Genomic DNA, 57,671 nt, shown 5'->3' with positions numbered 1-57,671 from the left:
CTGATTTTAGCTATCATGACGGCAACAGCGACCCCAGAGGCTTTGGGCATATCTGCTTTGCCGTGCCTGATTTGGCAAAAGCAGTGGCGTGGTTTGATCAAAATAATGTCGTGTTCCAAAAACGCCCCGAAGACGGTAGCATGAAAGACATCGCCTTTATCAAAGACCCAGATGGCTACTGGGTTGAGATTATTGAGCTAAAAGGTTAAAAACAAAAAACACGCTTTTGGGCGTGTTTTTTTGTTTTATCAATGATAAATGGCGTGCCTGGCGGGAATTGAACCCACGACCTTTGGCTTCGGAGGCCAACACTCTATCCAACTGAGCTACAGGCACATCAAGGGCGATATTTTAGCAGATTTTTGCCAAAATTACCATGTTTTTGTAAAAATGCCAAAAAATCTTGCTAATTATTTACAAATTACATAAAAAACGTGGTATTTTATCCCTATTTTCCCTTATAATAGTAGGGTAAATTTCCCAAACCCAGAATAACAAGATTATTCAAGGCTAAACGAGATAAGACAATGAAAAAAATTGTAACTTTATCTTTTGCCACATTGTTGGCAATTTCTGGCGTAATGACCAGCCAAGCAAGTGAAGCACCTGCCAATGTAGAAGCAACGAGCGAGACTCAGGCAGAGACCGCGATTGCAGAAGCACCCAAAGCAGAAGCCAAAAAAGAAGCCATCCCTGAGGACAGTGCTCAGGTCAAAAAGCTCATCGCCATGTACCCACAACTGGTGGCACGTATCGCCCCTGTGGGTAAAGTGTGCTTTGATGGCGAAGAGTGCGACATTAACATCACTGTGCTAGCCCCCGCGGTAGAAGGTGTGGCTCGCCCTGGTGACCAGCTTTATAATGCCATCTGTGCCACGTGTCATGATGCGGGCTTGGTGGGAGCACCAAAAACAGGTACAGCCGATTGGGCTCCACGTATCGCCAAAGGTAAGGCAACTTTGTACGACCACGCCATCAATGGCTTTAATGCCATGCCTGCTCGTGGTGGTGCAGACATCTCTGATGATGAAGTGAAAAACGCGGTTGATTATATCATTTCCCAATCGCAATAATTCATTAAATAGTCCAAATGGCTTAGGCGGATAACCGCTTAGGCTGTTTGGCGTTTTTCGTCTTTTATATTTTGGATTTTGGATTAAAAGGCAAATCATGGCAAGAGTTTTTGCCATTGGCGACATTCACGGCAGTAGGGTTGCCCTAGCCACGCTGATAGACGGCATACAGCCAACCTTCGATGACACACTTATCTTTTTGGGCGATTATGTCAATCGTGGCGATGACAGCAAAGGCGTGCTGGATATATTGATGAATTTATCTGACATCTGTCAAACGGTCTTTATCATGGGTAATCACGAGCTGATTATGCTGGCAGGGTTAAAATACAAAGATGACTTTGAATTTTGGCTGAAAGTCGGTGGCGATAAAACCTTGCAATCTTTTAATCTAATGCCCATGCGGTCAGAGTGTTTGCATTTGCCATTTAATTATGTGGGTTTTTTAAATAAAACCGTGGATTATCATGAAACAGACGATTTTATTTTCTGTCATGCGTCCATTTATCCATATTTGCCAATGGATAAACAAAATGATTATGCCCTACGCTGGCGTAAATTAGAAAACGACCATGTCGCTCATGTCTCAGGCAAAACCGTGATTTGTGGGCATACCGAACAGCGAGACGGACAGGTGTTATTTCAAAACGGCATTATCTGCATTGATACATGGGCGTATGGGGACGGTTGTTTGACGGCGATAGAAGTAAATGGCAAACAGCTCTATCAGGCGGATAATGACGGCGATTTCTATATTGCAGACGTAAGCAATTTCTTTTAATTAACTTGTATTGATTTAAATAAATTAACTTATTTAAAAAGTGAATTTGTCTTTTTGTTATTTGTCCTAATTTAATTATAAAATTTTTAAAAAATCAAATCATGACCATACCAGCCTTAAAAATAACCAATCTTAAAAAAACCTATCCCAATGGCACTGCCGCCCTAAAAGGCGTGGATTTGACCGTGCCACAAGGCCAATTTTTTGCCTTGCTTGGGGCAAATGGAGCAGGCAAATCCACGATGATTGGTATCATCAGCTCATTATTTCCCCAAACAGACGGCACGGTGGAGATTTTTGGTGTGGATTTGCACAAAAATCCAAGCCTTGCCAAGTCTTATTTGGGCGTTGTTCCCCAAGAATTTAATTTTAACCAATTTGAAAAATGTTTGGATATATTGATTATTCAAGCAGGCTATTACGGCATAAAAAAGAAAGACGCCTTGCCGCGAGCCGAATTTTTATTAAAAGAATTGGGGCTGTGGGATAAGAAAGATACAAAGGCTCGTTCGCTCTCTGGCGGTATGAAACGCCGTCTGATGATTGCCCGTGCTTTAATGCATCGCCCTAGGCTTTTGATATTAGACGAGCCGACCGCAGGGGTGGATATTGAATTACGCCGTTCTATGTGGGATTTTATGGAGCGTATCAATAAAGACGAAGGCACGACTATTATTTTGACGACCCATTATTTAGAAGAAGCCGAGCAGTTGTGTAAATACATCGCCATATTAAATCATGGCGAGATTTTAATTAACACCGGGATGAAATCATTGCTTACGCAGTTATCATTAGAAACTTTTGTTTTTGATTTAAAAGATGAATTAAAAAATACCCCAACTCTAAATAACATTAGTCATATCAATTTGGCGGATAATAAAACTTTAGAAATCACGCTTAATAAAACCCAGCATTTAAATGACGTATTTACGCAATTAAATCACCTAAATATCCAAATTGTCAGCATGAGAAATAAAGCCAACCGCCTAGAAGAATTATTTATGGGTGTGGTAGATAGCCATTTTCATAAAGGCAAAATGAAAGACGAGAATAAATTAAATAATGGGGAAAATCATGAATAATCAATTAACTGCTTTTAACACCCTATTATTTAAAGAGATTAAACGCATTGTTCGTATTTGGCTCCAAACCTTATTACCGCCTGTCATTACCATGACGCTGTATTTTGTGATATTTGGGCAAATGATTGGCTCTCGTGTCGGAGAAATGGGCGGGGTGAGCTATATGCAGTTTATCGTGCCCGGTTTGATTATGATGTCGGTCATTACCAACAGTTATTCTAATGTTGTATCATCATTTTTTAGCACCAAATTTCACGGCAGTATTGATGAAATGCTGGTGTCGCCCATATCCAAGCACGCCATATTATTGGGCTATGTGGGCGGTGGCGTATTTCGTGGGCTTGCCATTGCCTTGATTGTGAGCATTGTGGCGTTATTTTTTACTCAATTAAGCATTAGTAATTTGCCAATCATGCTGATTACCATTATTGGCACGTCCGTGCTATTTTCATTGGGCGGTTTTATCAATGGGGTATTTGCCCGCTCATTTGATGATATTTCTATTGTGCCAAGTTTTATTTTAACGCCTTTGACTTATTTGGGCGGGGTGTTTTATTCGTTAGAAAACTTATCGCCATTTTGGCAAAATTTATCTCTACTTAACCCCATTGTTTATATGGTCAATGCCTTTCGTTATGGCATATTGGGGCATTCTGATGTCAATGTCGGTTATTCGTTATTGGCGATTTTGATATTTTGTGCGGTGTTTTATGGCGTGGCATATAAAATATTAAAAGACGGTAAAAGAATTCGGCTTTCTTAATTTAATATTAAATTTAAATTTGTAGGGGTGAATTGCAATTTGCCCACTATAATAAAAGATAAATCAAAAGGCAAACACAAATGAGTATTCACGGCGTACTAGGCGAAAGCACCACTTATTCAAAAACTTATGACCCCACCATTTTATATCCCATTTCTCGGCAAATCGGACGAGATGAGATTTTAAAAGATGTGGGATTTGATTTTAATAATTATCATGATGAATTAAAAAATGGCGTGGATATTTGGCAAGCCTTTGAATTGTCATGGCTAAATCCGATTGGCATTTCAAAAGTGGCAATGGCTCGTTTTACCATTCCTGCCAATTCGCCAAATATCGTGGAATCCAAATCCTTAAAACTCTATCTTAATAGTCTAAACTTTACCAAATTTAGCAGTATTAATGAATTAAAAACCACTTTACAAAAAGATTTATCTATCTGTGTGGGTGCTGATGTGGGCGTGGAGATTATCGGATTAGATAGCGATGAATTAACCATTGCAAAACCAATCGGCATTTGTATTGATGATGTCTTAAATCATTTATCTGATGAGATTGTTTTAAGCGATGATATTGATAGCAAATTTTTAAAAAATGCCAAAAAAGGCGAACTGGCAACTTATCAATTTTATAGCAATCTGTTGCGTTCAAATTGCCCTGTTACCAATCAGCCTGACTGGGGGGTGGTGCAAATTGAAATGACGAGCGAATACGATTTGGATTTTGGCGAATTTTTAAAATATATTTTATCATTTAGACAGCACAATGGCTTTCATGAGCAATGCGTAGAGCGAATATTTGCCGACATGATGACGTATTTTAAGCCAGTCTCTTTAAAGGTGCTGGCGAATTATACAAGACGTGGCGGGATTGACATTAACCCTGTGCGGGTATTTAATACGGATAAAGGGCAAATTAAACGACTTATTCGTCAATAGCATAAATATAAATAAACCCTGCAATCACAGGGTTTATTTATTAGGGCGTGCCTGCCTTTGGTATTTGCAATTTTTCATGCAAAAATGGATTAAAACGTTAAATTTTCATCTTATTTTATAAAAATGTTATCAATGACAGGCACGCCCTAGCCAATCCCACGAGCCTTTAACAGAGCATCGTTTTTGGGTTTGCGACCCATAAACCGCTCAAACAATCTCATCGGCTCATCAGCACCGCCTTGGGACAAAATGGCATTGATAAAATCTTGTCCTGTTTGTTGGTTAAACAGCCCTTCATTCTCAAAGCGAGTAAAGGCATCGCTTGCCAACACTTCCGACCACAGATAGCTATAATACCCTGCCGAATAACCGCCTGAAAAAATGTGGTTAAAGCTGTGAGCCATACGCACCCAGTCAGGTTCGCCCAGTACCGAGACGTTTTGGCGAATGTCATCACGCAGGCGAGAAAGTGTTTTTTTGTCGCCTTGTTTATGTTCAACGTGCAAACGAAAATCAAATAGGGCGTACTCTAACTGGCGGACGATAGAAGTTGCCGATAGATGGTTTTTGGCGGTTTGCATTTTTTGAACCATGTCCATGGCAATAGGTTCGCCTGTCTCATAATGAGCCGAGATAAGGGCAAGCACGTCTTTATCCCACGTCCAGTTTTCTAGCATTTGGCTTGGGAACTCTACCGCATCTCTTGGCACACGAGTACCCGACAGGGCAAGCACGTCTACCTGCGTGAGCATATGATGTAAGCCATGCCCGAACTCATGAAACAGCGTTTCTACTTCGCTATGTAGTAGTAAGGCGGGTTTGTCCCCGGTTGCTCCGCCAAAGTTGCACACGAGCATGGAGACAGGTTTTTGGGTGTCGCCAGTGGATTTTTTAAAATGCCCAATCGCTGTGCTATGCCACGCACCGCCACGCTTGTTTTCACGAGCAAATAAATCCAGATAAAATGATGCGATGTGTTTGCCGTCTTGATACAGCTCAAAAAAGCGAGTGTCGGGGTGGGGCAAGGATACGCCTGTTTTTTCACGCACGTCCACGCCAAACAGACGGCGAGTGACTTCAAACATGCCGTCTAACACTTTATCCACAGGGAAATACACCCGTAAGGCTTCTTTGTCAATGTCATAAAGTGCTTGCTTTTGCTTTTCGGACAAATAGGCAAAATCCCACGGCTCAATCTTATCATCTTGACCTAGCACGCCAATATCACGTCCGTATTTTTGCAAATCCTGCATTTGTTTTTTGGCGGTGGGGCGAGTTTTGGTAAGCAAATCTTTTAAAAAGCCCAATACTTCATCGGTGTCTTTTGCCATGCGTTTGGCAAGCACATATTGGGCGTAGTTTTTGTAGCCGAGTAGCTGGGCAAGCTCAAGCCGCAAATCAATGAGTTCGTTGATAATAGGGGTGTTGTCCCATTTGTCGGCATTTTGACCTTTGTCGGACGCACGAGTGCGATAGGCTTCGTACATTTGTTTGCGTAGCTCTCTGTCATCGGCGTAGGTGGTGATTGCCAGATAGCTTGGCACGTCCAGCCCAAAACGGTAGCCTGTTTTGTCTTTGGATTTGGCGGATTGCTCTGCTTTTTGTAGGGCAATGCCGCTAAGCCCTGACAGCTTGGCTTTGTCATCAATAACAAGCTCCCAGCCCATGTCGGCATCTAGTACGTTGTTGCTAAATTGGGTGGATAGTTCGGATAAACGAGTGACCACTTGGGTATAACGTTCGGCTTTGTCGCCTGTCAATGCCACGCCCGAGAGTTTAAAATCCAGCAAGGCATCGTTTATCGCTTTTTGTTGGGCTTGGGTGTAGGTTTTAAACGCATCGCTTTTGGCAAGTTTTTTAAAGCCTTCATATAAAGGGCGATACATACCAAACCACGACTCATAGTCGCTTGTGCTTTTGGTGATGTCTTGATACACCGCTCGCAGGGCATCTGAGTTTTTGACCGAATGCAAGTGAGCGACCACGCCCCACACACGGTCTAGTTTGTTTTGAGCGTCTTCTATCGGGGCGTAGAAGTTATCCCATGTTATGCTCTTTTGGGTGCAGACACGCTTGACCACGTCTTTGTTGTGTTTTAATAAAAAGTCAATGGCAGGCGTGATGTGCGAAATCTCAACCGCCCCAAAGCTCGGCAAGCCGTCAAAATGCAGTAGGGGGTTGTCTTGTAAAGTGGTGGGTAAATCTAAGGGTAGGGGGTGTGCCATGCCAAACTTGGGTAGACTTAGGGTAAATAAACTACCGATTCCTAATTGTAAAAATTGACGGCGTTCCATGATGTCTCCTGATAAAAAAGCTTTATCTTACGCAAAGTGATTTAAAAAATCAAGAGCTGTTATGGATGAACATGAATGAAAAAAAGACAAACCGCATGGTCTGCCTTTTTAAAAGTCAAAGCAAGTATTAGAATTTTGCAAGCACTTCATCAAGCCCTAACAGCTCCTTATCATCACACCCACGCTTGGCGTATTCATATTTGCCATCGGCAAGGTTACGCTCGGACACCACGATACGATGAGGGACACCGATGAGCTCTAAGTCGGCAAATTTCACGCCCGCCCGCTCGTCTCTGTCGTCTAATAGGACGTTTACGCCTTTGGCTTTTAGGGTGCTATACAGCTCGTCCGCTTTGGCTTCTGCCGAGCCGTCTTTGGATTTCATGGGGACGACCGCCACATAGAATGGGGCGATATTATCGGCAGGGTCTGGCGTGTCCGCCCATAGACAGCCCTTATCATCATGGTTTTGTTCTAGGCTTGCCGAGATGATACGGCTAACCCCAATGCCATAACAGCCCATCATCAGCATAACAGGCTTGCCTTCTTTACCAAGGACGGTACAGCCCAAGGCGTGCGAATATTTATCGCCCAATTGAAAGATGTGTCCGACTTCAATGCCACGCTTGATTTGTAGTACGCCTTTACCGTCTGGGCTTGGGTCGCCGTCTACCACGTTGCGAATGTCGGCAACATCTGCATAGACCGCATCACGCTCCCAGTTCATGCCCGTGGTGTGTTTGTCGGCGATGTTCGCCCCACTCACAAAATCCGCCATGACGGATGCACTTCTGTCAGCGATGACAGGTATATCATATTTTGCCAAGTCTACACTGATATAGCCCTTAACGAGACCAGCTTCTTTTATCTCATCTTCGCTTGCCATTTTTAGCGGTGCTTTGATTTGGGGCAGTTTCTCGGCTTTTAGCTCGTTTAGGGTGTGGTCGCCACGCAAGACAAGGGCGACAAGTTTTGGCATATCAGGTGTATCTTCCGAGTACGAGCCTTTGACGATGAGCGTTTTTACCGTGCGTGTCAAGTCCATGCCCAAATGCTCCGCCACTTCTTCACAGGTTGGCATATTTGGCGTATCCACGTCCGTGCGTGGCTCACTTGGGGGCTGACGTGTGTCGTGGCAGACCGCTTCAGCAAGCTCCACGTTCGCCGAGTAGTCGGACTCACTGCTAAATGCAATGTCGTCTTCTCCACTGTCGGCTAATACATGAAATTCATGACTGGCAAATCCGCCAATAGACCCCGTGTCCGCTTGCACCGCCCTAAAATCAAGCCCCAAACGGGTAAAGATACGACTGTACGCTTCATAAAAGTCTTGATAAGTCTTGGCAAGGCTGTCTTTGTCGATATGAAAAGAATACGCATCTTTCATGGTAAATTCACGAGCTCTCATCACCCCAAAACGTGGGCGAATCTCATCACGAAACTTGGTTTGAATTTGATAATAAGTGGCAGGGAGCTGTTTGTAGCTTTTTAGCTCGCCACGAGCGATGTCGGTGATGACTTCTTCATGGGTAGGCCCTAGTACAAAATCACGGCTATGACGGTCTTTAAAGCGAAGCAATTCCGCCCCATAGTCTTCCCAACGTCCCGACTCTTGCCATAGTTCGGCAGGTTGGGTGACAGGCATGAGCAACTCTTGGGCACCGATACGCTCCATTTCTTCACGGACGATTTTTTCCACTTGTTTTAGCACACGTAAGCCCGTTGGCATCCACACATACAAGCCTGAGGCAAGTTTGCGAATCAGACCTGCTTTTATCATAAGCTGGGCGGAGATGATGTCGGCATCGCTTGGGGTGTTGCGAAGGGTGGCTAGGGTAAATTGACTGGCTTTCATAAGATTCTCGGCAAGTTTGATTTTAAATTTGGTAAAAACGTATTATATTAAAGTAAACTTTGGTAACAGTGCAAGTAATTTTTTTGATAAATGCTAAAATTGTCCCTATTATGGTATTAAATGAGTTGTTTTACGTCAATTTGCATTTTCAAAAGGAGAGTTATGACCACATCCACCCCACTTACTACCCCCAAAGTAAAAAAAGCCAATAAATTCACCTTATTTTGTATCGTGTCAGTCATGGCGATGATTGTGTTTTTGGCGGTTTTTTGGACGTTAAAATTGACTGAAGAGCCTGCCGTATCCGCCATTAGCCGAGACGGTGTTGTTACCGAAATCCAAAAAATGGCTCGCCTAAATACCGTTGCTTTTGGCGTGGACACGGTCATTACCGCCCAAAAAGAAGGCAATTGGTACAAGCTATGGCAGGACGAGCAAAAGGGGCTGTTTGTTGCTCGTGGGCGGGTTTTGGCAGGCGTGGATTTGGGTAAAATCACGGCGGACAACGTGCAAGTTACCTTTGATCCCCAGACCGACCCAAAAGTTGCCCCGCACGCCAACATCACGGTAACGCTCCCGCCATCGCAGGTGTTTGAGGTGTTCCTTGATGACATGCAGGTCTATGACTGGAAAACAGGGCTGTTTGGCGTGGTGGATAATGACCCTGAGATTTTAAATCAAGCCCAAATCTCTGCCAAAGCCGAAGTGCTAAAAAAAGCGTGTCAAGGCGACATCATGACCCTTGCCACCGATAACGCCACCGAACAAATCAAGGGTTTATTTGCCTTGACAGGGGCGACTGTGGTGGTCAATGGCGATGTGGGGGCGTGTAGGGTGTGAATTTGTATGTTTTTTAATCATTTAAATGTTAAATAATAACATTTCATCAAATTGATAAAATGGATAAACGTGTTCATAAAATCATCAATTTGCCCAAATAATACACAAAACATGCTTAATTTATACCCATAATATTTTTATGGGTATAAAAATATTGCTCAATGGTAAAATATTTTTACTGTTTGGTATAGCCGTAAACCAAATTATGTTATAAAATAGAATCAGCAAATTAATAACCTAAATTTGCTGATTTATCTTTAATTGTTTATTTAAAATGAATGTTTTGGTGTAGTCTCATGCTAAAATAACCGCTAAATGTGCCTAATTTTGTAAACTAATTACTTTATATTGATATTGGCATCATGAAGCGATTTCATTTTGGATAAAAATAAAGCACTTATTCTAACTGCCATACCAAATTTTTTAACACGATATTAGATAATGGTATTTTATTAAATTTTAAAATTTATTTAAAATCAACAATTATCACTGATGGTCGTATTAATTAAATGTGATATTGGGATAAAAGAAAAACATAAATCAAAAATTGATTTATGGCGTATCGGGTTGCTTGTAAAATTAAGCAGATACACTCTACAAAATGAAAAAGTACTACGGTTTCCGTTCATGGTGAGCTAAGTCGAACCATAACGGAAACCAACCCTTCGACAAGCTCAGGGCGAACGGTTTCCGTAGTAAAATTCAATTTTGTTGGCTGTATTTTCTTTGTCAAAAATATCAGGACGATGGCGTTAGGCAATTTAGACCAATAATCTCCAAACAATTGCTTTGGTTGAGAGTAAATCATGACGAGCACTGATAGCAAAAAAGCCATGCGTATTGCCATGGTTGGTGTTAGCCCTGCTGACCAAATTACTTTTAAAGGATATTTGCGCGTCCTATTGCGTTTGGATGTAGATTTGGATTGGGTGTCCGCTCAGATGGGTGAGGTTGATTTGTATGTCATTAATCAGGATTTTAAAAATTCTACCAGCGTGCAAAAACTAATAGAATTGCACCCACGCACACCCATCTTATACGTCAGTCGCAACCTGACAGGTAATGGTGGTATCGCTGGCGACTCACTGGTATTACCCCTAAAACAAATCAATGCCTTAAATGACTGGCTTCATGAAAAAGTGGATGTATTAAAGGGTCTGCCTTATCAAAAATCAAGCACGTCTGGTGAGCCTGACAAAACAAGCACCCGAACTAATCAGGAGAATCAAACCAGCCAGTCAGCCCAAACTGCTCACACAGCACAATCGCCACAGTCTACCACATCAAAGTTAGATGACGTGATAGACTTGATTAAGACGTTGCACGCTCGTCCTAAGTCCTTATTTGAGCTGACCCAAGATGGAGAGGTGTTGGCTGTTATTGATGGGGCACGCCAGCTGGTATGGCTAAAAAGTGCCAAAGTGGCAGACGTGACGACATGGCGACTGCGTGTGTATGGCGGTGTGGCAGGCGAGCCTAAGCAAGCCCTCGACATGAATCAGTGGCTGTATCAGATGGCATGGGCGAATGGTGAGAAGTTATTACCACTCATCGATGGCAATGCCCGCTATCAGCTTCGTTCATGGGCAAAGCCTGATAATAATGCCGACAGACGCATTATCTTGCGGACAATGGTCGCTTTAGAAGATACAGCACGCACGGTAGATGAGATTGTGGCACGCACGGGACTGGGTCGTCCTATCGTCCAAAAAGTGATTGTCTCGCTACTGCTTTCTCAGCATTTGATGGATGATAACTACCAAAACGTGAATGCGACCATCATGCAGACATCGACCGTGGCACCAGTGACAGTCACAGCGTCTGCATCTGTGAGCGAGCCCGAACCAAGACCTGAGCCAAAAACCGCCGAACAACAAGAGAAAATCGGTTTCTTGTCACGTCTGCGTCGCAAACTGGGGCTGTGATGACACGTCCTAATTGCAATGTTTTTATTTTTATCATACAATAAATTTATCATTATTTACATTTTCATGTTATTTATATTTAATATATTGATAGTAGTCCAAAAAGTATGCTGAACTAGGTTTTCCGTTCGCCCTGAGCTATGCCTACGGGTAGGAAAACCGTTATGGTTCGACAAGCTCACCACGAACGGTTTTCTTTGTAGCATACTTTTTTGAACCAGAGCCAATATATTTAATATAGTTATTTAGGTAGCACTTATGCAACGTCTTAAAATCGTATTTAGTGGTCCTATGGGTGCAGGTAAGACCCAGGCCATCTCTAGTCTCTCTGACATTCCTGTGGTCTCAACCGAGGTCATGAATACCGACCTTGATACCAACGCCAAGCTTTTGACCACAGTCGGCATGGACTATGGTGAGCTGACCATTGATGGTGGGGCAAGTATTGGTCTTTACGGCACTCCAGGACAGGAGCGTTTTAATTTTATCTGGCCCATTCTATCCCAAGGTGCTTTGGGCGTGGTGATTTTGATTGATCATTCGGCACCTGATTCTGTGGCAGATTTGGCACATTATTTAAAGACTTTTGATAGCATTTATGATGGTCGTATCGTGCTGGGTATCAGTCAAGTGGACAAAATGCCCGAGCGTGAATTCTCCATTTATCGTGATTATCTAGCGAGCATTGGGCGTAACTTACCACTATTCCCTGTGGACATGCGTAAACGTGAAGATGTCTTGTTGCTCGTTGAGAGTATCATCGCTAGCCTAGAACAGTCTGAGTAAATCACTTGACAACACTGACATACAAATAAACATCTTGGAGTAAAATAATGAGTCTTAGCCCTTTTAAATTGGATTCTAATCGTGTCAAGCCTGCTGAGCAATTTGTGGCACTTTCAAAAGAAGTGCTTCATGAGTTGGTGTATTCTACCACAGGCGTAGATGGTGTATTACTGGCATCGACCGATGGTTTTGAAATATCATCTATCTTTCAAAAAAACTATGATGGCAATAAACTCTCAGCAGTGGGTTCATCCATCTTGGCACTGGTACAAGCCTTAACTGCCGAGGCTCAGCTGACTGGGTGTCGTTCGGTGATTCTGGATGCTGAAAATGGCAAAATTATGATTAGTGCCGTGCCAAATGTCAATCAGCCCATGATCTTGATTGTGGTCACCAAACAGCAGGTTCTACTCGGGCAAATCATGCACGCCATGAATAAAGCCACCACTCGTTTGGTGGAGCTTGACGGCCAGCATCACGGCAAATAAGCACATGAATCATCACTCAACAGTCCGATATCGGGCTGTTTTTTGTTTTTATAAATAAGATGATGATTGTAATGACTTTTATTATTGATTGATACATAAAAATGTATGAATTGTTAATTAGTGTTAGAATAATTTGGTTTTTTGGTATAAAATACACAATTTTAGTCGGCAATTGCTCAGACAGTTGTTAGTCTAATTGTAATTGGTACAGATATATACCAAATAAATATAAATGCACTTTAAAAATAATTATTTTAACAATTGTTTTTAATGCGACAAAATAATTTTTTAATTAAACATATTAAATATTTATGCATTAATGACAAGTTGATTTTTTTGATGCATGACAAGTGAAGGCAAGTTATGGGCGGTTTATTAGATTCACGATATAAAAGCCTGCTATTATCTTTGGCAGTCTTTTTGGCATTGGTGGCGGGCATTTTGGGGTTTAACTATCATGCTAACCAACAAGTTAACAAAATCTCTAACTTCTTTGATATATTCGGTTATCTAAGTGATGAGTATTATAATGTCAACTTATTAACCCAGCGATTGCAAGTTGCGACTGAAGAAGAGCGACCTGAGGCGATAGCGACACTAAGAAAAAGTGTGGATGCGGTTGATGAGTACATGCGTCTTTATGAGACAGGTGGCGAGTATCAAGTCGAAGACAGAACGGTGCCTGTCGAGGCACTCACGCATCCTGAGGATGTCCAAGCATTTAACGAGTTAAAAGCATGGTGGACGGATTATAAACAACGCCTAAATCCTGTGCTAGATGGTCAAGCAGACCTCAATCCTGTGGCAAGACATATTTTTGATGAGTTTGACGAAAACGTTTATGGTCTAGTTCTAGTGGTTTGGGACAATCAGACTGCTAGAGGTCTAGAATGGACGGCTCTTGCCAGAAACGTGATGATGGCAGGCTTTGTGCTGGCAGGTCTGTATTTTATTTGGTTTGTGTTTTATTTTTTAAAAAAACTGACCGCATCTGACCGTAACCTACAAATTGCCCGTCGTCAAACGACCAACATCTTAGATACAGTGCAAGAAGGTCTGTTTTTGATTGACAAAAACTTTGTCATCTCGGATGCTCACTCTAAGAATCTAGAAGTCATCTTGGGGCGTAAGGACATTGCAGGCATTACCTTGACCGAGCTGTTGCAAGGCATGGTAGGGCGTGATGATATTGAAGCAACCAAGCTGTTTGTTGAACAGCTTTATAATCCCTGGGTGGTATCAGAGTTGATTGGGGATTTGAACCCACTACGACAAATCAAAGTAAACGTCATGAACGAGCAGGGAGATACGGTGTTCAAATACCTGTCGTTTAGCTTCTTGCGTGTTCAAGAGAGCGAAAACGACGAAGTTGAAGAAATTTTTGTGAGCGTTGTTGATGTGACCGACTCGGTATTACTTGAAAAAACTTTGGAGAGTGAAAAGGCACAGCATGACCGTCAGATTGAGATGATTGGACACATCCTAAACGTCGATATCAACGTACTAAATCAATTCATCAATAACACTTATGAGCGTGTGAGTGAGATGAACGAGATTCTAAGAGTCGAAGGTCAGCTACATAACAAAGCCCAAGCTCTATTTAGAAAAATGCACAGTCTAAAAGGCGAAGCATCTGCCATTAAGATGGGTAGCTTTGTGCGTCTTGCCGAGCAAGGCGAAGAGAATCTGGTGCTAATTCGCAATCAAAGCACGGTCTCAGGTCAGGACTTTTTGGGCTTTACGATTATTCTAAATGACATTTTGGATTTGAACCAATTTGTAGAAAAACTCTTGCAACGCATTAGCCGTGTGGCAAAAGAAATAGACAAAGATGATGTCGGGCAAAGCGTACAAAGTGTGATGATGCAGACAGATGACAAATCTGCCACTGTCGCCCCAAGTAGTCATTTGCTAGATTGGCAAAGCTACTTTGGTGATTATGCTCAGCAAATCGCCGAACGTCAAGGCAAAAAAGTTAAGGTAAACTTAACAGGTTTTGAAGATATTCAGATGACTGATAAGCTCAAAAAGTTCTGCCAAGATGTCGGCATTCAGCTACTTAAAAATGCCATCGCTCATGGCATTGAGACACCTGATGTGCGTGTGCAGGCAGGTAAAAGCGAAGTAGGTCAAATCAAGCTAATGCTTTTAAAATATGGCAGTCAGCTACGCATGAGTATCATCGATGATGGGTCAGGCGTGGATTTGCAAAAACTACGTCAAAAAGCCACTGAGATGAATCTTATGACTGCTGAACAAGCATCAAGCTTGCCCGACAGTCGTCTATACGCTATCATGTTCCGCTCAGGTGTCTCAACTGCCAATGGTGTCGATGAAGACAGTGGGCGTGGTGTGGGCATGGACATCGTGCGTGAGTGGGTCAAAGAAGTTAATGGTAAAATCAATGTCGAGAGTCAGCCAGGGCTAAATACAAAGATTGTCATCAACTTTGATGCACAGTAATATAAATAAAAACAGACCTGAGTGGGGCGTGCCTGCCTTTGATTTTAATGAGAATTTTATAATTCAAATCAATTTTTGCATGAAAATTGGCTAAATCTTGTGGCTCGAAGTCAAAAGCTTGTTTGATAGAATGACTATCAAACTTCACTTTTTTCTTGAAAAACGTGCGATTTTTCTCATTTTTCATTGCAAATACCAAAGGCGGACACGCCCCAGGTTTGTTTGTGATTTTTAGATTTTGGAGCAAAGAATGGCTTATCGTCTGATGATTGTTGATGATTCTAATATTATTCGTAACCGCATTGAGCGTTGTTTTGAGGGTAGTAGTATTGAGATTGTGGCGACCGCCAATAATGGCGTGGATGCCGTATTAAAATTTGATGAATTTCGTCCTGATTTTATTACCATGGACTTGACCATGCCACAGATGGATGGACTTGAATGCATCAAGCGTATCGTGGGCAAAGGAACGGGCGTGAGTATTTTGGTTGTCTCGGCACTCTCTGATCGTATGACGGCATTACAAGCCTTGCAAGTCGGAGCAAGGGGTTTTATTTATAAGCCGTTTAATGACGAAGAGCTGATTGCAGGCATGCAACGCTTGATTGAACTTAGTGCCAAAGCTAAGAAATAAGTAGCCAGTTGTGAGTATTGGGGTCATTGTCGTTATCGTTGCTGTGCTGTTTGTGCTTGGCAACATCATGGGCTTAAAGCCAAAGATGAGTGAAGTGCGAGTGGGTGACATGCGAATGTTTGCCCGCAAGATAGACTTGCACCCCAAACTGGTTGCCATGCCCGATTGGCTAAGACAGCACAAAGAGAGCGGGCAGGACAAGCAGACAAATAATCACGGCATGATAGCCCAGTACACCGTCATTGATGACAGCTGGCAGTTGCTTGCCAAACGCTTGTTGTGGACGGGGGGCGACTGGCAAAACAAAGATGGCGTGCCTGTCAGTGTGGGTATACCCCCCGAGCCACTACTGCCCTATATCCAGGGACTGACCACCAAAGCCAACAGCGTAACCATTTACTGGTACGATGAAAAATACGCCAAAAGTTTTGCCATCAAAGACGAGCAAGCGATGTCAATCATGGAGCGGGATTTATTGGCACTCAAAACCTTTTTGCAAAGCGTGCAAAACATCAATACCCCAAAGTCGTCCCGCTAAGCAACCACTTGTGTATAAAATTGTTAAAATATTTTACCAGACTATTGACAAAATGCCAAAGCCCCCTTATAAAGTGAACATTTTAACATTATAAGACAAATAGGCAACCCATGGCACTTCCCAAAAAACCCAGCACACGCACCAAAAATACCGTCAAAGCCACAAAAGCACCCACCAAAAAAACAACCAAAACCGCCAAGGATGACATGGCAGACACCCCCGTGTCGGGCAAAGGCAAAGCCCTAGTTATCGTGGAATCCCCCGCCAAAGCCAAAACCATTAACAAATATCTAGGCTCGGGCTATATCGTGCGGTCTAGTGTGGGTCATGTGCGTGATTTGCCTGTGTCGGGGACGGGCAAAGCCGAAAAAGCGGACGAGTCGGGACTGTCTCGTGAACAGAAGGCGTATAACGCTCTGGTTCGCCGTATGGGGGTCAATCCTGAGAACGACTGGCAGGCGGTCTATGAGATTTTGCCCAACAAAACCAAAGTTATCAAAGAGCTAAAAGCCCTTGCCAAAGACGCTGATACCATTTATCTGGCAACGGACTTGGATCGTGAAGGAGAGGCGATTGCATGGCATTTAAAGGAAGTCATTGGCGGCAGCGACAGTAAATACAGCCGTGTGGTGTTTAACGAGATTACCAAATCCGCCATTACCGAGGCCTTCAAGCACCCCAGTAGCTTAAATTATGACCGTGTGAACGCCCAGCAAGCTCGCCGTTTTCTTGACCGTGTGGTCGGTTTTATGGTGTCGCCTCTACTGTGGGCGAAGGTCGCTCGTGGCTTGTCGGCAGGGCGTGTGCAGTCGGTTGCCACTCGCCTTGTCGTGGAAAAAGAGCGTGAGATTCGTGCCTTTACGCCCACCGAATATTGGCAAATTCATGCCGATACAGTGAGCAGTTCAAAAGAAAATATTTATCTAGAAGCCGTCCGCCAAAATGGCAAAGAGTTAAGCCTTGTCAATGAACAAGAAGCGGTGGCGGTAGTTGATATTTTAAACAACAATCCCTTTATCGTGTCTGACCGTGAGCAAAAGCCCACCCAGTCCAAGCCGTCTGCTCCTTTTATCACGTCCACCCTACAGCAGTCGGCAAGCACACGCCTTGGCTTTAATGTCAAAAAAACGATGATGCTCGCCCAACGTCTGTACGAAGCAGGCTACATCACTTATATGCGTACCGACAGCACGTTTTTGAGTGCCGACGCTTTATCAAGTGTACGAGCGTACATTGAGACCAATTATGGCAGTCAATATTTGCCAAAATCGCCCAACGTCTATGGCAATAAACAAAACGCCCAAGAAGCCCACGAAGCCATTCGTCCGTCTGATGTGGCGGTGTTGTCGGCTCATCTAAAAGACATGGAGCGAGATGCCCAAAGGCTTTATGAGCTGATTTGGCGACAGTTTGTGGCGTGTCAAATGCCCCCTGCCCAGTACCTATCCATGACCTTGACCGTGTCGTCTGGCAATGTGGAATTAAAGGCAAAAGGGCGTGTCATGACCTTTGATGGCTACACCAAAGCCCAGCCCCCTACCAAAAGCGATGACGTGCTACTGCCTGATGTCAAAGTGGGCGAGAGTTTGACGGTAAACGAGATTATCCCAAGCCAGCATTTTACCAAACCGCCAGCCCGTTATACCGAAGCGAGCCTTGTTAAAGAGCTTGAAAAACGTGGTATCGGACGACCGTCCACCTATGCGTCTATCATCTCCACCATTCAAGAGCGTGGCTATGTCCGCACCGAAAACAAACGCCTATTTGCCGAAAAAATGGGCGACATTGTAACCGACCGCTTGACAGGCAGTTTTCCTGACCTTATGGACTACACTTTTACCGCCAATTTGGAGGATAAACTTGACCATGTGGCAGAAGGGGATGTGGATTATAAGGCGGTGCTTGATGAGTTTTACGGCGATTTTAAGGGCAAATTAGAAACCGCCAAAGCCAAAGACGGCATGAAACCCAACGACCCCACGGACGTGCCTGACGTGCATTGTGATTTGTGTGGTCGTCCCATGCAAATCCGTACAGGCGGTACGGGCGTGTTTTTGGGCTGTACAGGCTATAACTTACCGCCAAAAGAGCGGTGCAAGGGAACAAAAAATCTCATGGCGGTGGAAGCCTTTGCCAATCAGACGGCAGACGATGAGTCGGACGAGGTTTTGTCGTTATTAGAAAAAAAGCGTTGCCCAAAATGCCACACGGCAATGGACGGCTATATCGTGGACGGTGGGTTGAAATTGCACGTTTGTGGTAATAACCCTGACTGCGATGGCTATTTGTTAGAAAAAGGCGTGTTTGACACCCACAAAGGCAATGACGCACCGACCATTGACTGCGACAAATGCGATGGGCAAATGGAGCTAAAAACAGGGCGGTTTGGGGCGTATTTTGCTTGCCAAAAATGCGACAACACCCGCAAAGTTCAAAAAGACGGACAACCTGCACCGCCACGCATGACGGCGATCCCCATGCCACATTTGCGTTCAGTGCGGTTTGATGACCATTATATCTTGCGTGAAGGGGCGGCAGGGCTGTTTTTGGCGGCGTCTAAATTCCCCAAAATCCGTGAAACTCGTCCGCCCAAAGTGGCAGAATTGCAAGCCATACAAGGCGAGCTTGACCCCAAATTCCACTATCTACTATCCGCCCCCACAACCGACAATGACGGCAACCCGACCATATTACGTTGGTCTCGCAAAAATGCCGAGCAATATGTCGGCTCAGAAAAGGACGGTAAGGCGACCAAGTTTGCGTTGGTGTGGAGAGGTGGGGCTTGGGTGATTGAGTGATATGAAAAATTTGGCGGTACTCATTGATGTAGATAATACATCTCACAAGACCATAGGGCTTGTGCTACAAGAGATTGCCAAATATGGCGTGCCAATCGTCAAGCGTGTCTATGGCGATTGGAGTAGCGAGATTAATGAAAACGGCAAGCCAACCAATCGCTTGCACGTTTGGCGTGATGTTTCGCTATCGCATGCCATTACACCCATTCAGCAGTTTGCCTACACCAAAGGCAAAGATGCCACGGACATGATGCTTATCATCAATGCCATGGATTTGCTGTATGGCAATCAATTAGATGGCTTTTGTATTATATCAAGCGACAGTGATTTTACTCCGCTTGCCAGCCGTATTCGTGAAAGTGGCTTGATGGTTTATGGATTTGGCAAAATCCAAACACCAAGTGCTTTTATCAATGCGTGCGACAAATTTATTTATATAGAAAATCTAACTCAAAGCTATGTGGAAAATGATACCAATGAAATACTTGATAATAAGGAAAATTCATCACTACTGATGGAAAAAAATAAAGCCATGAACAGTCAAAATAGGCTGTCAAAAGACAGCATTAAGCAATTATCTGATGATGTTATTCAAAAACCAACAATGCTCAGTCAACAGGTTGCAATAGATGAGCCAACCCTACAACTTATCTATAAATCTATTAAAGATATTGCAGATGACGATGGTTGGGCGAATTTATCTACGCTAGGCAATCACTTGGCAACCATTAAGCCTGATTTTGATACAAGAACTTATAGGCGTGCCAAGCTACCAGGATTATTGCAAGCATTAGATTTGTTTGAGATAAAACTAGAAGGTTCACAAAAATTTGTAAGGAAAAAACCCAGTTTCGCCAAGGTGCTAAAAATCGTTCATGATGTGATAATAGATTATCGTGGTTTAAATGAGTGGACTTCTATCAATCTTTTAGCAATTGAGATTGCTAAAAGAAACCCAGATTTTAATCCTAGAATTTTTGGCTATCAAAATATTCAAGAAATTATCAAAGCCATCGACAGTAAATATTTTGAATTAGATGCAGATAAAACACGAATTAAACTGTTGTCAATAAAAGAGAAATAAATGCAACAATATTACCTTGCATTTTTCCTAATTTTCTCGTACAATGGTTAAATAATTCTCAATTTGTTTTATTTTTAACCATGCTTTTAAGGAGCTATCCATGAGAAAATTTGCGTTTGCCCTAACGGCTGTTGCCCTTGTATTGACAGGCTGTAACAACACCAAAGCACTTAATGAAACTGCCAGTGCATCAGCGGTTATGGCATCAGAATATCAACCATTTACCAAGGCTTTCTTGTGCGATAACGGCATCGCACCATCTCTGTACTACCCTAACGACAGCCAAGCCCAGCTAACCTTAGAAGGCGTGACCACCACCTTAAATATCGCACCTTCAGCATCAGGCGAGCGTTATGTGACAGATGCTGGTATCTTCGGTCACGGCGGTGAATGGCACCAAAAGGGCGACATGGCGGTATTTAGCTACAAAGGCGTACATGGCAACCCTGCCCAAGTGAACTGCACCGCAGAATAATCAATAGCCTACCCACAAAACACCGCTTGGTCGGTGTTTTGTTTTGTCTTTTAAATAGGAAAATTATGACAAAGTTATTACGTTTGCTAAGTTTTTTGGAAGGGATATCTTTTATCCTACTTTTGGGGATTGCCATGCCCTTAAAATACATGATGAATAAGCCATTTTTGGTGCCGTATGCAGGTATGTTTCATGGCGTGATGTTTGTTGCTTTTATCGTGCTACTGCTTGTGGTGTGTCAGGTTAAGGGCTGGTCTTTGAAGGTATTTGTCATCGGGCTTGTGGCATCGATTTTACCGTTTGCCCCATTTTGGTTTGAGCGGTATATTCACAAGCTTGAATTGGCAGAAGATGAGCTGATGGCGGATGAGTGATAAAATAAAAAAGCCCTGACAAACATCAGGGCTTAAAATATGGCGGTGACGGAGAGATTCGAACTCTCGATACGCTATTAACGTATACACACTTTCCAGGCGTGCGCTTTCAACCACTCAGCCACGTCACCAATGGGGGCGAATTATAGCAGAGTTTTTTAAGTTTGTCATCTTTTTTATCGATTATTCGTGATAAACTTACAAAAATACCCATCGGCAGTTTGTCGCTTTTTATTTGTCAGTTTTGGCAAAATAAGGTAAAATATAAGCCATTTTGATTTAAGAGAAAGTCTGTGCCTAGCTTGCCTGATTCACTAAAAGATGTTTTAGCAGACAAAAACCTAGACATCCCCATGGCGACCGTCATTGCAGTGGCAGTGCATGCCTTTGTGATTTTTGGGGTGGGGTTTAGTGCAGGTATGTCACCCGATGAGATGGCGCAGGAAGTGGCAACGGTGCTAAGCGACAACAAAGAGAAAAACGAAGACGCACGCTTTGTGGCGAACGCCAGTCAAGAGGGGGGCGGAGAAGTACGTCAGCAGTTGCGTCAAGAGACGACCGAGATTAGTCCTGACACCAGTGATGACATGGAAGAGACCCAAGACATCATCAACCTACAAAAACAAAGCCGTCAGCAAGCCTACCAAGAAAGCTATCTTCGCACCACGCTGTCTGTGCGTTATGTCAATAGCCAAAATGACAATGACAGCGAGAAAAAGCAAGACAACCTAGAAGCCCAAGAAGAACGTATCCGCAAAAAAATCCGCACGCTAGAAGCTCAGCTGTCCCAAAAACAGCAGGTCTTTGCATCCAAATCTAACATTCATACGGTCAATAGCAATGCGACCACGCATGGGGTGGCGGCAGGATACTTGGAGAATTTTCGTCGCCATGTGGAGCGTATCGCCAACCAATATTATCCTAGTGAAGCACGTCGCAACAACATCATGGGCGATGTCCGTCTGATGGTGGTCATCTCGCCTGATGGCTATGTCAAAGCCATTCGCTTGCTTGAATCATCAGATTCTGCCATTTTGGATGAAGCTGCCAAGCAATCGGTACGCCAATCTGCTCCTTATGGGCATTTTGATGAAGAGATGGGCGAGCTTAGCGAGCTTAGAATCATTCGCACATGGCGATATAGTGATAAGATTGAAGTGACCAATTAATCAATGACCAATTAATAATTAATGTCCCCGACCATGACTGAAGATACCAAACAAACCTCATCACCGATTCTTGGTGAACTAAAAAACAGTGCCGAAGAGTCTGCCGAGCGCCTAGAAACCACAGCGTCAAGAACAGGCGAAGTGGTGGCGGAAACCACCCGAGAAGTCGTGACAGGTACGACCAGAACCGTAGAGACTGCCAGTGACTACACTTTGGAGCTGCTGGGCATTACGGTGGATACTCGCACACTTATCGCCAACTCTGCCGAATTTGCCGTCAAAGCGGTGCTTGCCATCATCATTTTTTATGTGGGCAAGTGGATTGGTAAACACATTGTTAATCTTGCCGAACGTGCCATGGTGCGTAGCTCGATGGACGGCACGGCGGTCAGTTTTCTAGGTAATTTACTTTATGGGGTCATCTTGGCAGCGGTCATCTTGGCATCCTTAAACCAGCTTGGCATCAGTACCACGTCTTTTGTGGCGGTACTTGGAGCCATGACAGTTGCCATTGGTGTGTCCTTAAAAGACCAAGTGTCTAACCTGGCGGCAGGCGTGTTGATTGTGGTATTCCATCCGTTTCGTCGTGGTGATTATGTAGAAGTGGGTGGGCAGACAGGCACGGTGCAGGAGATTACACTGGTAAATACTCGCATACGCACGCCTAATAACCATGAAGTCATCATTCCCAATGGCGATATCATGACATCGGCAAGTATCAACTATTCATCCCTGCCTAACCGCCGTATAGAAGTACCTGTTGGCATCGGTTATGACAGTGACATTAAGACCGCACGCCACATCATGATGCAGATAGCACAAAAGCATGAGTTGGTACTAAAAGACCCAGAGCCTATCGTGCGTGTTACCGAGCTTGCCGACAGTTCGGTAAATCTTATCATGTATGTATGGACAAATAATAATGACTGGTGGGCGGTGCAATGCGACCTGTTAGAGCGCATCAAATATGCCTTTGATGAAGCAGGCATTAACATTCCTTTTCCCATCCGCACACTACAAATTGATGGGCTTGATGACATGTTGATGGCTGCCAAAGGCATTGATAACCATGAAGTAAAGATGAAGTAAACGACAAAACAGCCCATGTTTATCTTAGTTTATTCATCAATTACACAAACCCAGTCCATAATTCAATGGGCATAAAGCAGAATAAATACAAATTGCAGGTGTTCTATGGGTCACCTGCAATTTGCGATAAAATAACCTGTAGCACCACTCATGCCCAGTGATTATCTCGGCTCATCTAAGCAACCATCTATTATAATGACTATCATCATGACTACCCCAAATTCTGTTCTTTTTGTTTGTCTTGGCAACATTTGCCGTAGCCCATCTGCCGAAGCCGTCATGACAGAACTTGCCAAAAATCAAGGGCTTACTATCCGCTTTGACTCGGCAGGTACGGCAAATTACCATACAGGCGAACGCCCCGACTCACGAGCGATAGACGTTGGCGTTACGCTTGATTTTGACTTGACTTCTTTTAGGGCAAGACAGTTATCTAAGCAGGATTTTTATGAGTTTGACATAATTTTTGCGATGGATAACAACAACTTAGCCAGCATCAAAAAGGTGATGCCGTCCGATGCTACCGCCCAAGTTGTGCTGTTTGATGACTTTACCAAACAAGAAGTTGCCGACCCGTATTATGGCGATATAAGGGACTTTCAGGCGATGTTTGGGCATATTGAGCGTGTCAGCCGTGCGTGGCTAGACCTTTGGCAAAGTACAAATCAGCACGGAAATCATCATGGCTAACATTCTAAATAACCACGACTTATCGCACAACAACACCATGGCTCTGTCCTGCACCGCTCGCCATGCGATGATGTTGGACGATATTGACACGCTTGGCGATGACATCACGACCGCCATAGCCTTTGCCAAACGCCACGATTTACCGCTATTTGTCCTATCCTACGGCAGTAACGTGATTTTGCCAAGTGTGCTAAACGCCCTTGTTTTATTGCCAAAAATACAAGGCATTGAGATTTTGCAAGAAGATAATGAGTGTGCAACCTTGCAAGTCGCTTGCGGAGAAAATTGGCACAATTTTATCAAAACTTGCCTAGATAAAGGCTATTTTGGGCTTGAAAATCTCGCCCTAATCCCCGGGCTTGTGGGGGCGTGTCCTGTACAAAATATCGGAGCCTATGGCGTGCAAGTCTCTGATTTTATTACAAAAGTCATCGCTTACGATTTGACAGACGGTCAAAAATGCGAGTTTGACAACACCGCTTGCAAGTTTGAGTATCGCCACAGTTTTTTTAAGAACAATGCAGGGCGGTATTTGATTAGCCATGTCGTATTTACCCTTCACAAACAGCCAAAAACCCTAACCAATTATGGTGATTTGGCAAGTTTGGCACAAGAACTTGCCAATAAAAACGGACGAGATACCCCCCACCCCATTGATGTATTTCATGCGGTCATTACCATTCGTAATAGCAAACTGCCAAACCCTGCCGTTTTGGCAAATTGTGGCTCGTTTTTTCAAAATCCGATTATCCCCATGAGCGAGTTTATCGCCCTAAAAGAGCAATTTGCCGACTTGCCAAGCTATCCTATCAATGACGATGCTATCAAAATCCCCGCAGGGTGGCTCATTGACAAGGCAGAGTTAAAGGGCAAGGGGGTTGCTCCAATTTTGACGCACGACAAGCAAGCTCTGGTGCTAACCAACCACGCCCCACACACCGCCACGCAAGACGACATTCGCACGGCTCAGGAATTTATCGTGCGGACAGTACAGGACAAATTTGGCGTAACCTTGGTGCGTGAGCCTGTGTGGGTGGATTGATGAGCTTAGGGCGGTGGATTTGGCGGACAGTCAAGGTGATGGCGGTGGTCGGTGGATTGACTGCCTTATCTATCTTTACACCCATTTTTGCCAATGTGGGGGTATTTGCCCTTGATGTGTTTAGCAAAATTACCCTAGACACCGCCCAAAATCCCACCGCTATGACGGTGCTGGGGGGCGGACTTACCAAAAAAGATGGCGTGATTGTGCTGAATCATTATAGCCAAAGCCGTGCTGACACCGTCATTACATTGTACGCACAAACGCCCCTGCCTATCATCACAAGCGGAGCTGAGTCGCCGTGGCTAAGAGAACACATAAAAACTGCCCACCCCGAAGCGGTCATCGTGAGCGATAATGCCAGTATGAACACCTGCGAGAACGCCACCTTTACCGCCAAACTCATGAGTCATCACGAACTGCCCAAAAGCATCTATCTCATCACTGACCGCTATCACATGGCACGGGCAAGACGACAATTTGCACGGGCAGGCATCGCTACCGCCCCACAACCTGCACCGCTTGCCGTACCGCTGACATGGGGCGACAGGGGTAATAACTGGACGCATTCACGGCGGACGATTTATGAGATGGTGGCGTTGGCACGGGACATATTTCGCCCGCAGGACAACTGCCGTACGGCGGATGAGATTAGCCTAGAAGAGATTAGCACGCCCAGACGTGAACCCAAAATATTTTTCTAAATCATACGCTTATTATTTTAAAAATATTTTTAAAAATTTACAAAAAAGGCTTGCATTATTTAAAAATTTAGCTATAATACGCACCCATGGAAGCTTGGCAGAGCGGTTGAATGCACCGGTCTTGAAAACCGGCGTGGGTTTGTAGCCCACCGAGAGTTCGAATCTCTCAGCTTCCGCCATTATTTAAAAACCGTCCTTAGGGGCGGTTTTTTGTGTTGATTGGGAAAAATTATGTTTGCTTATATTGCACAGGGCTTCTTGGTGTCGTTTGGGTTGATTGTGGCTATCGGAGCCCAAAACGCCCACGTCCTAAAACAAGGACTGCTAAAACAGCACATTTTTTGGGTGTGTTTGACCTGCTTTTTGTGTGATGCGGTGCTGATGAGTGCAGGCGTGTTGGGGTTTGTTGGCACGCTTATCGGACAGAGTAAGACCGCTTTGCTTATCCTTGCCGTGGTTGGCGTGCTGTTTTTGTTTTGGTATGGTTTGCGTGCGTTCAAATCAGCATGGCAGAGCGGGGCAAATCTGATGGTATCGGCTGAAAGTGATAAAGATGGCGGTGGCAAGAGCATCAAGCAGAGCGTGGGCATCACCTTGGCACTGACTCTGCTAAATCCACACGTCTATCTAGATACATTGGTGCTGGTCGGGAGTATCGCATCCCCTTTGACTGCTGACCAAAAGCAGTTGTTTTTGATGGGAGCGGTGGGAGCGTCCGGGGTGTGGTTTTTTGGCTTAGGTTATGGGGCAAGGCTATTAACCCCGTTATTTAGCAAACCCAAAACATGGCAAATATTAGATGCCATCATTGGCGTCATCATGTGGATGATTGCGTTGGGGCTGATAAAATATGCTTATGGGGTATGGGCGGGTTAAAATTATCATTATGTTTTAAAAATGTTTTAGAATAAAATCGCCTTTTAAATTAACCTACTCTACCAAACCTAATCACGCCATTTGGGATAAAGTCATTTATTTTTGGGCGGTTTTGGGCTAAAATGTGTGAAATTTTTCCCAAAAATCATCATGTCCCTTATCCGTAAACGCAAACTCACCAAAAACCAAACCCGCCAGATCCAAAAAAACCAAGAGACCATCATCGATGACGGCACTTTTGCCACAGGGGTGGTGGTGTCGCATTTTGGTAAGCAGTTAGACGTGCAAATCACTGCCTTGCCCGACATCATGCCACAGACGGCGTTGGCACTCGGGCAGATATGGCGGTGTCATGTTCGCACCAATCTGCCCATGCTGACCACAGGCGATACGGTCAAGTTTAGCATCGATGATGTTGCAGGCACAGGACGCATTGAACAGCTACTGCCACGCACGACCCTAATCACTCGCCCAGACCGTTATCATAAGGTCAAGCCTGTTGCCAGTAACGTGGCGATTTTGGCGATTATTTTTGCCCCCTTGCCAAAGCCTGCCACAGGGCTGATTGACCGTTATATTCTCGTGGCACGGCTGGCAGGCGTTACGCCCCTGCTTGTACTAAATAAGGCAGATTTGTTAGATGATCACCCCGATGTGGTGCAGATTTGTCAAGAATATCAAGCACTTGGAGGGCGATACGGTTTCGATGTTATCCAAAGTTCGAGTATGGATAGGACGGGGCTAGATACCCTGATATCGCACATCACAGGCAAACTTGCCATCTTTGCAGGGCAGTCAGGGGTGGGCAAATCAAGCCTAATCAACCAAATCCTGCCCCATGCCGAGCAGTCCACGAACATCATCTCGGTAGGCTCGCAGTTGGGTCAGCACACCACGACCACCAGTCGTCTGCTCGCCTATGACGTGGGCGATTTGACTCAAGGCGGGATTATTGACACCCCTGGCATTCGTGAGTATGGCATTTGGCATTTATCGGCAGATGACATTTTAAAGGGGTTTGATGAGTTAAATGACTTGCATGGGACGTGCCAATTTCGAGATTGTAGCCATGCTCCCAACGCCAAAGGCTGTGCGTTCTGGCAGGCGGTGACGGACGGGGCGGTGCTGTCTCGGCGTGTGGAGAGCTTTAATGAGCTGGTCGCAGAAGCCAAGCAAGGGGCAAGTGTGATAAAATAGCCCAAAATAAGTGCATTTATGACAAATAACAGGTATAATATCAGCTTTTGAAATTTTGGAGCAGTCATGGAGCGTTGGTTTGAGTTTATGGGCAATCACCCGTTTTTATTCGGGCTACTCTTTGTCCTTGCCATCATGTTTTTTAGTATTGAAAATAAACGTAGCGGTAAAAAAATCGCCCCCCAAGCGTTGGGGTTGCTGGTGAATAACGACAATGCGACATTGATTGACATTCGCCCTGCCAATAAATTTGCCACAGGGCACATCGCAGGCTCTCTCAATATTCCTTTTACCGAGCTAAAAAATCATCTGACCGAGCTACAAGCGATGACTACCCCTATTGTCTTTATCTGTGATATCGGCATGCAGGCGGGCATGGCGGTGCAACTGGTCGCCAAGCCCAATGCCATGCGACTAGAGGGGGGTATTGCCAATTATCAAGCACAAGGCTTGCCACTGGTCGGAGCGACAGACAAAAAAGGCAAAAAATAACCTGTTAGGATGTGTTAATACCAAGATGAGCGGTCTTGAAGTTATGCCAATCGCCCCCATTTAAGAATCTGTACATTTACCAAAAAGAGATAATATGAAACCTGTAACCATTTATGTCAAACAAACCTGCCCCTATTGCATTAACGCCAAGCGACTGCTAGAACACAAGGGCGTGATGTACACCGAGTTTGACGTTACCAAGATGAGTGAGACACAGCTTGAAGAAGTTGCCGTTAAGACCAATCATTACCGCACTGTGCCAAAGATTTTTATTGGCGACACCTTTATCGGCGGTTTTGATAATCTAAACAAACTAGACAGAGAAGGTAAACTTGACGAGATGTTAAGTGCCTAAATGGTTTAATTTAGTTTTAATGTAAGTTTAATTTTAAGTCAAAGGAGGCTATCATGGCTGACGAACAAACCGCCCCACAACTGGGTTTAGAGCGTATCTATGTCAAAGACATCTCACTTGAAGTTCCAAGTGCCGAAGTGTTCACCAAAGAGTGGCAACCTGAGTTGGACATCGGTCTGACCACCACCAGCTCTGACCTAGACGAAGACCACAAAGAAGTAGTATTGACCGTGAGCGTTACCGCCAAAAATGCAGGTAGTACCGCATTCATCGCTGAGGTACAACAAGCAGGTATTTTCTTGCTACGCAATATCCCAGAGGCGGACATGCCACATCTATTGAACGCCTACTGCCCGAACGTGCTGTTCCCTTATGCTCGTGAGGTCATCAGCGACATCATCGCTCGTGGTAGCTTCCCACAACTTCTGCTTGCTCCTGTCAATTTTGACCAAGCGTTCCTACAAAGCCAAGCCCAAGCCGAAGGCAATGCCTAATCGCTAGGCTATTTTATCATTTGATTGATAAAACAAAAACCCAAAAGCCTCATGCTTTTGGGTTTTTTTGTGCGTGATAATATCAAGCAACAATCTCTACCGCACCGTGGTCATCGCAGTGGTCGCCATGCTGATAGTGCAAACGTCCGTTCACGATATAGCAAATGTGGTCGCCATGTGGCACGGCTTCATGTCCACAGCCTTCGCCATGAACGTGACCCGTGCAGTGGTGAGCTTGGTTGCACTCGGCGGGGTTTTGTTCGCTGACTTCTAAGACGTGTTCGTCCACGTGGTCGCCATGCACATGGTGCAAATGTCCGTCATGTAGATAGTCCACGTGGTCGCCATGACGAATGGCGGTGTGTCCACAGCCTGTACCGTGAACGTGGTCGTGATTGGCGTGAATGGTGCAAGTCATGATGTGTTCCTTAAAATGAAAAATAAACGGTATTGATGATAATCAATGTCCATATTCTAAGCACATCATGCCACAAAGTAAAGGTTATAGAATTTCAAAAGGGTGAATTTTTGAGGTTTTTATAATAACTTTTCATGTATTTTTATTTTTAAAAATAAAAAAATTATAGTTCTGATAATTCCTCACCAATACTAACAAGTTTTTTTAAAACCTGAATATAATCCTCTTTTTGTTTTAACAATTCATCCCTGTGAGCGATGATTAAATTTAATTTTTCTATTTCTAGTTTTAATTTGTCAATTTCGGTTTGTAGTTTTTCGTTATTATTATAATAATTGTTATTGCCGTGATAATTTTCACCGATTTGATAGACCACGCTTTTGTTGTCTGTTTTTAGCAGTTCAAATAAATTCACCCCAAATAATTTAGCAATCTCGTCCAATCGCTCTAAGTTGGGCAAACTTTTGCCTGTCTCTATTTTGGCATAGCCTTGTCGTGTTAGCCCCAATTTTTCCGCCATTTGCTCTTGTGTCCACTGGCGGTGTATCAAGACACACCGTGTTTCGTTGGAGACGACAACTTAAAGAAACAGGCAATTTGTCTTGTAAAAAACCCACCAACAGACCCAGAAAGTTTGACAGAAAAGAGCTTCTTGCTTAGGTAGAAGCAAATCCTGACAAATACCTACGTGAAATTGGTGAAGTATTTGGGTGTGGTGATATGGCAATCCATAAAGCACTCAAAGCAATGAACATTACTCTTAAAAAAAAGACCACAACCCACAAAGAGCAAGACCCAAACAAAGTCAAAGACTTCCAAGACAAATTAACACAACTACAAGCTACGTCCAAACAAGGTTACGAGCTTGTCTATATAGATGAGACAGGCATTGATACTTACTTGCACCGTACTCATGCAAGAAGCCTAAAAGGTCAAAGAGCCTATGATAAAGTCAGTGGCAGACGCTATCAACGAGTCTCCTTAGTGGCAGGACAAATAGGGGGCAAAGCCAAAAACCTGATTGCTCCACTCATCTACAACAATACAATGACAAGTGCTTTGTTTGAAACGTGGTTTGAACAAATGCTACTGCCTTGTCTTAACAATCACACCAAACAAACAGGCAAGCCTTGTATCATCATCTTAGACAATGCAAGATTTCACAGAATGAAACACTTGCAAGCGCTTATCAATAACATACCATACAAACACATCATCTTACCACTACCACCTTACTCACCCAAGCTAAACCCAATAGAGCAAACTTGGGCAACGATTAAGAGATGACTTAGAAGTCATTTGTCAGAGTTTGATACAATCGAAGAAGGTTTGAAGTGTTATTTTGGGGTTTGGTGGGTGTATTTCCCTAAGCATCAAGATTTAAGCAAGTGGCATGAAAGAGATATTATCAGTAAAGTAAATGAACTCAATCATAGACCCAAAAAGTGTTTAAACTGGAAAACACCTTATGAGGTTTATTTTGATGAAGTGTTGCAGTTGGTTTGATAATTCAAGCTTAATTTAGTATGGGTTATCTTCCTATTTGTAGTATGTTACATTGTGTCATCTGCCACTGCCCCTTTTATTTTTAATGTATTTATTTGGCAGTGAGTACCGTTTTTATGTCGTCTATATCTATCGTGTTGTTGGTGGTTGTATTTTTTCTTGATGCTAGGCATTGTGGTTTGGGTGCATTGTCTAAAACAGCCTAACTTAAAAACGGTTAGAAGCGATGACATGAACGTCTGGCCGTTTGAGACAATGCTAATCATGACGGACAGTGAAGTGTTGTTTTTTAAAAAATTACAGTTGGCATTGCCTGAATTTCTGATTTTTAGTCAAGTGCAACTTTCACGCATCATTGAACCAAGTGATGAAGCAGGGCAAGATCGGCGGTTTTGGTTCAATCGTGTCTGTCGCCAGAGTGTGGATTTTGTATTAATTGATACAGACTGCCAAACAGTGTTGGTTGCCATTGAGCTGGATGATTGGACTTACGATAGTCAAGATCGCCAAAGGCAAGATGCTAAGAAGGATAAGGCGTTGTCCAGTGCAGGCATTCCCATCATGCGTTTTCATGCGGAGAAAATGCCCGGTATTGACATGTTGCGTGTTGATGTGTTGGAAGTTATTAGGCAATTTGGATAGTCCAGCAGTGAGGTTGACTTGACAAAAAGAATAATAATAAGTATCATTTATTTTCTTATCCCTATCCTAACTGCCCATAGTTGCCATGCGTTTTCCATTTTGCCGATTAGTCTTATCTGTTTTCTTGTTTTCTGTTCATGTTGCACATGCTGATACGCAAGATGATCGCCGTCTACAATCAGATGTTAAGATACCTGACATAATACCACCTGTTGACTCAGCACTGCCAATACCACTACAGCCTGCTAACGCCATGCTGTCGGTAGATGAGCAGATGCTACTGACCAACCCAACCTTACTGTCTCGAGCGATGCTTTCGGTGCTGGTGGCTAATGATGTGGCTGGCACTCAGTTATTATTGCCCATCTACCAAAAACAGCCGAGTGAAGTCATTGAGTCTGAAATGGTTGACTGGGGCAGGGCCGTGTTGGCAGGTGCGCAAAGCAGACATGACAAATCCAGCAAGATTTACCAGTCGCTGCATGAACGATATCCTAATAATGCCCTATTTGCCGTTAGGCTGATCCAGAGTTTGTTTGCCAATCGTCAATATCTAGAAGCCAGGCAGTTGCTTGCAGAGCAACCAGATTATATTGTCCGTGAAATGCGTGCCTACCAAAAGGCGTTGACAAATCTAACCAAGCCATCGGTATATTTTTCTGGCAATGTGATTGTTGATAAAAACATTAACAATGCACCCAATCAGACCGACTTGGGTGGTGGCTGGACGGCAAACGCTGCTGAGCAAGCCCATGGGATTGCCATCAATGCAGGCGTGGAAAAGAAAATTTTATTCAAAGATGGCATGACGCTAGAACCTTCTGTTGCGATGAATGGTAAGTTTTTTAATGATGCCACGCATTATAATGAGGCACAACTTCGTCTAAGCACCAATGCCACCAAAAGCCATGCAGGCGGTAGCGTATCCATCTCACCTTTTGTGGAGACTACATGGTATGCTGGCGGCAAAAAAGGCGTTGATGAATTAAGGCATTTTTCAGACAGTGTGGGCGTTGGCATTGGTACCCAAAAACAGCTTGGTAAAAAAAGCCAGCTTGCCACCAACATTGAATTTGCCAAACATCATCACAACATCAGACATCACCTATCAGGGCATACCGTTGGTGCCAGAGCGACCTTTTCTACGCGTCCTAACTGGCTGGGGAGTGGTGGTTGGGTCAGTGTTGGTGCAGATTATCGACAGGCAAAAACCCGGGATAAAGATGACTCCTATACCCGTGTCGGCATACAAGGTTCAATTGCCAAGCAGTGGCATGATTTCGGTGTGCGTGGCAGTCTGAATGTTGCCCAAAGACGCTATCATGGACCGATGCCGATTTTTAATCAAATACAAACCAGTGATGAGTATTTTACCAACATCAGTGTTTGGCATAATAAGCTGAGCTATTTAGGATTGACGCCAAAACTAACTTGGCAATACCAAAAAAATGACAGCAACATCGCACTGTACAGCTACGATAAAAGTCGTGTGTTCTTAGAGGTGAGTCGCCAATTTTAAAAAACTTATATCATCCTTAAAATCAGCAAGTCTTGCACGATTGATGTCGTCTTGGTTTGTTGATTTTTTGTGTCATCGTCTCAACACGGCTTTCACCAATTTTGATTCGTCGTTCATCATATGATGCCAAAGGTGCTGGAGGCATACTTGTTGTTAAGTGAATTGTATTTACACGTTGCTTATCTTTCAAAAACATTGCACAAATTATAAAAAAGGTTTGCATTTTTAATTCTTTAACTATATAATAAGAATTGTTATTGTTATCATTATTTTGTCACTGGGATCAAATGATTGTTTTATTGTTTGATGCTGTTTTACTGACTTTTTAAAGTAGGGAGTGGTCATGCCTAAGAGTACCAAATTTAGCCTATTGCCTTTGGCAGTGGCTGTGACTTCATTGATGCTATCAGCCTGTGGTGGTGGCAGTTTTAATAACCCAAGCACCATTGTCATCGGTCAGTCTAAGATGATTGAGAAGTCTGACCAATCAAAGGATGCTTCAGCCGCTAAGGATGATGACAATGCCAATGCTGATACTAAGAATAAAGCAGACAGTCGCCTAACCATGCCAGTGTTGGGCAGTGTTTTGGCGATTCCAAAGCGTAATCAGGCTTATGATAAGAAAAAACTTACTCATCTAGAAGAGCATGTGCCACTTGATGAAAATAACATCACAACCGCTCATACCAACCCTTTGCCAGCTTTAACCAAAGAGTTACAAGAGCGCTATGAGGGTGGAAAGATATATCAGAGCGATGATAAATATAAGTTTGTAAAAGCTGGTTGGATTTTTACTGGTTTGCGTCCTGATGAGACGATTAAAACTGATGAGGATACAGACCAGCCTAAGCAATACACCAAAGGCGATGGCTATCTGTACTATTATGGCGACAATCCAACCACAGGGCTTGCCAAAGGTGTGGCAAACTATACGGGGCATTGGGATTTCGTGACTGATGTCAAGCGAGAAAGAGAGTCTACCATCACAGAGACGACAGGTCGCCAAGCGTTCGGTGGTGGTTCAGGCTATAAGATGGACAGTGGCTTTGGCGATGAAGTCGGTGCGACCAGCTTTGCCGAGCAAGTCTTTGGTCAATATGCACCAAGACAGGGCAATCATCGTGCGGTCTTTAAAGCTGATTTTGACGCCAAGAAGCTGACTGGCACACTATCTACCAAGCAAAAAGCGATTGCCAGCAGTCCAGAGACCTATGTAGACCGCTATGATATTGATGCGACCATCAAGGGCAATCGATTTGCAGGTTCTGCCATTGCTAAGAATACCAAAAGTAGCTTTCTAGAACCCAACTTCTTTAATAAAAATGCCGATAACCGCCTAGAAGGTGGGTTTTATGGTGAAAACGCTGAGGAATTGGCAGGTAAGTTTCTAACAAATGATAATTCTGTCTTTGCGGTATTTGCTGGTAAACAGGACAATCCAGAGAAAGTTGAGAAGCTTGAGCAGGTATTTGGTGGCAGCTATGTTGAGCTGACCCAAGACAAGGCTGTCAACCCTGCACAAAAGTCACAAGTGTTATCGCTGGTGAACTTTGGTAATGTCGACCAACTGCAATTGGGCGATCATACCATCACGCTCTTACCTCAAGAGGCAGGAAAAACAACTCAGCAATCTGTTAAACTGCCAACAGGACAAACAGCTGTCATTACCAGTTTTGGCAGCAGTGATGGCGTTCTAAGATTGGGCTCAGTAAGTAAAACTGCTAAGCCTGGTGCAGAGCAGAATGGTAAGATTGCTGAAAATGCTGAAACTACAAACAAATCTGGGGTAATATCTAAGTCTACCAAACCAACCAAGGATCAAATAGAATTTGCGAAGCAAAAATTGACTGAAAAGGTTGAGAGGCTAAAAAAAGATCTTTCTGATTTAATCGCAACTTACCCAAACAGCAAAGATAAATCTGCTCTAAAAAAACAAATCACCGATAAGGTTTTGGCGGGTTATGTAGATGTAAAAGAAAGGGAATATGCAGAAGATGACTTAAAAGAGCTCTTAAATGCTTTAGATGTGGCGGAAGAAAGAGCAAATGCAACGGAAGATATTTTAAATATCCTTATCACTGGCGACAAATATAAAACTGACAATGAGGATAACTTAAAAGAATTCTTGGTTCAAAGTCCGTTGGTTCAATCAACGACAAACCACACACAAGAGCAGCTTGCCATTGCTAGAGATAAATTAAAGGCACAGCTTGAAACCGAAAAGCAGGACCTAGAAGAATTATTAGCAACTTTTGTGATTGGTAATGAGATTCTTGGTGATGAAGATGGCGAAGAGATTGATGCTAAAGAGCTGGATAAACTAAAAGCACAAATCATCGATAAAATTAAAAATGCCTACACAGAAGACAAACGCACTGAGGTTGAAAAGCAGGCTAAATTATTAATTGAACAATTAAAAGCTGAAGATGAAGAAACAACTGCCAAATTGGTAGAATTTCTTGCCAAAGGCGACAAATTCGATGGCGAAAACATGGCAAATCTCACCGCCTATTTGCCACAAAACAACTCTTCATCTCAAGCTGGGTTTGGCTTGATTGGCATTGAAGAGTCGTTGACAGGGCTGTACCTGCTTGGTGAACGCACGCCAGTCAGCCAGGTTCCTGTACAAGGTCAGGCGAATTATCAAGGTACTTGGCATGGCAGAATCGGTCATCACTGGCAGTCGCAAGCAGGCTATGGCGAGTACGACGGTAAGGCAAAATTTGAAGTGGATTTTGGTACTAAACAGTTGACTGGCACACTGACTGAAAAATCAGGCATTGAGCCTGCGTTTAATCTAAAAGCCACAATTAACGGCAATGGATTTAGTGGCACAGCCACCTCTCGTTCAAATGGCATCTATTTGGATGAAGGTCGTCAGCAAAACCAACAAATCCTAACAGTTGAGAGTAACAATCTGACTGGAGCATTCTATGGCGAGAATGCCAAACATTTGGGTGGGTCGTTCAGTTTTGAGAAGACTTTAAATGATGATGAGACGGTTGTTGGTGGTGCGGTATTCTATGGCACAAGAACCAAAGAATAGCTAAAAACCACAGAAGATGAAAAGAAACAGAAGTAAGGATGAGACGATGAATTTTCGCCCAAAATATCTGCCGCTGGTCATCACGGCGATGCTGTGCAGTAGCTTGCCTGCATTTGCCAATAATAATGAGGATGATCCAAGTGTTGAGCTTGAGACGGTAACTATCATCATCAAAAAACGCTTGCATGCCAAATCTGAGGAGGTAACAGGACTTGGCAAAACCATTAAAACGATGGATGATTTGAATAAAAATCAAGTACTTTCCGTCAAAGATATGGTAAAAGATGTTGCTGGTGTGGCTGTTGTTGAGCAAGGTCGTGGAGCCAGCAGTGGCTACACCATTCGTGGTATGGACAAGAACCGAGTGGCGGTCAATGTTGATGGCATCGCTCAAATCCAGTCTTATCTGACCCAAAAACGCCAGTTTGGTGATGGCAGAGAAGGCTCTGGGGCAATCAATGAGATTGAACTTGAAAATGTCAGCGGTGTACAAATCAGCCAAGGAGCGAGTGGTTCTGAGACTGGCAGTGGTGCACTAGGTGGCGCGGTGAGCTTTCGCACCAAAAGCATTGACGATGTGCTAGATGCAGACGATAATTTCTCAGCCTTTTATAAAGGTGCATACGCCAGCAAGAACAAGCAAAAAATGCACTCCGTTGGTGCGGCATTACGCCATAAAAAAGCCGATCTTTTTGTGCAGTATACCGATCGTACCAAAGAGACCGTCAAACCGCATAGCGACATCTATCAGACCAATTATGAAGTGTGGCGTTGGGGCGGCTCTCAGGTGGACTTTGATAAGCAGGCAATTGCACCTACAAATGATCCAAAACGCCAATTTATCATCATCGATGAATGCCCTACCTATGTGGACAAAGACCCTAGCAGTGTGGCTGGCTGTACCAAGCCAAAGCTGGACATCAAGCCTGTATTAGAGACCATGGGTGCTAAAGAATACACTGGCGACAAGCGAGTATTGCCTGACCCTATGGAATACGATTCTAAATCTGTATTGATTAAGGCAGGCTTTAATCCTTCGTCTACGCAACGAGTTGAGCTTTTGACCGAAAAAACCACTCAAAACTATAACAGTCGTGATATGACCAAAACGGCCTACCACTTGGCCGCCAATCACGGTCGAGGTAATCTGGCACAATCGCCACTCGTTTATCGCGGACAAAGCCATCAAGAAGGCTATGTGACAGATGCTAAAATTGGACTTTGGACGCAGACACAGTTTTTTGATGAAAAACACGATAAAAGTCGTTATGGTATCAACTATCGTTACCAAAGTCCTAAAGATTTTCGTTGGTTTGATGAGTTGAATTTAAGTGTTGATAAGCAAACTGTCACCATCGATCATCTGCAAATTGAGAAATACTGTTCGCCTTATCCTACGGTTGATAGAAACTGTACACCCAGTGCAGACAAACCAAATTCTGCCGAACGCCAAAATCGTAAAGTATACAGTGAGGACCATTTGCTGTGGCGAGGAGATTTCTCCAAAAATCTATCAGGCGACATCATCAATCATCGTCTCAATTTAGGTTTTGGCTTAGATAAATTCCGTTCCAATCTATGGATTGGTGATATTAAAGAGCGATATCATCGTTTAGACTTTAAGTTTGTAGATGACATCAAAGATTCAAATGGCAACTTTATTGAAGCCTACCGAATTAATCAGTATCAAGAGGGTACGGACATTTGCCAAGAAGCTCAGCAGTATTTAGGCGAAGCTCGCAAATGTGGCGACAGACCAATCACAGGTCATAATGCTTATGCCACCTTTAAAGATACGATCTCTATCGGAGACCTTGCGAACATTACCCTAGGTGTTCGTCATGACACCCATCGTTTTAACAGTGATGATGATTGGACTGGTACAGGCAAATATCGTAATTTATCTTACAATGGTAGTCTTGTGCTAAAACCAACCGATCATGTTGACTTGCTGTATCGCATCTCATCTGGCTATCGTGTGCCAAGCTTTAAAGAGCTGTTCGGCTACCGTTTAGATGGCTTGACCAAAGGGGAGAACGACGATCAGCATTACCGCACTAATGTTAAACCAGAAAAGGCTCGCAACCAAGAGTTTGGTATCGCTGTTCATGGCAATTTGGGTGAGGTTACGGCCACTTACTTTGATAACCGATACAGTGATCTGATTGACTTGACACTCAAAGGTGATCAGTGGGGCTATCGCAACTATCAAGATGTGCATCTGGCTGGCCATAGTGTTCAAGCTAAGGCCTATCTTGGTGAGCTTTGGGATAAGTTGCCTGTGGGTTTGACTGCATCTGCTAACTATCTAAAAACCAAAGTTAAAGATAGCCACATCAAAGAGGGTTTTGAGTACGGTTCTGGCTACTTCCTAGACACCATCTCACCTACTCGTTATGCTTTATCGCTTGATTATACTGCTGATAGCGATAAGTGGGGCTTGGGTGCGACTTGGATTTTTAGCGATGCTAAAAAAGACACTGAATTAACCACATTAGTCGCATCACCGAGCGGTACTTATGAAAAAGTTGCCACTACAGTCAATAGTAAGGCTTGGAGAACGCTGGATTTGTCGGCATTTTATCAACCAACTGATAATTTGACTGTAAGAGCTGGTATTGATAATGTCTTTAATTATCGATATAGCCCATGGGAGTCTTTGCGTCAGACCTCGGTTGTCTCTGGTAATCAGCATACTCAAGGATTGCCCAGCCAATATGCTGCCAGCGGTCGTAATTTTGTACTGTCTGTACAGACCAAGTTTTAAAAGAATCAATAAAAAACGCACTTTAACAGTGCGTTTTTTATTGACCAGTCATCTACTTTTATAAGATTTATGACATGAACCACAACTTTCGTTCATCTTACCAAATGCTTTTTCAACATCAGTAAAAGATTGGGCTTTGTCGGCAGCACTTACCAGTTCGCCGACAGCGTCATCAAACATCTGTGCTTTAAGTTTAAATCCTGCAGCATCCGTCCAAACGGTATCTTGTGCTTTGCCTTTTTCTGCATCATTATCAAAATGTGCCCAAACATGTGTGCTGGCCTGAATGGCGTCGGCTTGTTCCTTAAAGGCTTTTGCATCAAAGCGATCTTCAAAAAGCATGCTTTTCATAATATCGCTTGATATGCGCCAGTCTTGCATGATGTCTTGGCGAATACTGACATCGTTTGGTGTTGTGGGTTTTGAGCTACAAGCAGTAACGGTTAACACAGCGACAATCGCGATAGTAAGACCTTTACTGATTGGCAATATGTTCATGGCTTCCTCGCAAGGTGGCTAAAATAGAAAAATCATACCTGTTTTCACCAGCAGCTTGATGATGAATTCAGATGAGTTTTTCAATATAACACACAAAACATTGATTTTCAATGAAATTCATGAATGTTGCCTATGTTCAAACAGACCAATACGCTGTGTCCAATCACACGACCAATAACTATCAGGTTGGTTGTGATGCCAGCCAATCTCTAGGCTTTAAATAAAAGTCGGTCAGTTCAAATTCAGGCGTGCCTACTTCAGGCTCATAGCGATACGACCAACTGGCTAGCGGCGGCATGGATACCAGAATTGATTCGGTGCGTCCATTTGACTGTAGTCCAAATATTGTCCCACGGTCATAGACGAGATTATATTCCACATAGCGTCCGCGGCGATACAGCTGAAACTCTCGCTCGCTTTGAGTGTAGGCTTTGTGCTTGTTGTTCTCGAAGATTGGTACGATCCCTTCAAGATAGCCTTGCCCAACTGCCTGCATGAAAGCAAAACATTGATCAAAATCCCAGCCCATGCTGGCAGTATTCAGATCATCATAAAACAGACCGCCGACACCACGGCATTCTTTGCGATGTTGTAGATAAAAATATTCATCACACCAAGTCTTGAATCTTTCGTAGATTTGCTCACCAAATGGCTGGCATAAATCATGAGCGACTTGATGCCAGTGTATGACATCATTCATGTTGGGATAAAAAGGTGTCAAGTCAAAACCACCGCCAAACCACCAAATGGACTCACTGCCATTTTTTAGTTGTGCCACGAACAGTCGCACATTGGCGTGACTGGTTGGGACGTGTGGGTTCTTGGGGTGGATAACTAGCGATACACCCATTGCTTGAGCCTTTGCGCCGACAAGCTGTGGGTGTCTCTCGGTGGCAGAAGGGGGGAGCTTGCTGATGTGGATGTGGCTGAACATCACGCCGCCTTTTTCGATGACTTCACCGCCAGACATCACGCACGAGCGACCGCCACCGCCTTCGGCTCTCTCCCAGTCGTCGATGATGAACTTGACATCGCTGCTGCCATCAACGCCGCCTGATTTTTCTTGATTTTCTAAGGCGGTGCAAATTCTCTCTTGTAGGTTTAATAAAAATTCTCGTACTTGCCCAAGCTTGGCATCAAAATCTGTCGCTGTGGTGTTGCTGTTGTTAGTCATGATGTTGCCTACTGTATCTTTATTGGTGATTAATCAAGTGTCCCATTTTTGAGTCTTTGACATTGAGATAATCTTGGTTGTGTGGATTGACACCGACGATGAGCGGAACGCGCTCTACCACGTCAAGCCCTAGTGACTTTAGATCATTGACTTTATTGGGGTTATTGGTCATGAGTGATAATTTGGTGACGTCAACGTGTTTTAGCATAATCTCACACATCTCATAGGTGCGTGCGTCCGCTGGCAAGCCAAGCATAAGGTTAGCATCTAGCGTGTCATGCCCTTGGTCTTGCAGGGCGTAGGCTCGGATTTTGTTCACCAGTCCAATGCCACGCCCTTCTTGGCGTAGGTAGAGTATTGCCCCACAGCCGTGAGCCTGTATCATTTGCATGGCGGTGTTGAGCTGGGGGCCACAGTCGCATTTTAATGAGCCAAAAGCATCCCCTGTCAGACACTCAGAATGAATGCGAATGAGCGGAATTTTGTCGGGGTCGGTGGACGGCAAGCCGACACTTAGTAAGACGTGTTCTTGACCGTGTTCATTTTCAAATGCATGAATGATAAAATCGCCATGCACGGTAGGCAGATTGGCTTTGCTGATAAATTGGTACAAAATTTTCCCCAAAACGTATAATAAATGGTAAATTGTGAATAATTTGTGAATTAAATGGTGCTACTATGGCAAATTAAAAGGCTATCTTGTAAAATAAGCCCCTGATTCAAGTTTGGCTTTGCCATTGCCAAGTTTGGCATTATACCGCAAAAATTGTTATAACTTAACATAACTTTTTAAAGACAACTTTTAAAAAATCAAAATCTGGAATACTAGCCCCATGCCAACTTCTGCCCACGCACCACGCACCTTCACGCACCTGCCCACGTCTCGCCCCACGACACCCCTTTTGGATAAGGTTAGCTTGCCCAAAGATTTAAAGGGGTTAAACACCGATGAGCTGTGCCAATTATCGGACGAACTCCGTGAATATTTGCTTTACTCGGTCGGTCAAAGTGGTGGGCATTTTGGAGCAAATTTGGGCGTGGTGGAGCTGACGGTTGCTCTGCACGCCAGTTATGATACACCTTATGATAAGCTTGTTTGGGATGTTGGGCATCAGGCGTACGCCCATAAGGTGCTGACAGGTCGGCGTGATGAGCTAATTCGTATCCGTGCCAAAGGCGGTCTGACGGCATTTCCCGAGCGGAGCGAGAGCGAGTACGACACCTTTGGCGTAGGGCATAGTTCCACGTCCATATCGGCAGGACTTGGCATGAGCCTTGCGAGCCGTATCAAGGGCGAAAACCGCAAGGTTGTGGCGGTCATCGGAGACGGGGCGATGACGGGGGGCATGGCGTTTGAAGCGATGAATGATGCGGTGCAACAAAATGCCGATTTGACGGTGGTGCTAAATGACAATGACATGTCAATCTCGCAAGCGATTGGCGGATTTAGTCGCCATTTGGCACGGCTGTGGCAACGTGGGCTTGCCTTTGACATTGACAAACACGGCAATATCTTGATGATAAAGCGTGAGATTAGCCCTGATGACAGACGGGTTCGCCACTATCTGCACATGGCAAATGGGGCAAAAGAAACCCTAGAAAAAATCCCTGCCAAACTGGGCGGTAATCTTGTGCAAAATATCGGCGGTCTTTTTGGCAAAAACGCTCCGCCCATGCCCTTGTCGGACAAAATCGCCGAAAAAGTGCATGACCATATTTTCCCTGATAATTTATTTAAGGCGATTGGTTTCACCTACCTTGGGCCTTTTGACGGACATGATTTGCCAAAACTTTTGCAAGTGTTTGAACGTGCCAAACAGTTAAAAGGGGCGGTGCTGATTCACGTCCATACGGTCAAAGGCAAGGGCTTTTTGCCTGCCGAGGCTGACCCCATTACTTATCACGCCATTGGCAAACTACCCAAAAAAGATGTGCTAAAAAAGGACAACGCTCCCAAAGCCAAAAAATATTCAGACGTTTTTGGCGACTGGCTTATGGATAACGGAGCTGAACCCCATATGGTTGCCATTACCCCTGCCATGTGCGAAGGCTCGGGCATGGTAGCATTCGCCAAGGCGTATCCTGCTAAGTTTTTTGATGTGGCGATTGCCGAACAGCACGCCGTAACCTTAGCAGGGGGCATGGCAACAGGTGGATTAAAACCTGTGGTGGCGATTTATTCTACCTTTTTACAGCGTGGCTATGACCAGCTGATTCATGATGTCGCCTTACAAAACTTAGACGTAACCTTTGCCATAGACCGAGCGGGGCTTGTGGGTGAAGACGGGGCGACTCATGCAGGCGTGTTTGATTTGGCGTATTTACGCTGTGTGCCAAATGTGGTGATTGCCACGCCAAGCGATGAACATGAATGCTATCATCTACTAAACGCTTGCTATGCTTATCAAGGTACAAGTGCCATTCGCTATCCTAGGGGTGTGGGCGTGGGGCGTGAGATTATTAAAGATGATGAAAAATTTGTCATCGGCAAGGCAAAAATCGTATGGCGGACGGATAATTTTACGGACAAATCAGACAAAAAAGAGACAGGCAAAAAAATCGCCGTTCTTGCCTTTGGTACACGCCTAAGCGACAGCCTATCGGCAAGCCAAACGTTCGCCCAAACGACAGACACGCCCATGACGGTGGTGGATATGCGGTGGGTCAAGCCACTTGATAATGAGCTGATAGACGAGCTTATCGGGCAGGGCGTTACGCATTTTATCACGGTAGAAGAACATCAGCGTATGGGCGGAGCAGGCTCGGCGGTGGGCGAATATCTGGCAAGTGTGGGCTATGGTGGTTGGCTTTTGCAGATTGGCATCGATGATGTGTTTGTCGCTCATGGCAGTCATGATGAGCAGTTGGCGGAGTGTGGACTGGATAAGGGTGGGATTTTGGCGAGATTGTCTAGCCTTGATATTGATAAATAATGGAATTTGACATATACTAATGTCATATACACTTATGGGAGAATGCCATGCAAACCAGTGTTTTTTTTAATAATCGCACCCAAGCGGTTCGCATTCCTGCCAAATTTCGCTTTGATGACGATGTCAAAGCCGTCATGATTAGAAAAGTGGGCAATGAGCGGATTTTGACCCCAATTGATGGTGTGTGGGACAGCTTTTTTTTGAGTGATGAGCGAGCGAGTGATGATTTTATGGCAAACCGCCCGACCATGCCAAAAAGCGAGCGATTGACTTTTGACTGATAACTAGGACGAATATGTTTAGTTTTATGCTGGATACCAATATCTACATTTATGTGATAAAAGAACGCCCCATAAAAGCATTAAACAAATTTAACCAATATGCAGGGCGGATTTGCGTAAGCAGTATCGTGGCAAGCGAGTTGTATTTTGGGGCGTACAACAGCCAATTTATGGATAAAAATCTACATCAAGTCGAAGATTTTTTATCACGTTTGACGGTGCTTGATTATACCGCAGAATGCTCGCCCCATTACGGCGAGATTTGTGCTGATTTGACCAAGCAGGGCAAGCTCATTAGTGAAAATGACATTCATATCGCCTCTCATGCACGGGCATTGGGGCTGACCTTGATTACCAATAATACCGATGAATTTAAACGAGTGTCAGGGCTTAGGATTGGTAATTGGGCGATTTGATTTATTAAATTTGGCATAATTTGGTTAAATGTCTTTTATGCCTAACAAACTTGATACTTGCCACGCCTTTATATCCAAGCATCATTGTGTTTGTGGTAAGTTTAAAAGTTTCTTGGGTATAACTATTTAGCTCTGGTTCAAAAAGTATGTTATAAAGAAAACCATTCGTGGTGAGCCATGCCTGCTCATAACGATTTTCCTACTCGCAGGCAGGTGCAGGGAGAACGGAAACCTAGTTTGGCATACTTTTTAGACTAATACCAAAATCAAGCAACATCAATCCGCCTTGCAAATCTTTGCCAATATAATCATCACTGTAAAAGAATAATATATAAGTAAAAACCAATGTAATTATAATATAAAATTATAAATTGGGCAAATTAAGGAAAAACAGACATGAATTTGGTAGTGGCAAATGGCAATGAGTGCTAATAAGTAGCATTGATGAATAAAGTTTGATAAAATTTATTAATGATTGTTTGATTGACTGACGTCATTTTCCATAACACGATTATCCACGCCAATGATTAAATTCCCCGTAATGTTCTTGATGTTTGTTTTGGGCATGAGCCACACGGCAATGGCTCATGAATGTGTGATGCCCAAAGCCAGTGAAGAGTACGACAGTCGTGAGTGTATCTCGGACGGGCTAATCAAAGTCGCCCAAAACGGCAAATATGGCATGATGGATGATAGGGGGATTGTCATCGCACCACTCATGTTTGATGAGATGGGCGTATTCTATGATGGCGTGGCTCGGGTGCAGTACAAAGATAGATTTGGCTTTATCAATCATCAAGGACTACTGGTCGTGCCACTAAAATATGATGATGTGGGATTTTTTAAAAATGGCACGGCATTGGTTCGCAGGGATGATGAGTATTTTATGGTGGATGGGCGGGGTCAAAGGGTGTTAGATGAGACACCTGTCATGCCAATACCTGATACGGTCGATGTGCCTGCCGTGGATTTGGCTCATGAGTTACTCTCTGGCGAGCCTGTGATACCAGAACCAAGCTACTAGGTTAATTTGGCAAGTGGTAAATTTTGGTCGCAATTTTGCCCGTTTTGGGCTATAATGGCCGTCTTTGTATGATGAATACAAAAGCATTATTTAAATTCAATAAACGTTTGTAAGGTGTGTTATGGAACCTATGGTGGTGATTGCGTCCGAAGTGGCGAAAAAAGTCGGTCATGAGATTTTAAAGGCTCATGAGAACCGTCATCGTATTGATTTGGGTGTTGAGTCCAAGGGGCTTGATGGCTTGGTAACGAAGATTGACCGTTATGCCGAAGAGCTGACCATTTCTTTGTTAAAAGAAAGCTATCCTAAGCACTCATTTTTGGGTGAAGAGTTTGGCTTACAAGAAGGTAAGGGGGCGGATGCTGATTGGTGCTTTGTCATTGACCCACTAGATGGTACGCAGAACTTCGTGCATGGCGTACCGCATTTTTGTGTGTCTATCGGCATTCAGCACAAAGGCGTGACCGAACATGGCGTGGTCTATGACCCTGTGCGTGATGAGTTGTTTACTGCCAGTCGTGGACGTGGGGCGAGATTGAACCAACGTCGTCTGTCGGTCTTAGAGCGTACCACGATAGCGGGCGGACTGTTCACCACAGGACATCCTTATGAACGCATGACGGGCGAGACTCGCACGAGCTTTATCCGTCAGCACTTTGCCAGTTTGGCGGTGATTTGTGAGCAGGGCGGGCAGGTTCGTCGTACAGGTTCGGCGGCACTGGATTTGTGCTATGTGGCGGCAGGGCGTTTTGATGGCTATTTTGAGATGAGTATCAAGCCGTGGGACGTGTGTGCAGGCGAGCTGATTGCCAGTGAAGCTAGAGCGGTGGTGGTTGACCACAAAGGGGCAAACAATGCCATGCGTACAGGTTCGGTCTTTGCTTGTAATGCCAAACTACTAAAACCACTCATGCAAGCGGTCATCCCGACATGGGAAAATGCATTGGCGTGATAAGATATTGATATTGTATTTAAAAATCAAAACCACCAAACAAGGCGTTTGGTGGTTTTTTGATGGGGCTGTGCGTGCCTGTCCCAAACTGATAAATATTATTTAACCAATTCAATCACGCCTTGGGCTTCATAATTAAGACGACTTTCACCGCCTTCATAGCTTTGAATGGTGGCGGAGTTGTCTTTTGCTTCAGCGACAGCATAACCCATCATGGGACTGACAATAAAACGACCGCCAGCATTGTTTAAGTCCACTTTTATGATTCTATAATCGCTCGCCCCAAAGGCGGTGCTGATGGTTTTGGCTTCATCGGTGAATTTTTGGATGGTTTGGGCTTTGAGTTCATTCTCTACTGTCTTTTGGGTGGCTTCGGATACACCAAAGTCAAGACTGCCAAGTGTCATAAAGCTTTGTAGCTCAGCGATGAGCTCACTGGCTTCTTCGAAGTTTTGGCTTTGGATGTTGATTGATGATGAACCTGTAAAGCCATTGATTTTGCCTTTGTTGTCATAGCGTGGGTAGGTGTGATGGCGACCTGTGGTGACTTTGACATTGGGGTATTTTTGGGCGATGGCTAGGGCTTTGTTGGCGTTGGTGTTTAGGGTATTTGCCAACGTTTTGGCATTGGCGTTGTCCGCTGATTTGGTGAGTGTGGCAGTCAGCTCATCGTTGGCGATGGTTTTGGCGGTCTCGACATTAAAGCTGATTTGGTTGTAGCTTTGGGCGTGAGCGTGAGTGCCTGCTAATGCCAAACTAAGCAGTAAGGGTATTGTTGATGCACGCATGAATTACTCCGTGATAGAATATAACAAAAACTAAATTATTGTAATACAATTTATTCTTGATTGTTGTGCTAATTTGTATCTGATTATTGCTTTAATGTAGGGCGTGCCTGCCCTTTATAACGCAATTTAAAATTTAGAAAATGTTGTAGCAGTACAACGGTGTTTTTGCATGAAAAATGGCTAAATCTTGTGGCTCGAAGTTAAAATCCTTGTTGATATTCCAATATCAACGGCGGACTTTTCCTTGAAAAACGTGCGATTTTTCTCATTTTTCATTGCAAATACAAAAGGCAGGCACGCCCTAACAAATAGCATGGATTTATTTTTTAAAATTATTTGTGAGGTTTGAGTGCTTTTAAATTGATAAAATTTAAAAAAATTTTCTTGCATTTTTAAAAAAATCATGTATAATTACTCTCGGCTTCATCGGTAGCTTCGCAACTTTGATTTATGAACCCCGCCAGGACCGGAAGGTAGCAACGGTAATAATCCCAAAGTGTGCCGAAGGTGTGCTGATGAAGTCATTTTTTGCCTAAAATTTGGCAATTCTCTTTTTGTAATCTATACTCCAATCCCAACTTAAAATCGCAACCTATTGATTATTAGTTAATTATTTTGTAAGTTGTTAGGGGGTGAATTGCAATTCACCCTTGATAAATCAAGCACTCATATAAAGTTGAGAATGGGGTAATCTATCCTGATACCATTTCTTTGGCACATTCCTGCGTACAATCTTCACCAATTATTTTTAAATTTCTCAATGTCCCGACGTTGTTTTTTGTCGGGTTTGGTAGATGGTCTGGCAAGGTTTTGTAATTTGCGTTGCTCGGCAAAAAACTCTCGAGTGGCAATGCTCTCATCTGTCTCATCGTATAGCGTTTGGGCGATGGTAGCACTGCCCCGATTGTCAGATAAGGCTTTGATGATGATGGTTTTTTGTTCTTGGACGTTGGCATGACCTTGGCGAATGGTTAGGGTGTCGCCCACTTGTAGCTCTTTGCTCGTTTTGATTTTTTGACCATTCATGTGGACTTTTCCGCCTTCTATCGCTTCTTTGGCAAGGGTGCGAGTGCGAAAAAATCGTGCCGCCCACAGCCATTTGTCGGCACGGACTTTATTTAGGGTTTGGGGTTCTTGATTGTTTTGGTTTTTCATGGGGTGTCCAGTATTTTTATAACATCAAAGGTTTCAAACAACAACCACATTTTATCATCAAATATCCCAAACCGCTCAAAAAATTCTTGATGAGCCGTCCGCCAAAAATCAAGCGACAAATCGCCTTCGCCTTCTGGACGTGCCAACTTTTCATCAACATCACAAAAGCGAATGATGAATTGGGCGGTGTTTTAGATAACACAGCGTGGGTGGTTTTGTCCGTCTGTGATGACTTGCAGGTTACCAACGGGGTAAGCTGGCTCGTCCAAATCCCAATGCAGAGCGGTGCAAGTGGCTCGCTTTTTGCCGTCTAGGACAAGCCCTACAAGTTCGTCCGCCATTTTGGGGCTGTCGCCAAATGACCAATGGGGCAGGGTGGTAATGTTTAAATTGTCGGTGCCGATATCGCCAAATTTGTCAAACATAGGTGCTTCGAATTTAAAAAATTGCCATTAGGACAACCCAATGGCAATCTTGAATTTATCAATTACATTTTCTCAACCGTCTTAATGCCGAGTAAATCCAAGCCTGTTTTTAAAGTCTTGGCGGTCAAATCCGCCAGTTGCAGACGGCTGTTTTTGGTGTCGTCATCTGCTGAGAGTATCGGGCAGGCTTCATAAAACGATGAAAAAATCCCAGCCAATTCATACAGATAGCCACACAACACATGGGGCGTACCGTCTTTGGCGACTTGGCGTAGGGCTTCTTCAAATTGCAATAATTTGACCACCAATGCTCGCTCTTTGTCGTCCGTGATGACAATCTCGCCTGTTAGTGTGTCAGGATTTACCCCTGCTTTGGCAAAAATAGAACGCACACGGGTGTAAGCGTACTGCATATAAGGGGCGGTGTTGCCTTCAAAGTTGAGCATACTGTCCCAATCAAACACATAATCGGTCGTGCGGTGCTTGGATAGGTCGGCATATTTGACTGCCCCAATGGCAACCGCATCAATGAGTGCCGTCCGCTCATCGGCAGTTACGTCTGGGTTTTTGCTGTCTATCAAGACGGTGGCACGGGCAACCGCTTCATCAAGCAGGTCGGCAAGTTTGACCGTACCGCCTGTGCGAGTTTTGAATGGTTTGCCGTCTTTGCCAAGCATCATGCCAAAATTGTGATGTTCTAATTTAAAGTTATCAGGCACAAATCCGCCAAGCCGTGCAATCGCCCACGCCTGTGCCATGTGCTGGGCTTGACGAGTGTCAGAATAGACAATGGCACGGTCAGCGTGCAAGGTGTGATAGCGGTAGCTTGCGGCGGCGATGTCGGTGGTGGTGTACAAAAATCCGCCGTCTTTTTTCTGAATGATGATACCAAGTGGCTCGCCTTCTTTGTTTTTAAATTCAGGCAGATATACCACGGTTGCCCCCTCATCTTCTACCGCCACGCCTTTGTCTTTTAGGGTTTTGACGATGTCAGGGAGCATGGGGTTGTATAGACTCTCGCCCATGATGTCTTTATCGGTTAGGGTTACGTTTAGGCGTTCGTAACTGGCTTGGTTTTGGCTCATGGTAATGGCAACAAGTTTTTGCCACATGGCGAGGCAATATTCATCGCCACTTTGGAGTTTGACCACATAGCCACGAGCTTTTTCGGCAAAGGCTTCATCGTTATCATAAGTTGCTTTGGCATCACGATAAAAGGCTTCTAGGTCAGATAATTCCATATCGGACGCATTTTCGTTTTGCATTTTTTCAAGGTAGGCGATGAGCATACCAAACTGCGTCCCCCAGTCGCCCACATGGTTGGCACGAATGACGGTGTCGCCCAAAAATTCAAGCACACGCACCGAGCTGTCGCCAATAATGGTAGAACGCAAATGTCCAACGTGCATTTCTTTGGCAACGTTTGGCGATGAATAGTCAATGACAACCGTCTCAGTGTGGTCGGACGTAATGCCCAAGCGGTCGGACGTGCGAGCGGTGTGGGCGGACTTGGCTAGAAAATCATTGTCAAGAAAGATGTTAATAAAGCCCGGCCCTGCGATTTCTAATTTTTCGGCAATGCCGTCCAAGGCTTGGCTATTTGCCAGTTCATCAAGCACTTTTTGGGCAAATTCTCGTGGGTTTGTGCCAAGTTTTTTGGCAACGCCCATCATGCCATTGGCTTGGTAATCGCCAAACTGGGGCTTGCCTGATTGCTTGATGACAGGGTCGGTGTCTTTGTCCGCCCCTGCGTTTATCATGGCGGTTTGTAGGTGGGTGTGAAGTAGGGATTGGATAGTCATGATAGCTCTTAAAAGTGATGTTAAAACTTAAAACGGGTTATTATACTAGAAATTTAGCGATTTGGGGAAAATCATCGCAAACCCTTTGGGCTAGTCTAGGCGTTTGCCTGTTTTGTCTATATAAAAAGTTTCGCCGTTTGGTATTACTAAGGTATTGCCATTTTCAAAACTTTGAACCATATCATAGATAGCAGGCATGACTATGTTTCCTGACTTATCTATAAAACCCCATTTGCCATTTTGTTTTACTCCTGCCAAACCGTCTGAAAAGCCCAAAATAAAATCGTATTGAATGGGAATAACCACTTTACCTGTTTTATCTACAAAACCGTATTTATTATTTTGTTTTACGAGCGCCAAACCGTTTTTAAAACCATAAATATCATCATATTCAATAGGAACAACCACTTTACCTGTTTTATCTATAAAACCATGTTTACCTTTTTGTTGTACTTTTGCCAAGCTCTTTGAAAAAGACCAAGCGATATCATATTCAAAGGGGATAACCACTTTTCCTGTTTTATCAATAAATCCAAACTTGCCATTCTGCTCTACATTTGACAATCCTTCTGAAAAATGCCGAGCATAATCATATTCAATGGTAATAACCACTTTGCCTGTCCTATCAACATAGCCATATTTGCCATTTTGTTTTACCAGTGCCAAATCTTCTGAAAAAACTCCAAACTTCATCATATCGAACAGGAACAATCACCTTGCCTGTTGTATCTAAAAAAACCGTATTTGCCATCTTGTTGTACTCTTATAGAGTCATTTAAAAAACTCCAAATGTCATCATATTGCACAGGGGCGACAATCCTGCCTATGTTATCAAGCAAGCCGTATTTATCATTTTGTTTTACGAGTACCAAGTCGCCTACTAGAAAGTTCTCCATGTCATCATAATAAATAGGAACAACTACCATACCTGTTTTATCAATATACCCCCATTTGCCTTCTTGTTTTACTCTTGCCAGTCCTTCTGCAAAATCCCAAGTCAAATCATATTGAACGGGAATGACGATTTCACCTGTTTTGTCAATAAAGCCATATTTGCTGTTCTTTTGTACAACCGCCAAGTCTTCTGATAAACAACCCACATAATCATATCCTGCCACTTGCGGTCTTTCACACGCTAAAGCGGATAAGGGTAGGGACAAAGCTATAATAAGGGGGTTTAAAAATTTTTTCATGATTTATCCTTGTAGTCAATGCGTTTGCCTGTTTTGTCTATATAAAAAGTTTCGCCATTTAACGAGACTTTGGCTTTACCGTTTTCAAATCCCCAAGAAGCGTAGTCATATTGAAAAGGTATGGCTATTTTACCTGTTTTATCAATAAAGCCATATTTGTTATCTAATTCTACAACAGCCAAATCATCAACAAAAAGAACAGCGCTCTGATATTTAAAGGGGATAATCACTTTGCCTGTTTTATCAATAAAACCCCATTTGTCATTTTGCTCTACACCTGCCAAACCCTCTGAAAAATGCCAAGCATCATCATATTGAATAGGAATAACGATTTTGTTCGTTTTATCAATAAAGCCATATTTATTATTTTGTTCTACGATTGCTAAGCCTTCTGAAAAATTGCCGACAAAATCATATTGAGCAAGGATAATAATTTTACCTGTTTTATCAACAACACCTTGTTTGCCCTGTTGCCATACTGTCGCCAAACCACCCTGCAAGCAACCAACATCATACCCTATTACCTGTGGTCTTTCACACGCCAAAGCGGATAAGGGTAAAAGGGATAGGGCGATGATAAGGGGGTTTAGAAGTTTTTTCATGGTTATCGCCAATTAAGATAAGTTAGGAAAAATAAGAGAAATTCTCCCTATCTTAGCGGATTTTGGATATAGAGACAAGCCAAAATGTACCCACAAAAAACCCTGCCAGTGGACAGGGTTTTGGGGTTCTTTAAGGCTTCTTTTTTAATCAGCTTCTGAGCGCCTGCTCGCCTGCCTTTACCACCACGCTCGGCTTTAAAGGCATGAGCGGGGCGACTAGGGCGACTTTTAGGACTTCATCAATGGTCTCAACCGATTGAATGGTCAAGCCTTCTTTGACGTTGTCAGGAATGTCGGCAAGGTCAGGTTCGTTGGACTTGGGGACAAGCACATGCTTGATACCGCCACGATGAGCGGCGAGCAGTTTTTCTTTGAGACCGCCGATTTTTAGCACTTTGCCACGCAAAGTAACTTCGCCTGTCATGGCGATGTCGGCACGAATGGCAATGCCTGTAAAGGCGGATACCAAAGCGGTGGTCAGAGCGATACCTGCGGACGGACCGTCTTTGGGCGTGGCACCTTCGGGCATATGCACATGAATGTCGGTGTCTTTGAACTTATCATAGCTGATACCAAAGCGTTCGCCCCCAGCTCGCACCACACTCATGGCGGCACGGATAGACTCTTTCATGACATCGCCAAGCGACCCTGTAAAGACAAGCTCGCCCTTGCCCTGCATGGTGGCGGTCTCAATGGTGAGTAGCTCACCGCCCACCGAAGTCCACGCAAGTCCTGTAATCCGCCCAATCTCAGGTTCTTTTTCTGCCAAACCAAAGTCAAAGGGTTTAACACCCAAATAATCAGCAATGTTGTCGTCCGTTACCGATAACGGCTCAATTTTCGTGCTTTTTTTGGGTTTGATGCCATAAGTCTCAACCTGCGAACGCACCGCTTTACGGCTGATTTTGTTAATTTCACGCTCCAAGTTACGCACGCCTGCTTCACGGGTATAGTGGCGGATAATGCTAAGAATGGCATCATCGGTAATGTCCAGCTCATCTTTACCAAGCCCGTTTTGTTCTAGGGCTTTGGGGGTGAGATAGTTGTGAGCGATGTTCATTTTTTCGTCTTCGGTGTATCCAGGCAGACGAATGACTTCCATGCGGTCAAGCAAGGCTGGCGGTATGTTCATGCTGTTAGCGGTGCAGATAAACATGACCTCGGACAAATCCAAATCTAAGTCAAGATAATGGTCGTTAAAGCTGTTGTTTTGCGACGGATCAAGCACTTCTAGTAAGGCAGACGCAGGGTCGCCACGATAGTCCTGTGCCATTTTGTCAATTTCATCAAGCAAAAATAGCGGATTTTTGACTTCTACTTTTGCCAAGGACTGTACGATTTTGCCCGGCATCGCTCCGATATAGGTGCGTCTATGCCCACGAATCTCAGCTTCATCACGCACACCGCCCAACGCCATACGCACAAACTTACGCCCTGTGGCACGAGCGATACTCTCGCCAAGCGACGTTTTACCAACCCCCGGGGGACCTACTAGACATAGGATAGGACCTCGCAGTTTTTTGACACGAGACTGCACGGCTAGGTACTCAACAATGCGGTCTTTGACATCATCTAGCCCATAGTGGTCTTTGTCAAGGGTTTTTTTGGCTTTGGCAAGGTCAATAGATACCTTGCTTGCCTTTTTCCATGGGGTATCTAGTATCCACTCCACATAGCCACGCACCACAGACGCCTCCGATGAGCTTGGGGGCATTTGCTTTAACTTTTTAAATTCGGTTTCTGCCTTTTTGCGGACATCATCAGGTAGGTCGGCTTCTTTTAGGCGTTTTTCAAGTTCGCCATCTTCTTCGTCCGCCCCGTCATTTAAATCGGACAGCTCGGATTTAATCGCTTTCATTTTTTCATTTAAAAAATACTCACGATGATTATTTTCCATTTGCTTACGCACGGTTTCTTGGAGTTCATTTTCAAGCGACTGCTCGGCATGATTGCTCACAAAAAACTCGGTCAGCGTGTGGTAATAATCCATGATGTCGCCATCTTCAAGCAATGTTTGTTTCTTGTCAAGGGGCATGGATACCCGAGTGGCGATAAAGTACATGAGTTCGGTCAAGTCGCTAATCTTGCCTGCCACACGGGTAATCTCACGCCCGTTGCGTAGGTTCTCTTCGGCAAAACTGGCAAAAAAATCCATCAATACCTTTTTGTGAGCGTCTTTGTCATCATCGCCGAGCGTGTCGGTAACAGGCTGTTCATGAAATACCGCCACAAAAGCGTTGTACGTCTCATCAATATCAACGCCTGCCACTTCGGCACGAGTCTGTCCTTCGATGAGTACCTTTAGGCAGTTTTCGTCAGCGTCGTGGGGCATGGTGCTAATGACTCTGCACACCGTGCCAAAGCGGTAGAGATTGTCGGTGTTAATCTCTTCTGACAGCGAGTCTTTTTGTGAGACCACAAGCAGATGACCATCAAAGCTCTCATTGGCAAGCTGTATGGCGTTAATGGACTGCTCACGTCCCACAAATAGGGCGATTTGCATGTGCGGATAGACCACGACATCACGCACGGCAAGTAGGGGCAAGGTTTGGTTATCAGACATGATAAACTCCAAATAAATTCTTATAATAATAAATTCTTATAATGTCAGCCTGTTATGGTGGCGGGCGTGGCAAATTGCAAGGCAGTGCGATGATTTTATGAAAAATTGGTTATCTTTTCGCCAAAATATGCAAATACCGCCCCATTTGCCAAAAAGGGTGGGTTTGGGAATAGTTAAGCTCCATTGCCACGACATCATCAGGGTTGTTGTGTCCACCACGTTTTAAGGGAGCGTAGTCAGAAAACACTCGTATCCCCGACTGGCAAAGGGTGGTATATCCCCCATCATCAAGCCATGATTTGACCGTGTCATAAGCGACAGGATTGTTTGGGGTTAGGCTTTTATTGTCGGCAGGCTTGGGGCGTGCTAATTGATAAAAATTACCCATAATAAGGTTGCGATAAACCATGCTGGCAGGGTTATAAAAGCACAACGACAAATAGCCATCATCGGCTAAAAATTCATCAAAAAACACCATGATTTTGGCAGGTTCGCCAAGCCATTCTAGGACGGCATGGCATAAGATTAGGTCAAATGTTTGTCCCTTTAAAAGGCTTGCGAGTTTTTGATAAGGAGCCACGATAAATCGGGGTGAAACGTTCAGCTTGCAAGCGGTGGTTTGGGCCTTTTGTATCATCTCATCGGAGATGTCACTGATGATGACTTCATGACGGGTGGCAAGGTTTAGGCTGATTTGGGCAAGTCCTGCTCCCACGTCCAACACCCGAAGCGGACGGTTGGGTAAATGCTCGGACAAATCTCGCTCTAACACGGCAAGGCGGATTTGACCTTTTAGACCGCCATAGACTTTTTTGGCAAAATGGTCGGCAATGTCATTAAAATTACGGTCATTAAAATGAGCGTGGGGGATAGGCTGATTCATGATAAAAAATAATTTGGCAAATGGGTTTGGCGTGGTATAATGGCTACGTTTTGCCTTGATGATACCGCCTTGTTGGGCGTCATTGTATCAAGTGGCGACCGCTTTTTAAAGTTATTTTATAAGTAAATTTTAAATCAAATTTGAGATAAGCCATGAAAACTTTTAACCATTTAGCCTGTGTGTCTGCCGTTGCCCTTGCATTGACTGGCATGGTCGGTTGCACCAAAAAAGACAGTCCCGAGCCACAAGCTGAGGCAGAGATTGAGGTTGCAACCCCCGAAGTGGTCGACCATCCTGCCGTGGTCTGTGATGATGTCAGCCTAAAAAACCGTGTCGTCAGCCTTGTGCGTGATGAGCTCTACACCGCGTCTGTGCGTGGACTGGGCAATGGGGCGAGCGATGAGCTGTCATTGCAGTTAAAGGCACGCCTGTCGGGGCTAGACATTGATTTGCAAAACGTCAGCGAAGACAGTGGTGAGTGCCGTGGACAGCTTCATATTGTTCTGCCTAACGAAGAGATTGCCTTTGCCAATAAGACGTTTAGCGGGGCAGGCGTGGCAAGCCTAGAAGAACAAGCCATCGAAAAAGACGTGAGTCTCATGGGTGGCAATCGTCTGGTGGGAGATTTTGTCTTCCAAGCGGACGGTGAGGCACTTGTCATTGATAACAATACACCTGTCATCGCACTGGCGTCTGAAACCATGGCGACAGCGGTGCGTTCGATGAATCGCCAAAACCAAGCCAATGCCAAACGTGAAACTGCCCAAATTGGCAAATCATCAAGCGACATCGTGCCTGCCCCAACGGTACAAATCCGCCCTGTGGAATTGCCATCAGTGCCTGAACCTACCCAGACACTAAGACCTGAGGAGGTGATTTTACAGCCTGAGGATGTCCCAAGTGGCACACCACAAAATACCGAGCCAAAGCCAGAGCCTAAACCTGAACCAAAGTCCGAACCAAAATCTGAGACCAAGCCAAAAGCGGATACGCAAGCTCAAACAGAGTCCAAGCCAACAGCCGAACCCAAACCCGAACCTAAGGCAGAAAAGCCTGCCAGTAACGAGATTACCATCGTTGAGACGGATGAGACTTACTAATCTTTTGTGGCAAGATGAAAAACGGCAAGATACCCCAAAGTGATTTGGGGTATTTTTTTATGGTGCTTTTTAAAGTCAAAATTTATCCATTGTCCTAATAATACTCATCAATGTCAAGGATGAGCATGCTTGATGAGTTTGCCTGTGGTGTCATAAAAATAAAACCCCATCTTTTTTAATGGCTTTGATGTATTGTGGGTCATCATCCATGTCAAGGTCAGATGTAAGACCCGTCAAAAATGGATAAATGCCGTCATATTCAAAAGGCAATATCACGTTGCCAGTGGTGTCTATTAGCCCCACTTGACCGCTTGATTTATAAAAATCAGGAGCGATGATAAAAAAATCCTTACCTTGAAATGTATTGATGTCATCCCTAAAAATCTCATGCTCATCAGGGTAGGTTAGTTCAAAAATTTTTTCGCCTTGACTGTTGTACAAATAAGACGTGTTGTCCATCACCGCATTAAAAAACATATCGCCACTGTCGCTTTTAAGCATATAAATGACGTTGTATTTAAAATCAATCACGGTTTTGTTATTTAAATTGATGATGCCATATTTGCCATTTTTATATAAACCTGAAAACCCTTGATAAAACATGACTAGGTTGTCATACATGGGTGTGATGATTTCATGACCGTGTGCGTCTATCACGCCATACAGCCCGTCTTTTTCGACAGTA

General features: G+C 44.1%; 53 protein-coding genes, 3 tRNA genes, 1 other RNA gene and 3 pseudogenes (2 of these 60 only partly in view). 41 read left to right on the top strand and 19 right to left on the bottom strand.

The window, feature by feature from the left end; all coding sequences use genetic code 11:
* Positions 1–209 carry the final stretch of a lactoylglutathione lyase gene (gloA, locus tag LP107_RS10875; RefSeq protein WP_112741892.1) on the top strand. 325 nt of this gene lie to the left of the window's left edge, so the window shows 209 of its 534 coding nt (coding positions 326–534); its start codon lies off the left edge, out of view; its stop codon occupies positions 207–209.
* Positions 210–259: 50 nt separating this feature from the next.
* On the opposite strand, the gene LP107_RS10870 is transcribed toward gloA, so the two are convergent.
* A tRNA-Arg gene (locus LP107_RS10870) sits at positions 260–336 on the bottom strand.
* Positions 337–527: 191 nt separating this feature from the next.
* Here LP107_RS10870 and LP107_RS10865 point away from each other — a divergent pair.
* From LP107_RS10865 to queF, 5 genes are all read left to right on the top strand, one after another.
* Positions 528–1,073 carry a c-type cytochrome gene (locus tag LP107_RS10865; RefSeq protein WP_078273201.1) on the top strand — a complete coding sequence of 182 codons (546 nt, stop codon included), beginning with the start codon at positions 528–530 and terminating at the stop codon, positions 1,071–1,073.
* Between the two features lie 97 nt (positions 1,074–1,170).
* Complete coding sequence (locus LP107_RS10860) at positions 1,171–1,854, top strand: metallophosphoesterase family protein (protein WP_078273200.1); 684 nt, start codon at positions 1,171–1,173, stop codon at positions 1,852–1,854.
* A 101-nt stretch (positions 1,855–1,955) separates the two neighbouring features.
* On the top strand, positions 1,956–2,936 hold the full coding sequence (locus tag LP107_RS10855) for an ABC transporter ATP-binding protein (RefSeq protein WP_078273199.1): 981 nt from the start codon (positions 1,956–1,958) through the stop codon (positions 2,934–2,936).
* Entirely contained in the window at positions 2,929–3,699 is a 771-nt protein-coding gene (locus tag LP107_RS10850) for an ABC transporter permease (protein ID WP_112741893.1), read from the top strand. Before LP107_RS10855 ends, LP107_RS10850 begins: the two co-directional genes overlap by 8 nt.
* An 80-nt stretch (positions 3,700–3,779) precedes the next feature.
* On the top strand, positions 3,780–4,637 hold the full coding sequence (gene queF, locus LP107_RS10845; RefSeq protein WP_112741894.1) for an NADPH-dependent 7-cyano-7-deazaguanine reductase QueF: 858 nt from the start codon (positions 3,780–3,782) through the stop codon (positions 4,635–4,637).
* Positions 4,638–4,783: 146 nt separating this feature from the next.
* On the opposite strand, the gene LP107_RS10840 is transcribed toward queF, so the two are convergent.
* Positions 4,784–6,931 (bottom strand): M3 family metallopeptidase, encoded by a 2,148-nt coding sequence (locus LP107_RS10840; RefSeq protein WP_208624077.1) that lies wholly within the window; start codon positions 6,929–6,931, stop codon positions 4,784–4,786.
* A gap of 127 nt (positions 6,932–7,058) precedes the next feature.
* Positions 7,059–8,786, bottom strand: coding sequence for a proline--tRNA ligase (locus tag LP107_RS10835; protein ID WP_112741895.1), 1,728 nt, complete (start codon positions 8,784–8,786; stop codon positions 7,059–7,061).
* A 162-nt stretch (positions 8,787–8,948) separates the two neighbouring features.
* On the opposite strand from LP107_RS10835, the gene LP107_RS10830 reads away from it, so the two are divergent.
* The 11 genes from LP107_RS10830 to LP107_RS10780 all read left to right on the top strand — a co-directional run bounded on the left by LP107_RS10830 (position 8,949) and on the right by LP107_RS10780 (position 21,191).
* Positions 8,949–9,626: a DUF4230 domain-containing protein gene (locus tag LP107_RS10830; RefSeq protein WP_078273194.1), complete on the top strand. Its 678-nt coding sequence runs from the start codon at positions 8,949–8,951 to the stop codon at positions 9,624–9,626.
* Between the two features lie 806 nt (positions 9,627–10,432).
* Entirely contained in the window at positions 10,433–11,551 is a 1,119-nt protein-coding gene (locus LP107_RS10825) for a hypothetical protein (protein ID WP_264676127.1), read from the top strand.
* Between the two features lie 258 nt (positions 11,552–11,809).
* Entirely contained in the window at positions 11,810–12,337 is a 528-nt protein-coding gene (locus LP107_RS10820; protein ID WP_078273191.1) for a GTP-binding protein, read from the top strand.
* Positions 12,338–12,384: 47 nt separating this feature from the next.
* Positions 12,385–12,825, top strand: coding sequence for a roadblock/LC7 domain-containing protein (locus tag LP107_RS10815; protein WP_112741898.1), 441 nt, complete (start codon positions 12,385–12,387; stop codon positions 12,823–12,825).
* A gap of 363 nt (positions 12,826–13,188) precedes the next feature.
* Entirely contained in the window at positions 13,189–15,288 is a 2,100-nt protein-coding gene (locus tag LP107_RS10810; RefSeq protein WP_112741899.1) for an ATP-binding protein, read from the top strand.
* A gap of 250 nt (positions 15,289–15,538) precedes the next feature.
* A complete protein-coding gene (locus LP107_RS10805) occupies positions 15,539–15,922 on the top strand; it encodes a response regulator (protein ID WP_029103167.1) in 384 nt (127 codons plus the stop codon).
* A 10-nt stretch (positions 15,923–15,932) separates the two neighbouring features.
* The gene (locus LP107_RS10800) at positions 15,933–16,460 is read left to right on the top strand and encodes a hypothetical protein (protein ID WP_264676128.1); all 528 of its coding nucleotides are present in this window, start codon (positions 15,933–15,935) and stop codon (positions 16,458–16,460) included.
* 206 nt (positions 16,461–16,666) lie between these two features.
* A complete protein-coding gene (gene topA, locus LP107_RS10795; protein WP_264676327.1) occupies positions 16,667–19,258 on the top strand; it encodes a type I DNA topoisomerase in 2,592 nt (863 codons plus the stop codon).
* A gap of 1 nt (position 19,259) precedes the next feature.
* A complete protein-coding gene (locus tag LP107_RS10790) occupies positions 19,260–20,342 on the top strand; it encodes an NYN domain-containing protein (RefSeq protein ID WP_264676129.1) in 1,083 nt (360 codons plus the stop codon).
* 100 nt (positions 20,343–20,442) lie between these two features.
* Positions 20,443–20,817 carry an MliC family protein gene (locus LP107_RS10785; protein ID WP_078273183.1) on the top strand — a complete coding sequence of 125 codons (375 nt, stop codon included), beginning with the start codon at positions 20,443–20,445 and terminating at the stop codon, positions 20,815–20,817.
* A gap of 65 nt (positions 20,818–20,882) precedes the next feature.
* Positions 20,883–21,191: a DUF3817 domain-containing protein gene (locus tag LP107_RS10780; RefSeq protein ID WP_078273182.1), complete on the top strand. Its 309-nt coding sequence runs from the start codon at positions 20,883–20,885 to the stop codon at positions 21,189–21,191.
* A gap of 40 nt (positions 21,192–21,231) precedes the next feature.
* Here LP107_RS10780 and LP107_RS10775 read toward each other — a convergent pair.
* Positions 21,232–21,322 (bottom strand) — tRNA-Ser (locus tag LP107_RS10775).
* 162 nt (positions 21,323–21,484) lie between these two features.
* Between LP107_RS10775 and LP107_RS10770 the strand changes: the two genes are divergently transcribed.
* The 11 genes from LP107_RS10770 (at position 21,485) to secB (ending at position 29,299) form a co-directional block, all read left to right on the top strand.
* Positions 21,485–22,360 (top strand): energy transducer TonB, encoded by an 876-nt coding sequence (locus LP107_RS10770; RefSeq protein ID WP_228157781.1) that lies wholly within the window; start codon positions 21,485–21,487, stop codon positions 22,358–22,360.
* 33 nt (positions 22,361–22,393) lie between these two features.
* A complete protein-coding gene (locus tag LP107_RS10765) occupies positions 22,394–23,449 on the top strand; it encodes a mechanosensitive ion channel family protein (RefSeq protein WP_078273226.1) in 1,056 nt (351 codons plus the stop codon).
* 207 nt (positions 23,450–23,656) lie between these two features.
* On the top strand, positions 23,657–24,139 hold the full coding sequence (locus tag LP107_RS10760; RefSeq protein WP_078273181.1) for a low molecular weight protein-tyrosine-phosphatase: 483 nt from the start codon (positions 23,657–23,659) through the stop codon (positions 24,137–24,139).
* Complete coding sequence (gene murB, locus LP107_RS10755) at positions 24,132–25,181, top strand: UDP-N-acetylmuramate dehydrogenase (protein WP_078273180.1); 1,050 nt, start codon at positions 24,132–24,134, stop codon at positions 25,179–25,181. Before LP107_RS10760 ends, murB begins: the two co-directional genes overlap by 8 nt.
* Positions 25,169–25,885 carry a YdcF family protein gene (locus LP107_RS10750; RefSeq protein ID WP_264676130.1) on the top strand — a complete coding sequence of 239 codons (717 nt, stop codon included), beginning with the start codon at positions 25,169–25,171 and terminating at the stop codon, positions 25,883–25,885. Before murB ends, LP107_RS10750 begins: the two co-directional genes overlap by 13 nt.
* Positions 25,886–25,973: 88 nt before the next feature.
* Positions 25,974–26,064, top strand: a tRNA-Ser gene (locus LP107_RS10745).
* Positions 26,065–26,116: 52 nt separating this feature from the next.
* Positions 26,117–26,761, top strand: coding sequence for a LysE/ArgO family amino acid transporter (locus LP107_RS10740; protein ID WP_078273178.1), 645 nt, complete (start codon positions 26,117–26,119; stop codon positions 26,759–26,761).
* Positions 26,762–26,911: 150 nt separating this feature from the next.
* On the top strand, positions 26,912–27,958 hold the full coding sequence (rsgA, locus tag LP107_RS10735; RefSeq protein WP_078273225.1) for a ribosome small subunit-dependent GTPase A: 1,047 nt from the start codon (positions 26,912–26,914) through the stop codon (positions 27,956–27,958).
* Positions 27,959–28,024: 66 nt separating this feature from the next.
* Positions 28,025–28,450 carry a rhodanese-like domain-containing protein gene (locus LP107_RS10730; RefSeq protein ID WP_078273177.1) on the top strand — a complete coding sequence of 142 codons (426 nt, stop codon included), beginning with the start codon at positions 28,025–28,027 and terminating at the stop codon, positions 28,448–28,450.
* A gap of 94 nt (positions 28,451–28,544) precedes the next feature.
* The gene (gene grxC / locus LP107_RS10725; RefSeq protein WP_078273176.1) at positions 28,545–28,805 is read left to right on the top strand and encodes a glutaredoxin 3; all 261 of its coding nucleotides are present in this window, start codon (positions 28,545–28,547) and stop codon (positions 28,803–28,805) included.
* A gap of 53 nt (positions 28,806–28,858) precedes the next feature.
* Entirely contained in the window at positions 28,859–29,299 is a 441-nt protein-coding gene (secB, locus tag LP107_RS10720) for a protein-export chaperone SecB (RefSeq protein ID WP_029103669.1), read from the top strand.
* Positions 29,300–29,381: 82 nt separating this feature from the next.
* Here the strand turns inward: secB and LP107_RS10715 are convergent, their stop codons facing one another.
* Together LP107_RS10715 and LP107_RS10710 are read right to left on the bottom strand one after the other, a co-directional pair.
* On the bottom strand, positions 29,382–29,717 hold the full coding sequence (locus LP107_RS10715; RefSeq protein WP_062498976.1) for a hypothetical protein: 336 nt from the start codon (positions 29,715–29,717) through the stop codon (positions 29,382–29,384).
* 163 nt (positions 29,718–29,880) lie between these two features.
* On the bottom strand, positions 29,881–30,267 hold the full coding sequence (locus tag LP107_RS10710; RefSeq protein WP_228157782.1) for a helix-turn-helix transcriptional regulator: 387 nt from the start codon (positions 30,265–30,267) through the stop codon (positions 29,881–29,883).
* Between the two features lie 122 nt (positions 30,268–30,389).
* Between LP107_RS10710 and LP107_RS10705 the strand changes: the two are divergent.
* The 6 genes and pseudogenes from LP107_RS10705 to LP107_RS10680 form a co-directional block, all read left to right on the top strand.
* Positions 30,390–31,004 (top strand): annotated as a pseudogene (locus tag LP107_RS10705) (IS630 family transposase); the annotation flags it as partial.
* 72 nt (positions 31,005–31,076) lie between these two features.
* Positions 31,077–31,223: pseudogene (locus LP107_RS10700) on the top strand (IS30 family transposase); the annotation flags it as partial.
* A 162-nt stretch (positions 31,224–31,385) separates the two neighbouring features.
* Positions 31,386–31,865 (top strand): DUF2726 domain-containing protein, encoded by a 480-nt coding sequence (locus tag LP107_RS10695; protein WP_228157828.1) that lies wholly within the window; start codon positions 31,386–31,388, stop codon positions 31,863–31,865.
* Between the two features lie 124 nt (positions 31,866–31,989).
* Positions 31,990–33,384: a porin family protein gene (locus LP107_RS10690; RefSeq protein WP_264676131.1), complete on the top strand. Its 1,395-nt coding sequence runs from the start codon at positions 31,990–31,992 to the stop codon at positions 33,382–33,384.
* A gap of 343 nt (positions 33,385–33,727) precedes the next feature.
* Positions 33,728–36,430, top strand: a complete 2,703-nt coding sequence (locus tag LP107_RS10685; RefSeq protein WP_078274058.1) for a transferrin-binding protein-like solute binding protein — start codon at positions 33,728–33,730, stop codon at positions 36,428–36,430.
* Positions 36,431–36,446: 16 nt separating this feature from the next.
* Positions 36,447–39,197 carry a lactoferrin/transferrin family TonB-dependent receptor gene (locus tag LP107_RS10680; RefSeq protein ID WP_264676132.1) on the top strand — a complete coding sequence of 917 codons (2,751 nt, stop codon included), beginning with the start codon at positions 36,447–36,449 and terminating at the stop codon, positions 39,195–39,197.
* A 48-nt stretch (positions 39,198–39,245) separates the two neighbouring features.
* Here the strand turns inward: LP107_RS10680 and LP107_RS10675 are convergent, their stop codons facing one another.
* The 3 genes from LP107_RS10675 to ribA all read right to left on the bottom strand — a co-directional run bounded on the left by LP107_RS10675 (position 39,246) and on the right by ribA (position 41,482).
* Positions 39,246–39,695, bottom strand: coding sequence for a c-type cytochrome (locus LP107_RS10675; protein WP_264676133.1), 450 nt, complete (start codon positions 39,693–39,695; stop codon positions 39,246–39,248).
* A gap of 181 nt (positions 39,696–39,876) precedes the next feature.
* Complete coding sequence (gene hemF / locus LP107_RS10670; RefSeq protein WP_078274055.1) at positions 39,877–40,869, bottom strand: oxygen-dependent coproporphyrinogen oxidase; 993 nt, start codon at positions 40,867–40,869, stop codon at positions 39,877–39,879.
* A gap of 19 nt (positions 40,870–40,888) precedes the next feature.
* Positions 40,889–41,482: a GTP cyclohydrolase II gene (gene ribA / locus LP107_RS10665; protein ID WP_208624078.1), complete on the bottom strand. Its 594-nt coding sequence runs from the start codon at positions 41,480–41,482 to the stop codon at positions 40,889–40,891.
* A gap of 220 nt (positions 41,483–41,702) precedes the next feature.
* Here ribA and LP107_RS10660 point away from each other — a divergent pair, with 220 nt between their 5' ends.
* From LP107_RS10660 to LP107_RS10640, 5 genes are all read left to right on the top strand, one after another.
* Positions 41,703–43,802 carry a 1-deoxy-D-xylulose-5-phosphate synthase gene (locus tag LP107_RS10660; protein WP_078274054.1) on the top strand — a complete coding sequence of 700 codons (2,100 nt, stop codon included), beginning with the start codon at positions 41,703–41,705 and terminating at the stop codon, positions 43,800–43,802.
* A gap of 47 nt (positions 43,803–43,849) precedes the next feature.
* Positions 43,850–44,083 (top strand): type II toxin-antitoxin system VapB family antitoxin, encoded by a 234-nt coding sequence (gene vapB / locus LP107_RS10655; protein ID WP_112741908.1) that lies wholly within the window; start codon positions 43,850–43,852, stop codon positions 44,081–44,083.
* A 14-nt stretch (positions 44,084–44,097) separates the two neighbouring features.
* Entirely contained in the window at positions 44,098–44,499 is a 402-nt protein-coding gene (gene vapC / locus LP107_RS10650) for a type II toxin-antitoxin system tRNA(fMet)-specific endonuclease VapC (protein WP_078274052.1), read from the top strand.
* A gap of 523 nt (positions 44,500–45,022) precedes the next feature.
* Positions 45,023–45,523, top strand: a complete 501-nt coding sequence (locus LP107_RS10645) for a WG repeat-containing protein (RefSeq protein WP_112741909.1) — start codon at positions 45,023–45,025, stop codon at positions 45,521–45,523.
* Positions 45,524–45,644: 121 nt separating this feature from the next.
* A complete protein-coding gene (locus tag LP107_RS10640) occupies positions 45,645–46,475 on the top strand; it encodes an inositol monophosphatase family protein (RefSeq protein WP_078274050.1) in 831 nt (276 codons plus the stop codon).
* A 98-nt stretch (positions 46,476–46,573) separates the two neighbouring features.
* Here LP107_RS10640 and LP107_RS10635 read toward each other — a convergent pair whose 3' ends face one another.
* Complete coding sequence (locus LP107_RS10635; protein WP_078274049.1) at positions 46,574–47,263, bottom strand: SIMPL domain-containing protein; 690 nt, start codon at positions 47,261–47,263, stop codon at positions 46,574–46,576.
* A gap of 424 nt (positions 47,264–47,687) precedes the next feature.
* Between LP107_RS10635 and ffs the strand changes: the two genes are divergently transcribed.
* An RNA gene (gene ffs, locus LP107_RS10630) (signal recognition particle sRNA small type) lies at positions 47,688–47,784 on the top strand.
* Positions 47,785–47,998: 214 nt separating this feature from the next.
* Here ffs and LP107_RS10625 read toward each other — a convergent pair.
* From LP107_RS10625 to LP107_RS10585, 8 genes and pseudogenes are all read right to left on the bottom strand, one after another.
* Complete coding sequence (locus LP107_RS10625) at positions 47,999–48,418, bottom strand: RNA-binding S4 domain-containing protein (protein ID WP_078274047.1); 420 nt, start codon at positions 48,416–48,418, stop codon at positions 47,999–48,001.
* A pseudogene (locus LP107_RS14375) lies at positions 48,415–48,759 on the bottom strand (ASCH domain-containing protein). Before LP107_RS14375 ends, LP107_RS10625 begins: the two are co-directional and overlap by 4 nt.
* Before the next feature lie 146 nt (positions 48,760–48,905).
* Complete coding sequence (gene argS / locus LP107_RS10610; protein WP_078274045.1) at positions 48,906–50,645, bottom strand: arginine--tRNA ligase; 1,740 nt, start codon at positions 50,643–50,645, stop codon at positions 48,906–48,908.
* 90 nt (positions 50,646–50,735) lie between these two features.
* On the bottom strand, positions 50,736–51,356 hold the full coding sequence (locus tag LP107_RS10605; RefSeq protein WP_147287334.1) for a WG repeat-containing protein: 621 nt from the start codon (positions 51,354–51,356) through the stop codon (positions 50,736–50,738).
* Complete coding sequence (locus LP107_RS10600) at positions 51,338–51,838, bottom strand: WG repeat-containing protein (RefSeq protein ID WP_078274043.1); 501 nt, start codon at positions 51,836–51,838, stop codon at positions 51,338–51,340. The genes LP107_RS10605 and LP107_RS10600 overlap by 19 nt, the downstream gene beginning before the upstream one ends.
* Entirely contained in the window at positions 51,835–52,440 is a 606-nt protein-coding gene (locus tag LP107_RS10595) for a WG repeat-containing protein (protein WP_078274042.1), read from the bottom strand. The genes LP107_RS10600 and LP107_RS10595 overlap by 4 nt, the downstream gene beginning before the upstream one ends.
* A gap of 148 nt (positions 52,441–52,588) precedes the next feature.
* Entirely contained in the window at positions 52,589–55,003 is a 2,415-nt protein-coding gene (gene lon, locus LP107_RS10590; protein WP_078274041.1) for an endopeptidase La, read from the bottom strand.
* A 109-nt stretch (positions 55,004–55,112) separates the two neighbouring features.
* Complete coding sequence (locus LP107_RS10585) at positions 55,113–55,886, bottom strand: methyltransferase domain-containing protein (protein WP_078274040.1); 774 nt, start codon at positions 55,884–55,886, stop codon at positions 55,113–55,115.
* Positions 55,887–56,038: 152 nt separating this feature from the next.
* On the opposite strand from LP107_RS10585, the gene LP107_RS10580 reads away from it, so the two are divergent.
* Entirely contained in the window at positions 56,039–56,986 is a 948-nt protein-coding gene (locus LP107_RS10580) for a hypothetical protein (protein WP_078274039.1), read from the top strand.
* A gap of 150 nt (positions 56,987–57,136) precedes the next feature.
* Here the strand turns inward: LP107_RS10580 and LP107_RS10575 are convergent, their stop codons facing one another.
* Positions 57,137–57,671, bottom strand: partial view of a WG repeat-containing protein gene (locus LP107_RS10575; protein ID WP_078274038.1) — the 3' portion only. 278 nt of this gene lie beyond the right edge of the window; 535 of the gene's 813 nt are visible here — the last part of the coding sequence; its start codon lies off the right edge, out of view; the stop codon is at positions 57,137–57,139.

The sequence above is a fragment of the Moraxella bovis genome, from assembly GCF_025985205.1.
Taxonomy (GTDB): Bacteria; Pseudomonadota; Gammaproteobacteria; order Pseudomonadales; family Moraxellaceae; genus Moraxella; species Moraxella bovis.
This window is presented reverse-complemented; position numbering and strand designations above follow the sequence as displayed.

Bases quoted from the DNA above. Each gene is read 5' to 3' on its own strand.
- LP107_RS10865 (WP_078273201.1), top strand. From the start codon at position 528: ATGAAAAAAATTGTAACTTTATCTTTTGCCACATTGTTGGCAATTTCT.
- LP107_RS10860 (WP_078273200.1), top strand. From the start codon at position 1,171: ATGGCAAGAGTTTTTGCCATTGGCGACATTCACGGCAGTAGGGTTGCC.
- LP107_RS10855 (WP_078273199.1), top strand. From the start codon at position 1,956: ATGACCATACCAGCCTTAAAAATAACCAATCTTAAAAAAACCTATCCC.
- LP107_RS10850 (WP_112741893.1), top strand. From the start codon at position 2,929: ATGAATAATCAATTAACTGCTTTTAACACCCTATTATTTAAAGAGATT.
- queF (WP_112741894.1), top strand. From the start codon at position 3,780: ATGAGTATTCACGGCGTACTAGGCGAAAGCACCACTTATTCAAAAACT.
- LP107_RS10840 (WP_208624077.1), bottom strand. From the start codon at position 6,931: ATGGAACGCCGTCAATTTTTACAATTAGGAATCGGTAGTTTATTTACC.
- LP107_RS10835 (WP_112741895.1), bottom strand. From the start codon at position 8,786: ATGAAAGCCAGTCAATTTACCCTAGCCACCCTTCGCAACACCCCAAGC.
- LP107_RS10830 (WP_078273194.1), top strand. From the start codon at position 8,949: ATGACCACATCCACCCCACTTACTACCCCCAAAGTAAAAAAAGCCAAT.
- LP107_RS10825 (WP_264676127.1), top strand. From the start codon at position 10,433: ATGACGAGCACTGATAGCAAAAAAGCCATGCGTATTGCCATGGTTGGT.
- LP107_RS10820 (WP_078273191.1), top strand. From the start codon at position 11,810: ATGCAACGTCTTAAAATCGTATTTAGTGGTCCTATGGGTGCAGGTAAG.
- LP107_RS10815 (WP_112741898.1), top strand. From the start codon at position 12,385: ATGAGTCTTAGCCCTTTTAAATTGGATTCTAATCGTGTCAAGCCTGCT.
- LP107_RS10810 (WP_112741899.1), top strand. From the start codon at position 13,189: ATGGGCGGTTTATTAGATTCACGATATAAAAGCCTGCTATTATCTTTG.
- LP107_RS10805 (WP_029103167.1), top strand. From the start codon at position 15,539: ATGGCTTATCGTCTGATGATTGTTGATGATTCTAATATTATTCGTAAC.
- topA (WP_264676327.1), top strand. From the start codon at position 16,667: ATGGCAGACACCCCCGTGTCGGGCAAAGGCAAAGCCCTAGTTATCGTG.
- LP107_RS10790 (WP_264676129.1), top strand. From the start codon at position 19,260: ATGAAAAATTTGGCGGTACTCATTGATGTAGATAATACATCTCACAAG.
- LP107_RS10785 (WP_078273183.1), top strand. From the start codon at position 20,443: ATGAGAAAATTTGCGTTTGCCCTAACGGCTGTTGCCCTTGTATTGACA.
- LP107_RS10780 (WP_078273182.1), top strand. From the start codon at position 20,883: ATGACAAAGTTATTACGTTTGCTAAGTTTTTTGGAAGGGATATCTTTT.
- LP107_RS10765 (WP_078273226.1), top strand. From the start codon at position 22,394: ATGACTGAAGATACCAAACAAACCTCATCACCGATTCTTGGTGAACTA.
- LP107_RS10760 (WP_078273181.1), top strand. From the start codon at position 23,657: ATGACTACCCCAAATTCTGTTCTTTTTGTTTGTCTTGGCAACATTTGC.
- murB (WP_078273180.1), top strand. From the start codon at position 24,132: ATGGCTAACATTCTAAATAACCACGACTTATCGCACAACAACACCATG.
- LP107_RS10740 (WP_078273178.1), top strand. From the start codon at position 26,117: ATGTTTGCTTATATTGCACAGGGCTTCTTGGTGTCGTTTGGGTTGATT.
- rsgA (WP_078273225.1), top strand. From the start codon at position 26,912: ATGTCCCTTATCCGTAAACGCAAACTCACCAAAAACCAAACCCGCCAG.
- LP107_RS10730 (WP_078273177.1), top strand. From the start codon at position 28,025: ATGGAGCGTTGGTTTGAGTTTATGGGCAATCACCCGTTTTTATTCGGG.
- grxC (WP_078273176.1), top strand. From the start codon at position 28,545: ATGAAACCTGTAACCATTTATGTCAAACAAACCTGCCCCTATTGCATT.
- secB (WP_029103669.1), top strand. From the start codon at position 28,859: ATGGCTGACGAACAAACCGCCCCACAACTGGGTTTAGAGCGTATCTAT.
- LP107_RS10715 (WP_062498976.1), bottom strand. From the start codon at position 29,717: ATGACTTGCACCATTCACGCCAATCACGACCACGTTCACGGTACAGGC.
- LP107_RS10695 (WP_228157828.1), top strand. From the start codon at position 31,386: ATGCTAGGCATTGTGGTTTGGGTGCATTGTCTAAAACAGCCTAACTTA.
- LP107_RS10685 (WP_078274058.1), top strand. From the start codon at position 33,728: ATGCCTAAGAGTACCAAATTTAGCCTATTGCCTTTGGCAGTGGCTGTG.
- LP107_RS10680 (WP_264676132.1), top strand. From the start codon at position 36,447: ATGAAAAGAAACAGAAGTAAGGATGAGACGATGAATTTTCGCCCAAAA.
- LP107_RS10675 (WP_264676133.1), bottom strand. From the start codon at position 39,695: ATGAACATATTGCCAATCAGTAAAGGTCTTACTATCGCGATTGTCGCT.
- hemF (WP_078274055.1), bottom strand. From the start codon at position 40,869: ATGACTAACAACAGCAACACCACAGCGACAGATTTTGATGCCAAGCTT.
- LP107_RS10660 (WP_078274054.1), top strand. From the start codon at position 41,703: ATGCCAACTTCTGCCCACGCACCACGCACCTTCACGCACCTGCCCACG.
- vapB (WP_112741908.1), top strand. From the start codon at position 43,850: ATGCAAACCAGTGTTTTTTTTAATAATCGCACCCAAGCGGTTCGCATT.
- vapC (WP_078274052.1), top strand. From the start codon at position 44,098: ATGTTTAGTTTTATGCTGGATACCAATATCTACATTTATGTGATAAAA.
- LP107_RS10645 (WP_112741909.1), top strand. From the start codon at position 45,023: ATGATTAAATTCCCCGTAATGTTCTTGATGTTTGTTTTGGGCATGAGC.
- LP107_RS10640 (WP_078274050.1), top strand. From the start codon at position 45,645: ATGGAACCTATGGTGGTGATTGCGTCCGAAGTGGCGAAAAAAGTCGGT.
- LP107_RS10635 (WP_078274049.1), bottom strand. From the start codon at position 47,263: ATGCGTGCATCAACAATACCCTTACTGCTTAGTTTGGCATTAGCAGGC.
- LP107_RS10625 (WP_078274047.1), bottom strand. From the start codon at position 48,418: ATGAAAAACCAAAACAATCAAGAACCCCAAACCCTAAATAAAGTCCGT.
- argS (WP_078274045.1), bottom strand. From the start codon at position 50,645: ATGACTATCCAATCCCTACTTCACACCCACCTACAAACCGCCATGATA.
- LP107_RS10600 (WP_078274043.1), bottom strand. From the start codon at position 51,838: ATGAAAAAATTTTTAAACCCCCTTATTATAGCTTTGTCCCTACCCTTA.
- LP107_RS10595 (WP_078274042.1), bottom strand. From the start codon at position 52,440: ATGAAAAAACTTCTAAACCCCCTTATCATCGCCCTATCCCTTTTACCC.
- lon (WP_078274041.1), bottom strand. From the start codon at position 55,003: ATGTCTGATAACCAAACCTTGCCCCTACTTGCCGTGCGTGATGTCGTG.
- LP107_RS10585 (WP_078274040.1), bottom strand. From the start codon at position 55,886: ATGAATCAGCCTATCCCCCACGCTCATTTTAATGACCGTAATTTTAAT.
- LP107_RS10580 (WP_078274039.1), top strand. From the start codon at position 56,039: ATGAAAACTTTTAACCATTTAGCCTGTGTGTCTGCCGTTGCCCTTGCA.